Origin of the sequence: uncultured Pseudoxanthomonas sp., from assembly GCF_947498795.1 — a bacterium.
Lineage (GTDB): Bacteria > Pseudomonadota > Gammaproteobacteria > Xanthomonadales > Xanthomonadaceae > Pseudoxanthomonas_A.
In genome coordinates, this window is the sequence record NZ_CANMLQ010000003.1 from 250,343 (window position 1) to 308,013 (window position 57,671).

At 68.7% G+C, this 57,671-nt stretch carries 47 protein-coding genes and 1 pseudogene (2 of these 48 running past the window's edge); 31 read left to right on the plus strand and 17 right to left on the minus strand.

All coding sequences use genetic code 11. The features are described 5' to 3' along the window. The 6 genes from Q0907_RS10545 to Q0907_RS10570 form a co-directional block, all read left to right on the plus strand. Positions 1 to 434, plus strand: the 3' end of a protein-coding gene (locus Q0907_RS10545) for a hypothetical protein (RefSeq protein ID WP_299344331.1). Its footprint begins 1,189 nt before the window's first position; the window shows 434 of its 1,623 coding nt (coding positions 1,190-1,623); its start codon lies beyond the left edge, outside the window; it ends in the stop codon at positions 432 to 434. Positions 435 to 730: 296 nt separating this feature from the next. Next, entirely contained in the window at positions 731 to 2,350 is a 1,620-nt protein-coding gene (locus tag Q0907_RS10550) for a hypothetical protein (RefSeq protein ID WP_299344334.1), read from the plus strand. Between the two features lie 89 nt (positions 2,351 to 2,439). Continuing rightward, a complete protein-coding gene (ubiE, locus tag Q0907_RS10555) occupies positions 2,440 to 3,201 on the plus strand; it encodes a bifunctional demethylmenaquinone methyltransferase/2-methoxy-6-polyprenyl-1,4-benzoquinol methylase UbiE (RefSeq protein ID WP_296279245.1) in 762 nt (253 codons plus the stop codon). A 191-nt stretch (positions 3,202 to 3,392) separates the two neighbouring features. Then, complete coding sequence (locus tag Q0907_RS10560; RefSeq protein ID WP_299344337.1) at positions 3,393 to 5,306, plus strand: M1 family metallopeptidase; 1,914 nt, start codon at positions 3,393 to 3,395, stop codon at positions 5,304 to 5,306. Between the two features lie 15 nt (positions 5,307 to 5,321). Continuing rightward, positions 5,322 to 6,287 (plus strand): alpha/beta hydrolase, encoded by a 966-nt coding sequence (locus Q0907_RS10565; protein WP_299344340.1) that lies wholly within the window; start codon positions 5,322 to 5,324, stop codon positions 6,285 to 6,287. Then, positions 6,284 to 7,024: a hypothetical protein gene (locus Q0907_RS10570; protein WP_299344343.1), complete on the plus strand. Its 741-nt coding sequence runs from the start codon at positions 6,284 to 6,286 to the stop codon at positions 7,022 to 7,024. The genes Q0907_RS10565 and Q0907_RS10570 overlap by 4 nt, the downstream gene beginning before the upstream one ends. Positions 7,025 to 7,114: 90 nt before the next feature. Here the strand turns inward: Q0907_RS10570 and Q0907_RS10575 are convergent, their stop codons facing one another. Both Q0907_RS10575 and Q0907_RS10580 read right to left on the minus strand, forming a co-directional pair. After that, a complete protein-coding gene (locus Q0907_RS10575) occupies positions 7,115 to 8,554 on the minus strand; it encodes a diguanylate cyclase (RefSeq protein WP_299344346.1) in 1,440 nt (479 codons plus the stop codon). Positions 8,555 to 8,757: 203 nt separating this feature from the next. Further along, positions 8,758 to 9,690 (minus strand): carbohydrate kinase family protein, encoded by a 933-nt coding sequence (locus Q0907_RS10580; protein ID WP_299344349.1) that lies wholly within the window; start codon positions 9,688 to 9,690, stop codon positions 8,758 to 8,760. Between the two features lie 307 nt (positions 9,691 to 9,997). Between Q0907_RS10580 and Q0907_RS10585 the strand changes: the two genes are divergently transcribed. The 8 genes and pseudogenes from Q0907_RS10585 to Q0907_RS10620 all read left to right on the plus strand — a co-directional run bounded on the left by Q0907_RS10585 (position 9,998) and on the right by Q0907_RS10620 (position 19,838). Then, a complete protein-coding gene (locus tag Q0907_RS10585) occupies positions 9,998 to 11,044 on the plus strand; it encodes a rod shape-determining protein (protein ID WP_192270868.1) in 1,047 nt (348 codons plus the stop codon). A 115-nt stretch (positions 11,045 to 11,159) separates the two neighbouring features. Then, positions 11,160 to 12,317: a rod shape-determining protein MreC gene (mreC, locus tag Q0907_RS10590; RefSeq protein ID WP_299344352.1), complete on the plus strand. Its 1,158-nt coding sequence runs from the start codon at positions 11,160 to 11,162 to the stop codon at positions 12,315 to 12,317. Further along, complete coding sequence (mreD, locus tag Q0907_RS10595; RefSeq protein WP_299344354.1) at positions 12,314 to 12,799, plus strand: rod shape-determining protein MreD; 486 nt, start codon at positions 12,314 to 12,316, stop codon at positions 12,797 to 12,799. Before mreC ends, mreD begins: the two co-directional genes overlap by 4 nt. A gap of 3 nt (positions 12,800 to 12,802) precedes the next feature. Further along, positions 12,803 to 14,641, plus strand: a pseudogene (gene mrdA / locus Q0907_RS10600) (penicillin-binding protein 2); the annotation flags it as partial. 326 nt (positions 14,642 to 14,967) lie between these two features. Further along, the gene (gene rodA / locus Q0907_RS10605) at positions 14,968 to 16,104 is read left to right on the plus strand and encodes a rod shape-determining protein RodA (protein ID WP_299344360.1); all 1,137 of its coding nucleotides are present in this window, start codon (positions 14,968 to 14,970) and stop codon (positions 16,102 to 16,104) included. 122 nt (positions 16,105 to 16,226) lie between these two features. Then, the gene (gene mltB / locus Q0907_RS10610) at positions 16,227 to 17,366 is read left to right on the plus strand and encodes a lytic murein transglycosylase B (protein ID WP_296279255.1); all 1,140 of its coding nucleotides are present in this window, start codon (positions 16,227 to 16,229) and stop codon (positions 17,364 to 17,366) included. Next, the gene (locus Q0907_RS10615) at positions 17,363 to 18,526 is read left to right on the plus strand and encodes a septal ring lytic transglycosylase RlpA family protein (protein WP_299344363.1); all 1,164 of its coding nucleotides are present in this window, start codon (positions 17,363 to 17,365) and stop codon (positions 18,524 to 18,526) included. Before mltB ends, Q0907_RS10615 begins: the two co-directional genes overlap by 4 nt. A 115-nt stretch (positions 18,527 to 18,641) precedes the next feature. After that, the gene (locus Q0907_RS10620; RefSeq protein ID WP_299344366.1) at positions 18,642 to 19,838 is read left to right on the plus strand and encodes a D-alanyl-D-alanine carboxypeptidase family protein; all 1,197 of its coding nucleotides are present in this window, start codon (positions 18,642 to 18,644) and stop codon (positions 19,836 to 19,838) included. 57 nt (positions 19,839 to 19,895) lie between these two features. Here Q0907_RS10620 and Q0907_RS10625 read toward each other — a convergent pair whose 3' ends face one another. Continuing rightward, positions 19,896 to 20,762 (minus strand): EamA/RhaT family transporter, encoded by an 867-nt coding sequence (locus tag Q0907_RS10625; protein ID WP_299344528.1) that lies wholly within the window; start codon positions 20,760 to 20,762, stop codon positions 19,896 to 19,898. Positions 20,763 to 21,004: 242 nt separating this feature from the next. On the opposite strand from Q0907_RS10625, the gene Q0907_RS10630 reads away from it, so the two are divergent. The 4 genes from Q0907_RS10630 to glnE all read left to right on the plus strand — a co-directional run bounded on the left by Q0907_RS10630 (position 21,005) and on the right by glnE (position 25,961). Then, entirely contained in the window at positions 21,005 to 21,937 is a 933-nt protein-coding gene (locus tag Q0907_RS10630) for a CsgG/HfaB family protein (protein ID WP_299344531.1), read from the plus strand. A 101-nt stretch (positions 21,938 to 22,038) separates the two neighbouring features. Next, positions 22,039 to 22,317 (plus strand): DUF493 family protein, encoded by a 279-nt coding sequence (locus Q0907_RS10635; protein WP_299344368.1) that lies wholly within the window; start codon positions 22,039 to 22,041, stop codon positions 22,315 to 22,317. Continuing rightward, positions 22,305 to 22,973: a lipoyl(octanoyl) transferase LipB gene (gene lipB, locus Q0907_RS10640; protein WP_296279260.1), complete on the plus strand. Its 669-nt coding sequence runs from the start codon at positions 22,305 to 22,307 to the stop codon at positions 22,971 to 22,973. Before Q0907_RS10635 ends, lipB begins: the two co-directional genes overlap by 13 nt. A 174-nt stretch (positions 22,974 to 23,147) precedes the next feature. Then, positions 23,148 to 25,961 (plus strand): bifunctional [glutamate--ammonia ligase]-adenylyl-L-tyrosine phosphorylase/[glutamate--ammonia-ligase] adenylyltransferase, encoded by a 2,814-nt coding sequence (glnE, locus tag Q0907_RS10645; RefSeq protein ID WP_299344371.1) that lies wholly within the window; start codon positions 23,148 to 23,150, stop codon positions 25,959 to 25,961. Positions 25,962 to 25,997: 36 nt separating this feature from the next. Here the strand turns inward: glnE and Q0907_RS10650 are convergent, their stop codons facing one another. Beyond that, positions 25,998 to 26,978: a mitochondrial fission ELM1 family protein gene (locus Q0907_RS10650; protein ID WP_299344374.1), complete on the minus strand. Its 981-nt coding sequence runs from the start codon at positions 26,976 to 26,978 to the stop codon at positions 25,998 to 26,000. A 139-nt stretch (positions 26,979 to 27,117) separates the two neighbouring features. Between Q0907_RS10650 and Q0907_RS10655 the strand changes: the two genes are divergently transcribed. The 6 genes from Q0907_RS10655 to Q0907_RS10680 all read left to right on the plus strand — a co-directional run bounded on the left by Q0907_RS10655 (position 27,118) and on the right by Q0907_RS10680 (position 32,005). Then, positions 27,118 to 27,705, plus strand: coding sequence for a malonic semialdehyde reductase (locus tag Q0907_RS10655; protein ID WP_299344376.1), 588 nt, complete (start codon positions 27,118 to 27,120; stop codon positions 27,703 to 27,705). A gap of 25 nt (positions 27,706 to 27,730) precedes the next feature. Continuing rightward, the gene (locus Q0907_RS10660; protein WP_296279267.1) at positions 27,731 to 28,309 is read left to right on the plus strand and encodes a YceI family protein; all 579 of its coding nucleotides are present in this window, start codon (positions 27,731 to 27,733) and stop codon (positions 28,307 to 28,309) included. Positions 28,310 to 28,442: 133 nt separating this feature from the next. Beyond that, a complete protein-coding gene (locus tag Q0907_RS10665; protein WP_296279269.1) occupies positions 28,443 to 28,640 on the plus strand; it encodes a zinc-finger domain-containing protein in 198 nt (65 codons plus the stop codon). Positions 28,641 to 28,676: 36 nt separating this feature from the next. Then, positions 28,677 to 29,816, plus strand: a complete 1,140-nt coding sequence (locus Q0907_RS10670; protein ID WP_299344380.1) for a glycosyltransferase — start codon at positions 28,677 to 28,679, stop codon at positions 29,814 to 29,816. Next, on the plus strand, positions 29,788 to 31,110 hold the full coding sequence (locus Q0907_RS10675; RefSeq protein WP_299344382.1) for an O-antigen ligase family protein: 1,323 nt from the start codon (positions 29,788 to 29,790) through the stop codon (positions 31,108 to 31,110). Before Q0907_RS10670 ends, Q0907_RS10675 begins: the two co-directional genes overlap by 29 nt. Further along, complete coding sequence (locus Q0907_RS10680; RefSeq protein WP_299344385.1) at positions 31,100 to 32,005, plus strand: lysophospholipid acyltransferase family protein; 906 nt, start codon at positions 31,100 to 31,102, stop codon at positions 32,003 to 32,005. The genes Q0907_RS10675 and Q0907_RS10680 overlap by 11 nt, the downstream gene beginning before the upstream one ends. On the opposite strand, the gene lpxL is transcribed toward Q0907_RS10680, so the two are convergent. Further along, entirely contained in the window at positions 31,996 to 32,928 is a 933-nt protein-coding gene (gene lpxL, locus Q0907_RS10685; protein WP_299344388.1) for an LpxL/LpxP family Kdo(2)-lipid IV(A) lauroyl/palmitoleoyl acyltransferase, read from the minus strand. The two genes, Q0907_RS10680 and lpxL, sit on opposite strands and share 10 nt — an antisense overlap. Before the next feature lie 39 nt (positions 32,929 to 32,967). On the opposite strand from lpxL, the gene waaA reads away from it, so the two are divergent. Together waaA and Q0907_RS10695 are read left to right on the plus strand one after the other, a co-directional pair. Then, positions 32,968 to 34,269, plus strand: coding sequence for a lipid IV(A) 3-deoxy-D-manno-octulosonic acid transferase (waaA, locus tag Q0907_RS10690; protein ID WP_299344390.1), 1,302 nt, complete (start codon positions 32,968 to 32,970; stop codon positions 34,267 to 34,269). An 8-nt stretch (positions 34,270 to 34,277) separates the two neighbouring features. Continuing rightward, positions 34,278 to 35,486 carry a CaiB/BaiF CoA-transferase family protein gene (locus tag Q0907_RS10695; protein WP_299344392.1) on the plus strand — a complete coding sequence of 403 codons (1,209 nt, stop codon included), beginning with the start codon at positions 34,278 to 34,280 and terminating at the stop codon, positions 35,484 to 35,486. 169 nt (positions 35,487 to 35,655) lie between these two features. On the opposite strand, the gene Q0907_RS10700 is transcribed toward Q0907_RS10695, so the two are convergent. From Q0907_RS10700 to Q0907_RS10710, 3 genes are all read right to left on the minus strand, one after another. Further along, positions 35,656 to 37,002, minus strand: coding sequence for a TolC family outer membrane protein (locus Q0907_RS10700; RefSeq protein WP_296279281.1), 1,347 nt, complete (start codon positions 37,000 to 37,002; stop codon positions 35,656 to 35,658). 22 nt (positions 37,003 to 37,024) lie between these two features. Then, on the minus strand, positions 37,025 to 37,681 hold the full coding sequence (locus Q0907_RS10705; protein WP_299344395.1) for a protein-L-isoaspartate O-methyltransferase: 657 nt from the start codon (positions 37,679 to 37,681) through the stop codon (positions 37,025 to 37,027). Between the two features lie 147 nt (positions 37,682 to 37,828). Beyond that, complete coding sequence (locus tag Q0907_RS10710; protein WP_296279285.1) at positions 37,829 to 38,500, minus strand: TetR/AcrR family transcriptional regulator; 672 nt, start codon at positions 38,498 to 38,500, stop codon at positions 37,829 to 37,831. A 78-nt stretch (positions 38,501 to 38,578) separates the two neighbouring features. Here Q0907_RS10710 and Q0907_RS10715 point away from each other — a divergent pair, with 78 nt between their 5' ends. The 3 genes from Q0907_RS10715 to Q0907_RS10725 all read left to right on the plus strand — a co-directional run bounded on the left by Q0907_RS10715 (position 38,579) and on the right by Q0907_RS10725 (position 45,946). Then, a complete protein-coding gene (locus Q0907_RS10715) occupies positions 38,579 to 39,718 on the plus strand; it encodes an efflux RND transporter periplasmic adaptor subunit (protein WP_299344398.1) in 1,140 nt (379 codons plus the stop codon). Positions 39,719 to 39,722: 4 nt separating this feature from the next. After that, on the plus strand, positions 39,723 to 42,893 hold the full coding sequence (locus tag Q0907_RS10720) for an efflux RND transporter permease subunit (protein ID WP_299344400.1): 3,171 nt from the start codon (positions 39,723 to 39,725) through the stop codon (positions 42,891 to 42,893). Between the two features lie 86 nt (positions 42,894 to 42,979). After that, positions 42,980 to 45,946, plus strand: coding sequence for a ligand-binding sensor domain-containing diguanylate cyclase (locus Q0907_RS10725; RefSeq protein WP_299344403.1), 2,967 nt, complete (start codon positions 42,980 to 42,982; stop codon positions 45,944 to 45,946). On the opposite strand, the gene Q0907_RS10730 is transcribed toward Q0907_RS10725, so the two are convergent. The 9 genes from Q0907_RS10730 to ilvC all read right to left on the minus strand — a co-directional run bounded on the left by Q0907_RS10730 (position 45,947) and on the right by ilvC (position 55,239). Beyond that, the gene (locus tag Q0907_RS10730) at positions 45,947 to 46,279 is read right to left on the minus strand and encodes a hypothetical protein (protein WP_296279291.1); all 333 of its coding nucleotides are present in this window, start codon (positions 46,277 to 46,279) and stop codon (positions 45,947 to 45,949) included. 71 nt (positions 46,280 to 46,350) lie between these two features. Continuing rightward, complete coding sequence (leuB, locus tag Q0907_RS10735; protein WP_299344407.1) at positions 46,351 to 47,439, minus strand: 3-isopropylmalate dehydrogenase; 1,089 nt, start codon at positions 47,437 to 47,439, stop codon at positions 46,351 to 46,353. Continuing rightward, complete coding sequence (gene leuD / locus Q0907_RS10740) at positions 47,429 to 48,010, minus strand: 3-isopropylmalate dehydratase small subunit (RefSeq protein WP_296279294.1); 582 nt, start codon at positions 48,008 to 48,010, stop codon at positions 47,429 to 47,431. Before leuD ends, leuB begins: the two co-directional genes overlap by 11 nt. Next, complete coding sequence (leuC, locus tag Q0907_RS10745) at positions 48,010 to 49,431, minus strand: 3-isopropylmalate dehydratase large subunit (protein WP_296279295.1); 1,422 nt, start codon at positions 49,429 to 49,431, stop codon at positions 48,010 to 48,012. The genes leuD and leuC overlap by 1 nt, the downstream gene beginning before the upstream one ends. A 46-nt stretch (positions 49,432 to 49,477) precedes the next feature. Then, positions 49,478 to 51,028 carry a 2-isopropylmalate synthase gene (locus Q0907_RS10750; RefSeq protein WP_299344411.1) on the minus strand — a complete coding sequence of 517 codons (1,551 nt, stop codon included), beginning with the start codon at positions 51,026 to 51,028 and terminating at the stop codon, positions 49,478 to 49,480. Next, entirely contained in the window at positions 51,025 to 52,158 is a 1,134-nt protein-coding gene (locus Q0907_RS10755) for a threonine dehydratase (RefSeq protein ID WP_299344414.1), read from the minus strand. The genes Q0907_RS10750 and Q0907_RS10755 overlap by 4 nt, the downstream gene beginning before the upstream one ends. Before the next feature lie 72 nt (positions 52,159 to 52,230). Beyond that, positions 52,231 to 52,503 (minus strand): ACT domain-containing protein, encoded by a 273-nt coding sequence (locus tag Q0907_RS10760; protein WP_185895073.1) that lies wholly within the window; start codon positions 52,501 to 52,503, stop codon positions 52,231 to 52,233. Beyond that, the gene (gene ilvG, locus Q0907_RS10765; protein ID WP_299344416.1) at positions 52,487 to 54,235 is read right to left on the minus strand and encodes an acetolactate synthase 2 catalytic subunit; all 1,749 of its coding nucleotides are present in this window, start codon (positions 54,233 to 54,235) and stop codon (positions 52,487 to 52,489) included. Before ilvG ends, Q0907_RS10760 begins: the two co-directional genes overlap by 17 nt. Then, positions 54,232 to 55,239: a ketol-acid reductoisomerase gene (gene ilvC / locus Q0907_RS10770; RefSeq protein WP_299344418.1), complete on the minus strand. Its 1,008-nt coding sequence runs from the start codon at positions 55,237 to 55,239 to the stop codon at positions 54,232 to 54,234. The genes ilvG and ilvC overlap by 4 nt, the downstream gene beginning before the upstream one ends. A gap of 366 nt (positions 55,240 to 55,605) precedes the next feature. Here ilvC and ilvD point away from each other — a divergent pair, with 366 nt between their 5' ends. Both ilvD and Q0907_RS10780 read left to right on the plus strand, forming a co-directional pair. Continuing rightward, positions 55,606 to 57,447, plus strand: coding sequence for a dihydroxy-acid dehydratase (ilvD, locus tag Q0907_RS10775; RefSeq protein WP_299344533.1), 1,842 nt, complete (start codon positions 55,606 to 55,608; stop codon positions 57,445 to 57,447). 7 nt (positions 57,448 to 57,454) lie between these two features. Continuing rightward, a protein-coding gene (locus Q0907_RS10780) for a PhnD/SsuA/transferrin family substrate-binding protein (protein ID WP_299344420.1) crosses the window boundary here: on the plus strand, positions 57,455 to 57,671 show its 5' portion. The gene runs 623 nt beyond the window's last position; 217 of the gene's 840 nt are visible here — the first part of the coding sequence; its start codon is at positions 57,455 to 57,457; the stop codon falls past the right edge of the window.

The following is a 57,671-nucleotide window of genomic DNA, read 5'->3' on the forward strand; positions in this document are numbered from 1 at the left end:
TCTACACGCTGGAAGCTCGCAAGCGCGAGGGCACGTACGAGGGCAGGCTCGCCGGCGATGCGGTGATCATCCACAAGATCGAACGTTCCGGTACCGCCTACAGTGTCGATGCCGACGTGCCGCCGGCCAACCGCTCGAACAACGAAGGCTCGATGTTCAAGGTGGGCGAGCGCTGGGTCACGCCCGATGCTTCCTACGCGGTCATGATCAAGGCGCAGACCGCCACCGGCTTCGTGGTGACCGTCGGCCCCGCGCGGGTAACGGGGGGGCCATTGCCCGCGCTGGTCAAGCCCGCCACGGTGTCGGCGTCGTCGACACCCGCGTCCACCACCACGCCACCGGGGCGCGATGCCGCCGGGCGTGACGTGGCGCCCTCGCGATGCAGCGCGCGGCAGGGTGGAAGAACTGCCAACTGCAACGTGCGCGAGCGCTGACGCGTAGGGGTTTCCCCTACGCGATGCGGATATCCCCGACGCGGCGCGCGACGGCGTCGATCGACGAAAAGCGAAGGCGGTTCGCGCGCGAATGCTGACCTGCATCGCAGTTCGGAACATCCGCGCGAGAAACATGCGTTCGTGCGGTTCCGCGCCCTCAAGACCTCGTGATTCCCGCCGACACCCGACCATGGCGGCGTCATTTCGACCCGCTTCCATGAATGGGGTCGCGCGTGGTCACACACGGATCGGGCGACATCCGGCGAACGCGTTGCCGCGCACTGTTCGCCGTCGGAATGTCGATCATCGGATGCATCGTTCCGCATCTTCCGCTGCGTGCGGAGACGGTGGTGCAGGGAACGCTGCAGCTGCAGTGGGCGGATCCGCCGCGTGCATTGCCCGGTCGCGTCCAGGCGGTGCCGCACCTCGATGCGTGGCTCGACATGGGGCCCGGGCAGCGCCTGCGCCTGGACGTAGGACAGGCCAAGCGTGCGGCGGGCGACCTCTACGCGCTGGCCAACCGCCGCGTAGCGGTGTCGTACGCCACGCACGGCGACGTGGCTGCCGGCGCCAAGGTGATGGCGTCGGCCAGCGTCGCGCCGTCGATCAGCGCCATCGTGCCCACCGACACCCTGAAACCGCGTGCGCTCGCAGCCGGAGCCGACGGCCGCGTCATGGCGTCCGCGCCTATCCTGGGCGCGACGCGCTGGATCACGCTGATGTGCAAGTTCGCCGACATCGACGCCGAGCAGAAACCGCGCAGCTATTTCCAGGAACAGTACGGCACCGCGCCGGGCCAGCTGGGCCATTACTGGTCCGAAGTGTCGTACGGCCAGGTCAGCCTTGCCGGCAGTTCCGCGCATGGCTGGTACACGCTGCCGAAGCCGCGCTCCGCGTACCTGGCCGATGTCAATGGCAAGCAGAAGGCGCAGTTGTCCGAACTGTTCGCCGACTGTGCCGCGGCGGCCGATGCCGAGGTCGGGTTCGCGGGCATCCAGGGTGTCAACCTGATGTTCAACGGCGAGCTGGACGGCAATGCGTGGGGCGGCGGTGCCTGCACCACGCTGGACGGCGTCTACACGTGCACGCGCGTGACGTGGAGTCCGCCGTGGTCGTTCGCCAATCTCGCGCCGCTGGCGCACGAGATGGGGCACGGCTACGGACTGCCGCATTCCAACAATTCCGACGGCGACAGCGACACCTACGACAATCCCTGGGACGTGATGAGCGACGCGTGGCGCAATGCGACCAGCGACGCCACGTACGGTCTGCTGCCCAAGCACCCGAACATGTACCAGCGCGAGCGCCTCGGCTGGCTGCCCGCCGCGCGCAAGCGCGTCGTGGCTGCCGACAATCGCGACACGATGGAGTTCGTGCTGGATGCCGGCAGCGTGCTGAAGACGACCAACACGCAGCTGGTGGTGCTGGCCCTGCCTGCGCAGCCCGACCCCTACAGGACGGTCATCTACACGCTGGAGGCGCGCCGCCGTACCGGCACGTACGAGGCCAAGCTGGCGGGCGATGCCGTGATCATCCACAAGCTGGAAGACTACGGCATCGCCTACAGCGTCGATCGCGATACGCCGGCGGCCAACTATTCCAGCAACGAAGGATCGATGCTGAAGGTCGGTGGACGCTGGAATACGCCCGATGAACTGCACTGGGTGGAAGTGGTCTCCGCCACGGCCGACGGCTTCGTCGTGCGGATCGGGCCGAAGCCGCGCTCGATGAGTTCGCCGGCGCCGGTGCTGGTGCGTCCCGCGACGGTCGCAGCGTCCTCGCCGCCGGCGTCGCGTCCGGCACCGTCGGTCCCCACCCCGGCCGCGCGCGCGGCGACCCCGCCTCGCCGGCGCGCCTGCGACGCGCTGCCGTCGTTGTTGCGCGTGGCGCCCCTGTGCACCTGGATGGAACGCTGAGCCACGCGCGATCGCGCAACCGGGTGGGGCGCGCTGCACCGCCGCGTCGTGCGTGGGCGGCCGACGGCGGGTAGTGCGATAATCCGGCCATGAGCGAATCCCCCTACGAACGCGGTACCACCCATTTCGGCTTCCGCGACGTCGCCGCCAAGGACAAGCAGAAGCTGGTGGGCGAAGTCTTCACGTCGGTCGCCGGCAAGTACGACCTGATGAACGACCTGATGAGCCTCGGCATCCATCGGGTGTGGAAGCGCTACTTCGTCAGCACCTGCCAGGTGAAGCGCGGCGACCGCGTGCTCGACCTTGCGGGTGGCACGGGCGACATCGCGGCGTTGCTGAAGGATCGGGTGGGCGATACCGGCCAGATCATCCTGGGCGACATCAACGCCGGCATGTTGTCGGTGGGCCGCGACCGCATGACCGATCGCGGCGTGGTGCAGGGGCTGGAGTACGTGCAGTGCAACGCGGAAGCGCTGCCCTTCCCCGATGCGAGTTTCGACCTGGTCACCATCGCCTTCGGGCTGCGCAACGTGACCGACAAGGAAGCGGCGCTGCGCGACATGTACCGCGTGCTGAAGATCGGCGGGCAGGCGCGGGTGCTCGAGTTCTCCGAAGTCACTGTCGACTGGTTCAAGCCGGTCTACGATTTCCACTCGTTCAAGGTGCTGCCGAAGCTGGGGCAGTTGTTCGCGCAGGACGCCGGCAGTTACCAGTACCTCGCCGAGAGCATCCGCAAGCACCCGCCGCAGGCCGAGCTGCAGGGCATGATGGATGCGGCCGGCTTCGCGCGGACCGGTTACAAGAACCTGTCCGCAGGCATCGTGGCCATCCATACCGGCTACAAGGTCTGAAAAAGGCGCCGAGCGCTCTGCAGAAGAGCCGCATGGGCGCGATGCTTTTCCGTCACCCCGATCGAGGGCATTGCGGGCATGGCCCGCTCCTGCAAGGCGCCACGGAGCGGGCGCCCGACGGCCAACGGCAAGGCAGCCCCGGCCCGGCGCGGTAAACTAGGCACTTCCCCCGTATCGCTGGAAGTCCCCTGATGCGTTCTCTGGCTTTGCTGTTGTCCTGCGCCGCCGTGCTGGCGGCCGGTTGTTCCAAGGAACCCGAACCCGCCCCCGTGGCCGCCACGCCCAAGCCCGCCGCCGCTGCGCCCGTCGACCACGACGAGCACTCCTACGCCGAGCCGCAGAAAGTGGCCATCGACGACCTGGCGCTGGACATCGCGGTCGATTTCGACGCCAAGACCATCGGCGGGACCGCCACCTACACGCTGGACTGGAAGGACAAGGCGGCCACCCGGCTGGTGCTGGATACGCGCGACCTGACCGTCGCGAAGGTCGAGGGCGAGGCCAATGGCGCCTGGGCGCCGCTGCAGTACGCCCTGGCCCCGAAGGACGCGGTGCTGGGCAGCAAGCTGACCATCGAAACGCCGGCCCGCAACGCGAAGGTCCGCGTCACCTACACCAGTTCGCCGGAGGCCTCGGGCCTGCAGTGGCTGACGCCGGAGATGACCGAGGGCAAGCAGCTGCCCTTCATGTTCAGCCAGTCGCAGCAGATCCATGCACGCAGCTGGGTGCCGCTGCAGGACACCCCGCAGGTGCGCTACACCTACAGCGCGCACGTGACCTCGCGCCCGGACGTGATGGTGCTGATGAGCGCCGACAACGATCCGGCCGCGGCGCGTGATGGCGACTACACCTTCAAGATGCCGCAGAAGATCCCGTCGTACCTGATGGCGATCGCCGCCGGCGACCTGGTCTTCAAGCCGATCTCCGCGCGCAGCGGCGTGTGGGCCGAGCCGGCGATGGTCGACAAGGCCACGAAGGAGTTCGAAGACACCGAGAAGATGATCGCCGCCACCGAGCAGCTGTACGGCCCCTACCGCTGGGACCGCTACGACATGCTGGTGCTGCCGCCGTCGTTCCCGTACGGCGGCATGGAAAACCCGCGCCTGAGCTTCATCACCCCGACCGTGATCGTCGGCGACAAGACGCTGGTCTCGCTGATCGCGCACGAGCTGGCGCACAGCTGGTCGGGCAACCTGGTGACGTTCTCCAGCGCCAAGCATGGCTGGCTCAACGAAGGCTTCACTAGCTACGTCGAGAACCGCATCGTCGAAGCGCTGTACGGCAAGGAGACGTCCAGCATGGAGTACTCCATCGCCCGCAACAGCCTGAAGAAGGAAATCGGCACGATGCCGGAGGCGACGCAGTCGCTGGCGGTCAAGCCGGGCACGACGCTGGATGCGGATGATGCACTCAGCGCGGTCTCGTACGACAAGGGCGCCTGGTTCCTGCAGTTCCTCGAGGAGCGCTTCGGTCGCCAGGAGTTCGACGCCTTCCTGCGCGGCTACTTCGACCACTTCGCATTCCAGAGCATCACCACCGAGCAGTTCCTCGACTACGCGAAGAAGAACCTGTTCGACAAGCATCCCAACCTGGTCACCGATGCCGAAATCCAGGCGTGGGTGTACGGCACGGGCATTCCGGCCAACGCACCGCAGGTGCAGTCGCGCGGCTTCTCCAACACCGATACCGCGCGCATCGCCTGGCAGGGCAGCGGCCAACTGCCCAATCCCCAGCTGACCAGCGGATGGGTCACCCAGCAATGGGTGCATTTCCTCGAAGGCATGGGCGAGAAGCTGACCGTCGAACAGCTCAAGCAGTTGGACGACGCCTACCACTTCACTGGCACCGCCAACGGCGAGATCGCGATGCGCTGGTACCCGCTGACCATCCGCAGCGGCTACGTCGAGGCGCGTCCGGAGATCGCCCGGTTCATCGAGCGCGTGGGACGTCGCAAGCTGATCATGCCGATCTACGAGGAGCTGGTGAAGACGCCCGAAGGCTTGGCGCTGGCCAAGGAGAGCTTCGCGCGTGCCAGGCCGGGGTACCACCCGATCACGACCGGATCGGTCGAGGCCTTGCTGGCGAAGGCTTCCGCGGCGCCCTGACGCATGAGGCGTCGCGTGCCCCGCGCATGGACGGCCGCCCTGGGGGTGGCCGTTCTTGTTTGTGCGCTGGCGCTGTGGACGTGGCGCGATCCGATGGCACCGCTGCGCGTGGGCATGGCCGCGGAGGGATGGTGGATCGGGCTGTCCGAGCATCGCGTCGTGGTCGGCGACCACCGCTGGGCGTACGACGAACGGGAGGCGAAGGCACCTGCAGCGCCCACCGTGGTGATGGTGCATGGGTTCACCGGCAGCAAGGAGAACTGGTATCCGCTGGCGGAGCGGTTGGGCGGCCACTACCGCCTGGTCATTCCCGATCTGCCGGGGTGGGGCGAAAGCCAGCGACGGGACGGTGCCGATTACGGTTTCAAGGCGCAGGCCGCGCGACTGGCGGCATTTCTGCGGGAGATCCGCCGCGATGGCAGTCCGATCGTGCTGCTGGGGCATTCGATGGGCGGTGGCATCGTCGCGATCACCGCGGCCGATCATCCTGACCTCGTGGCGCGGCTCGGCCTGATCGACGCGGCGGGCGTGCGGTTCAAGGACAACACGTTCGGTATCGACGTGCTGGCGGGCGGGAATCCTTTCGCGGTCCACGATGCGGCATCGCTGCAGCGCTATCTGGACACGGTCTTCCACGACCGCACTACGCAACCCGCCATTCCCTGGCCCGCCTCGCAGGCGGTGATCGACTGGCGCATCGCACAGGCGCCGTTCGAACAGCGCGTGCTCGACCGCATAGGGCGCAGCGACGAGCGCTTCCTGCCCGGCGAGCGTGCGGCGCTGATCCGCCAGCCCGCCCTGTTGCTGTGGTGCCGGCAGGACCGCGTGATCGATCCCAGCGCGATGGTCCTTTACGCCGCAAAGATGCCGCAGGCGATCCAGGTTTCACTGGACGGTTGCGGCCATATGTCCATCATGGAAAAACCCGACGACGTGGCGGCCGCGGTCGCCCTGTTGATCCAGCGAGGCATCTCCCGATGAAGAAGAACACGACATCCCTCCTGTTGCTGGCCCTCACGTGTGCGCTGGCGACGTCCGGTTGCGGCGACCGCGAGGCCGAACGCGCCGCCGCGGCGGCGGCCGAGGCCGCCGCCGTCGAGCAGCAGGCGGACGAACTGGCGAAGAAGTACGACAGCGCCGTGGCCGCCAGCGACTGGGACATGGCGCGCATCCACGGCGTCGCACTCGTCGACCAGTATCCGCAGAGCGCCGCCGCCGCACGCATCGGGCCCTCGCTGGCCGAGGTGAAAGCCAAGGCCGAGGGCGCGCGCGAGCAGCGGCGGATGGAGATGCTGTGGGACTACTCGCAGGTCGCGGCCGACGGCGGCACCCAGCGCTCCGCTTCCATCCTGAGCAAGGAGCCCGTCGACGTGGACGGCAGCGGCGCCAAGCCGGTGCAACTGGTGTTCCGCGACCATCCCAAGTGGAAGCGCAGCAGCTACCTGGTGCTGCAGGCCAGCGACTTCGCCAAGGCGTGCTACGGCCGCTGCCAGGTCACGGTGATCGCGGATGCCGCCGCACCGAAGCGGATGTCGGCCAATCGGCCCGACACCGACGAAGCCATCGCGATGTTCATCGACGACAACAAGGCGCTGTGGCGCCTCGCGCGCAAGACCCGGGTCCTTGAGATCGAGTTTCCCGTGAAGGATGGCGGCACGCGCAAGGCCGTGTTCGAGACCGGCGGGCTGGATGGCAGCCAGGTGCCCGGGTGGGACTGAGGGATCGGGAGGGCGGCCATCGTCGGAGCCGCCGGACGCGATCGCGACGCGCCGAGCTTCGCGGCCGTCGCCAGGCAGGCGCGCTGCCCGCTAGGCGACCACCCGGTTCCTTCCCATCGCTTTCGCGCGATACAGCGCGACATCGGCCTGGCTGAGCAGTTGTTCCAGTCCCGCGATGCGTGCCGGCCCCGAGGCGACGCCGACGCTGACGGTGATGTCGAGAAGGCGGCCATCCTCGAGCGGAATGGGATCGCTCGCCAGCCGGCGCAGGCGTTCGGCGACGACGCACGCGGCCGTGGCGTCCACGCCCGGCAACAGCACGGCGAATTCCTCGCCGCCGAATCGTCCGAACAGACCGTCCTCGCGCAGGTGGTCGCGCATCCGGGCGGCGAACGTCCTCAGCACCGCGTCCCCCGCCGCGTGGCCGTGGCGATCGTTGACCGATTTGAAGTGGTCGATGTCCAGCATCATCGCGACGACCGTGCCGCCGCTCTGCTGCACCTGTTCCGCCAGTTCCAGGCCTCGTCGCAGGAAGGCGCTGCGGTTGAGCACGCCGGTCAACGCGTCGTGGTCGGCGGCATGGTTCAGCGTGGCCAGCAAGCGGTTGCGCGCCGCGTTCACGCTGGCCACGGTGAGCGGCGCCACCGCCAGCAGCGCCATGCCCATGCGCAGCGAGATGACCGGCTGCACGCTGGCATCCTGCAGCTGCAGGTCGATCCAGCCGGTGGCGATGGCGATCAGCGTCCACATGCACAGCAACGCCGTGACGAGCGCGGTGGTGAACAGCCGGTAGGCCAGGGCGCACCACAGCAGCGCGGGCACGGGAAAGGCGATCGCGCCGGGGCCGCCGACGGCTACGCCCAGCACCAGCGCCAGTGCCAGCGCGGCGAGCGGCAGGAGCAGCCGGGGGTGTGACCGCGCGCGGACCAGCGCGGCACGCAATTCGCGCCAGGCGCCCGCAGGCGAGGGCGCCAGCAGGATCACCGGCAACAGCGCCACGTAGCTGACCAGTTCGGCGGAAAACCAGAACCCGCTGGCCGTCAGGAACCCCATCCGCATCATCGCGTGCGAGCCCAGGCTGCCCGCCAGGCTCGCGCCCAGCGCCGCCACGGCCGAGACCGCCAGTACCCACAGCATCGACAGCGGATGCCGCAGCTGACGGTCGTCGTGGCGCACATGCCGGAGCAGCAGGTAGCCGGCCAGCACGCCGGCCAGATTGGCCGCGGTCAGTCGCAGCGTGGTGGGCAGGGAGGTGCCGGTCAGCAGGTCCGCCGCCACGTAGCCCAGCGCGGCGGCCGCCCAGCCGGCGGGTGACGCCAGCGCGGGCCGTCGCGCGAACAGCCCCAGCAGCAGGGCATTGGTCGGCCAGAAGGTGGCGAGCTGCTGTTCGGGGCGGGTCAGGATGCCCAGGCCACTGGCCAGGAAGACCACGCTCGCCACGAGCAGCGCCTGTGATGCGAGGCGGCGGAAAGTGAGCCATGCAGGTACATGGATGTCATGCGGATCCGGTTGCCGATGCTGCGCGACCATGCTGCCCCTGCCCGTTGCCGACTGCGCGGGGCATGGCCGTGCGACCCCGTCCCCGGCCTTACCTTACGTCACAAACGTGGGGGCGTGGGACCCCGGGGTCCAGGCCAGCGTTTCCCGCCTGGCGCGCTGACGGAAGGCCGGACGCGCGGCGCGTGCATGCCCCGCCACGGCGGGCGGTCCCGCCGTCCGCCCGGCGTTCCGGCTTACAGCGCGTAACCGAACTGCTGCTTGAACTGTTCGTTGAATTCGTCGAAGTCGAAGCGCTGGTTCTGCGTGCCCGGGTGCTCGACCTTCAGCGCGCCCATCAGGTTGCCCATGCGGCCGATGGTCAGCCAGTCGTATCCCTTCTCGATGCCGAAGATCAGGCCGGCGCGGAAGGCGTCGCCGCATCCGGTCGGGTCCGTCACCCGGCGCTCGTGCGCGGGCGGGATGTCGTAGGTCTTGTCGGGCGTGTGGATCTGCGAGCCGTGCGGACCGCGCGTGGTGATGTAGGCCTTCACGCGCTTGACGATTTCCGCCTCGTCCCAGCCGGTGCGTTCCTGCAGCAGGTTCGACTCGTAATCGTTGACCGTGACGTAATCGGCCAGCTCGATGAAGTGGCGCAGCTCCTCGCCGTTGAACAGCGGCATGGCCTGGCCGGGGTCGAAGATGAAGGGGATGCCGCCTTCGGCGAACTCGGCCGCATTCTGGATCATGCCCTCGCGCCCGTCCGGGCTGACGATGCCGAAGGTCACGCCGGCCACGTCCTTCACGTGGTTCTCGTAGCTGCGCATCATCGCGCCCGGGTGGAACGCGGTGATCTGGTTGTTGTCGTGGTCGGTGGTGATGAACGCCTGCGGGGTGAACAATTCGTCGATCACCTTCACCTGCGACAGGTTGATGCCCTGCTCGACGAAATGCTCGCGATAGGGGCCGAAGTCCTGGCCCACCGTGGCCATCGGGATGGGATCGCCGCCCAGCAGCTTCAGGTTGTAGGCGATGTTGCCGGCGCAGCCGCCGAACTCGCGGCGCATGCGCGGCACCAGGAACGACACGTTAAGGATGTGCACCTTGTCCGGCAGGATGTGGTTCTTGAACTGGTCCGGGAACACCATGATGGTGTCGTAAGCAAGGGAACCACAGATCAATGCGGACATCGGCAGACTCGGCTGGAGGCGGGCGCGGCCGCCCCGGGCCGCTGGAAAAGCGGGACGTGCGCCCCATTCCCGGCGCGCCGGTGCGAAGGTTACCGGCTGGGCCGTCCTGCGACCAGCCTTGATCGCGGCGGCCGCAACGCCGGCCGGCGGTGCCGGTGGCTCGGCGAAGCGCGTTTTTCCCCGTGGATTCACGAGATTTTTCCTTGCCCGCTCCATGCCGGATTGTTAGGCTAGCCGACTTCGTTTTTGCCCAAAAAATCGCCATTCCCGCGCGATTTTCCGGCCTCCAGCAGGAACCCGTCCCCCGATGTTCAAGAAGCTCCGCGGCATGTTCTCCAATGACCTGTCCATCGACCTGGGCACGGCCAACACCCTGATCTACGTGCGCGGGCAGGGCATCGTCCTCAACGAACCCTCGGTCGTGGCGGTACGCCAGGACCGTGCCATCGGCGGCTCGCGCTCGGTCGCGGCGGTCGGCGCCGAGGCCAAGCAGATGCTGGGACGCACCCCGGGCCACATCACCACCATCCGCCCGATGAAGGACGGCGTGATCGCCGACTTCACCTACACCGAGGCGATGCTGAAGTACTTCATCAAGAAGGTGCACAAGTCGCGCTTCCTGCGTCCGAGCCCGCGCGTGCTGGTCTGCGTGCCGGCCGGCTCCACCCAGGTCGAGCGCCGCGCGATCAAGGAGTCGGCCGAGGAGGCCGGTGCGCGCGACGTCTACCTGATCGAAGAGCCCATGGCGGCCGCGATCGGCGCCGGCATGCCGGTGACCGAAGCCCGCGGCTCGATGGTCATCGACATCGGAGGCGGCACCACCGAGGTGGCCGTGATCTCGCTGAACGGCATCGTCTACTCGCAGTCGGTCCGCATCGGTGGCGACCGCTTCGACGAGTTCATCACCAACTACGTGCGCCGCAACCACGGCATGCTGATCGGCGAGGCCACGGCCGAGCGCATCAAGCTGGAGATCGGCTGCGCCTACCCGCAGGCCGACGTGCAGGAGATGGAGATCTCCGGCCGCAACCTCGCCGAGGGCGTGCCGAAGATGATCAAGATCAACTCCAACGAAGTGCTGGAAGCGCTGCATGAGCCGCTGTCCGGCATCGTCAGCGCGGTCAAGCTGGCGCTGGAGCAGACCCCGCCCGAGCTGTGCGCCGACGTGGCCGAGCGCGGCATCGTGCTGACCGGCGGCGGTGCGCTGCTGCGCGACCTGGACCGGCTGATCAGCGAGGAGACCGGCCTGCACGTGCAGGTCGCCGACGATCCGCTGACCTGCGTGGCCCGCGGTGGCGGTCGTGCGCTGGAGCTGGTCGACATGCACGGCAATGAGTTCTTCGCGCCGGAATGATGAAGCAGTGACGAGCGGAGAGGAGTGAGAAGTGAGTGGAAGAGACTCGCCTGCCGCCGTTCGTTTCGCCCCGTTCACTCCTCACTTCTCACTCCCCTCGACCCGTCTCTAGCCCGTGCCTTCCTACGCCGGTCCTCCCGTCGCCACCCGCGGTGAAGTCGCCAGCACGCTGCGGCTGTTGGGCTATCTCGCGCTGACCATCGCGCTGGTGATCCTGGACCACCGGGGTGGGTGGCTGTCGCACGTGCGCGCGCAGGCCAACGTGGTGGCACAGCCGCTGTGGTGGCTGGCGGGCCTGCCGGGTCGCGTGACCACCCGTGTCCAGGACGATGCCGCCACCCGGACGGGCCTGATCGAAGAGAACCGTCGCCTGCGCAACGAAGCGCTGGTGGCCAGTGCCCGGCTCGCGCGGCTGCAGACCGCTGCCGCCGACAACGCCCAGCTGCGTGCGTTGCTGGGCGTGAAGACCTCGCGCGGCCTGGATGTGCAGCTCGCGCCGATCCTCGACATCGACCTCGCGCCCGGCCGCCAGCGGCTGGTGCTGGATGCCGGCAGTCGCGCCGGTGCCACGGTGGGGCAGTCGGTCATCGATGCCGGTGGGCTGATGGGGCAGATCATCGAAACGACGCCCGCCCATTCCACCGTCCTGCTGCTGACCGATCCCGACCATGCCGTGCCCGTGGTGATCGCACGCAACGGCGTACGCCTGATCGTCTATGGCCGCGGTCGCAGCGACCTGCTGGAACTGGCCGACGTGCCGCTCAACAGTGGCGTGAAGGTGGGCGACCTGCTGGTCACGTCGGGCCTGGGCGGCCGGTTCCCCGCGGGCTTTCCCGTCGGCACGGTCGCCGCGCTGAGGCCGGACGACAGCCATGCGTTCCTGGTCGGCGACGTCACGCCGGCGGCGCAGCTGGACAGGGGGCGCGATGTGTTGCTGCTGAAGTCCGGGCCGCCGCAGCCGCTGCCCACGCCGGATCCGGCGCGGTTCCTGCCGGACACGGCTTCGCCAGCGGCAGGCTCAGCCGGTCCGGCGGAAATGGGGCCGTCCGCGTCCGCGACCCAAAGCCCCTCTCCCACCGGGAGAGGGGGTGGGGTGAGTGGCAACGAAGGAAGTGCTGGTACAGGCACGCAGTCTGCGTCCACGCCCGCGACGACGTCCCCGCAAGCGCCGCGCCCCGCGAACGTCCCGACCCTCACCCCACCCCCTCTCCCTAGGGAAGAGGGGCCAAAAGCGCCGGCCTCGAACCCTCCGACAACGGAGCCGCAGCGATGAATCGCGCGCGTACCGGCTGGCTGATGCCGTTGAGCATCATCCTGGCACTGCTGCTGGGCCTGCTGCCGCTGCCCGACGTGATGCAGCCGTTGCGCCCCTACTGGCTGGCGCTGGTGGTGGCGTACTGGGTGATCGAAGCGCCGGACAGCGCGGGCCTGGGTTTCGCGGTCATCGTCGGCCTGGTCGCCGACCTGATGTTCGGCACGCTGCTGGGCGAACAGGCGCTGCGCCTGCTGATCATGGCCTTCATCCTGCAGCGCTTCCGCGCGCGGCTGCGCTTCTTCCCGATGTCGCAGCAGGCGCTCGCCATCGGCGGCCTGCTGCTCAACGATCGCATCGTGACCACCGTGGTGCACTTGGCGCTGGGCGAGCCGACGCTGCCGTGGCAGTACTGGTGGGCGCCGTTGCTGGGCATGGTGTTCTGGCCGCCGCTGTTCGTGCTGATGGACGCGCTGCGGCTCGGTCGCCGCAGGCGGGGCTGAGCCATGCTCGGGCCCCGCCGTCGCGGCAAGAATCCGCACGCCGAAGCCGACCAGTTCCGTCGCCGCGCGGTGACCGGATTCGTGGTGGTCGCGCTGTGCCTGCTGGGCCTGGGCGCGTGGTACTTCAAGCTGCAGGTCATCGACCACGCCGACTACGCCACGCGCTCGGAAGCGAACCGCATCCGCCCGCGGCCGGTCGTGCCCGGCCGCGGCACCATCTATGACCGCAACGGCCTGCTCCTGGCGGAGAACGTGCCCGCGTTCCGCCTCGACGTGACGCCCGACAAGGTCAAGGAGCCGGCCAAGCTGATCGCCGAACTGGCGAAGATCATCGATCTCGACCCCGAGGACATCGCGCGCTTCGAGGCCACGCGCAAGGCGACGCGCGGGTTCCGCCCGATCACGCTGAAGCTGCGCGTGAGCGAAGAGGAGATGGCGCGTTTCGCGGTCGACCGCTGGCGCTATCCCGGGGTTGAGCTGGTTCCCTATCTCACGCGGCGCTATCCCTACGGCGAACTGTTCGCGCACATCGTCGGCTACGTCGGACGCGTGGACGAGAAAGACCTGGCGTCGCTGGGCGAGATCAATGCCGCGCTGACCCACATCGGCAAGACCGGCCTGGAGCGCTATTACGACGAGCAGTTGCGCGGGAAGATCGGGTACGAAAAAGTCGAAACGAACGTGGAAGGCCGCGCGCTGCGCGTGGTCGGCCGCGTGCCGGCGCAGGCGGGCACCGACCTGCGCCTGAGCGTGGACGCGAAACTGCAGCAGGCGATCGTCGATTCCTTCGGCGAACTGGAGGGTTCGGCGATCGCCGTCGATCCGCGCACCGGTGAGATCCTGGCGATGGTCAGCCTGCCCAGTTACGATCCGAACCTGTTCGTCAACGGGATTTCCAGCACGGATTTCAAGCGGCTCAACGACAACCCGTCGCGGCCGCAGTTCAACCGCCTAGTGCTGGGTGGCGTGGCGCCGGGCTCGACGCTGAAGCCGTTGATCGCGCTCGCCGGCCTGGACAGCGGCAAGCGCAAGCCGGAGGACACGGTGGTGTCGACCGGCATGTTCTACCTGCCCGGCACGAGCCGCGGCTGGGGCGACGCCAGCCGCCGCGGCCATGGCGTGACCAACCTGCGCAAGTCGATCTCGCAATCGGTGAACACGTACTACTACCGGTTGGCGCTCGATCTCGGCATCGCGCAGTTCGACGACTACATGGAGCACTACGGGTTCGGGCAGCCGACCGGCGTCGACCTGAGGGGCGAGATCGGCGGCATCCTGCCATCGCCGGCGGCCAAGCTGAAATCGCGCAAGGAGCGCTGGTATCCGGGCGACACCGTCAATGTCGCGATCGGGCAGGGCGACTGGAAAGTCACGCCCCTGCAGTTGGTGCGCGCCACCGCCGGCATCGCCAGCGGGCAGTTGCGGCGCCCGCACCTGGTCCGGGAATCGCGCGTCGGTTTCGACCGTCCTTGGGAGCCGATGCCGCAACCGGCGCCCATCGCGATCAGCCCGAATCCCGCGAACGTGGAGGTGGTGCGACTGGGCATGCAGGACACCATGCAGCCCGGCGGCACCGGTTGGCGCGTCGCCCTGAACGCCCCCTACCTGATGGCGGGCAAGACTGGCACGGCGCAGGTGATCAGCCGCCGTGGCACCGCAGCGGTCGATCCGCGCAGCCTGCCCATGCACCTGCGCCACCGTTCCCTGTTCGTCGGCTTCGCGCCGGCCGACAACCCGACGATCGCCATCGCCATCGCGGTGGAAGGCGGCGGCTACGGCGGCAGCACCGCCGGGCCGATGGCGCGCAAGATCTTCGATGCTTATCTGCTGGGGAAGATGCCGGAGAAGGAGGGCGAGGAGGCCGTGCCCGTCGGCACGACGCCAGCGACACCGCCCGCTGCGCCGACACCGGCCGCACCGACGACGACACCGCCTGCGAATCCGGCGCCGGGCACAAGTCCGAGCCAGGGCACTAGCCCCTCCCCCCCCGGGAGAGGGGTTGGGATGAGTGGCAGCGAAGGTCGTGTGGGTGCGAACTCCAGTAACTCGACCGCGCTCGCGCCGCGCTCCTCTTCTATTCCTGGCATCGCGCCTGCCCCGACCCTCACCCCAACCCCTCTCCCGGGGGGAGAGGGGCTTGAAGCGGCGTCCGCGCGGAGAGCTTCGGCATGACCGATCTCCTGCGCTGGGGTTTCGACCTGCTGCGGCACGTGCTGCGCACGCTGGACTGGCCTTTGCTCGGCGCCCTGGTGGCGCTGATGGGGATCGGCCTGGCCGTGCTGTACAGCGCCGGTGGCGAAGCGCTGGGATCGCGGCTGGTGCTCGCGCAGGGCGTGCGCTTCGGCGTCGGCCTGGTGGCGATGTGGGCACTGTCCCGGGTGACGCCGGTGCGCCTGCGTGCCTGGACGCCGGGCGTGTTCGCCGTGGCGTTGCTGCCGCTGGTGCTGGTGCTGTTCATCGGCACCGGCAAGCACGGCGCGCACTGGATCGACCTGAAGTTCTTCTACCTGCAGCCGTCGGAACTGCTGAAGATCGCGTTGCCGATGATGCTGGCGTGGTACCTGCATCGCGAGCCGCTGCCGCCGGGCTGGCGCACCACGCTCGTGGCGGCGCTGCTGATCGGCCTGCCGACCGGGCTGATCCTGCTGCAGCCGGACTTCGGCACGGCGATGCTGGTCGCGGCCAGCGGGGTGTTCGGCCTCTACCTCGCCGGCCTGTCGTGGTGGTGGTTCATCACGGCCGGCGTGCTGGGCGGTATCGCCGTGGGACTGGTGATGTTCGCGCCGATCTCGTGGTTCTCGTTCCTGCGCGAGTACCAGCAGAACCGCATCCTGACGTTCCGCGATCCGGAAAACGATCCACTCGGCGCGGGCTGGAACATCCTGCAGTCGAAGATCGCCATCGGCGGCGGCGGCTGGAACGGCAAGGGCTGGGGCCAGGGGTCGCAGTCCCACCTGGATTACCTGCCGGAACATACGACCGACTTCATCTTCTCGGTGCTGTCGGAAGAATTCGGCTGGATCGGCGTGGCGGTGACGCTGTCGCTGTACCTGTTCGTCGTCGGACGCTGCCTGTGGATCGCGATGGACGCGCGCGATACGTATTCGCGCCTGCTCGCCGGCACGCTGGGCATGGCACTGTTCGTCTATGTCATCGTCAACGGCGGCATGGTCTCGGGCCTGCTGCCGGTGGTCGGCGTGCCGATGCCGCTGCTGAGTTACGGCGGCACCTCGGCGGTGTCGCTGCTCGCCGGCCTGGGGCTGGTGATGGCGGTGCGTGCGCATCGTCCCGTGCATGGGTATTGAGGAGTGCGTGGAGAGGAGTGAGGCGTGAGTAGAAGCAGGTGTTGCTTTCCTCGCTCCGCTCCACTCACTGCCGCCTCCCAACGTTCACGATTTCCCGCACCCTGCATGCTACCCTCGCCCCGATGATGCGAAACGCACTTTCCTGCCTTCTGGTGCTGGGCCTGGCGTCCTGCGCCACACCGCAACCGCCGCCACCGGCGGCTTCGACGACGCCTTCCGCTGCCGCTCCGGCGACGCCCGCCGAGACGTCGGTCGAGCGTGTGGCCGAGGTGCCGCCGGAAGCGCTGAAGCCGGTCGATTTCCTCACCGCGCGTGCGCAGTTCGTGCGCGATACCTCCGCGAAGTACGGCATCGCACCCGCCGAGATCGAGGCGACGCTGGCCAAGGCGCAGTTCCTCGACAGCGTGGTCGCGGCGATGTCGCGACCGGCGGAACGGGTCAAGCCTTGGAGCGAATACCGGGTCGGCTTCCTGACCCAGACCCGCATCGACGGGGGCCGCGCATTCATGGCGCAGCACCGCGACGAGCTGACCCGCGTCGAGCAGCAGTACGGTGTGCCGGCCGAGGTGATCGTGTCGATCATCGGCGTGGAGACCAACTATGGCGGCTTCACCGGTCGCCACAAGGTGCTGGATGCGCTGTACACGCTCGCGTTCCGCTATCCGCGCACCGGCAATCCGGAGCGTGCGGCTTACGAATACCGTCGCGAGCAGTTCTTCCGCGACGAACTGGCGCAGCTGTTCGCGCTGGGACGGGAAGAGAAGCTCGACATCGCCTCGCTGACCGGCAGCTATGCCGGCGCGATGGGGCTGGGCCAGTTCATGCCATCGAGCTACCGCGAGTTCGCAGTGGACGGCAACGGTGACGGTCGCCGTGATCTGTTCGCCACGTATCCGGACATCTTCGCCTCGATCGCCAATTACTTCCGCAAGAAGGGTGGCGAACGCGGCGGCTGGGTGCCGGGCGGCGCGGTCGTCGCGCGCGCCCAGCTGCAGGACGGTTTCGCCGAGTTCAACCCGGAGACCTGGACACCCGATTATTCGCTCGCGCAGCTGGCCGAGAAGGGCTACCGGCCGCTCGACCCGGTCGCGCCGGACGCGATGGCCACGCTGGTGCAACTGGATGGCGCGGACGGCAAGCAGTACTGGCTGGGCTTCCAGAACTACTACGCGATCACCCGGTACAACAATTCCAAGATGTACGCGATGGCGGTCTACCAGCTGTCGCAGGCGATCGCCGGCCGCGAGATTCCGCCGGCATGAAGTGGCTGGCCCTGCCGCTGATGGCGGTGGCCCTGGCCGCGTGCAGCACGGCGCCGAAGAAGTCACCGGCGCCCTCCGCGGGCGGCACCGTGCGGCCCGGGCCGGCGACGCCCTCGCCGGCCATCGTGGGCAAGGACTGCTCGCGCTACGCGCCGGCGCAGGAAGACCTGTCCACGCGTGGCGACTACACCGCCGGTGGCCTGTACAAGCCCGGCGTGTCGGACACCACGCCCGACCACGTGCCCGACCTGGATTGCATCCGCGAACCCGTGGTCACCGCCGAGGCGCGATCGCGGGTCGGCAACAAGTCGCCGTATTCGGTGCTCGGCAAACAGTACCGCGTCCTCGACCGCGTCGACGGCTACGTGGAGCAGGGCACCGCCTCGTACTACGGCAACAAGTTCCATGGCCGTCGAACCTCCAACCAGGAGGTGTACGACATGTACGCCTACAGCGCCGCGCACAAGTCGCTGCCCCTGCCCAGCTTCGCGCGCGTGACCAACCTGGACAACGGCAAGTCGGTGGTCGTGCGGGTGAACGATCGTGGTCCTTTCCACGAGGGCCGCGTGATCGACCTGAGTTATGCGGCCGCGGTGCGCCTGGGCATCACCCAGCGCGGGACGGGTCGCGTGGAAGTGCGCGCGCTGACGCCGGAAGGCGCCACGCTCGCGGCCACGCCCGCGGCGGATTCGCCTCCCTCGGCGATGGACCAGCTCGTCGGAACGTTGCCTGCAGAGGCGGTCCGCTACCACGTGCCAGCCAAGCCGGGCGATGTGCCCAGTGCCGCCGGCTTCGAGGCGTGGATGAAAGCCAACGGGGTACGTGTCGCGTCCGGCAAGCCGGGCACCCCTGTGGTCACCAGCCCTGCCGCGAGTGTGCCGCTTGCCGCCGTGCCGGCGAAGGCCCCTCCGCCGGCCGCGGCGACGCCATCCACCGTGCAGCTGCAGGTCGCCAGTTTCTCCAGTCGCGACAATGCCGACCGCGCACTCGCGCGCCTGACCGCCGCCGGCATCGCCGATGCGCGGCTCAGCGATGTGCCCGGCGCGGACCGTCCGCTGTGGCGTTTGCGCGTGGGGGCCGCCGATGCCGCGTCGGCCGAAGCATTGGCGGGCAGGATCGCGAGTCTGGGTTTCGGACGCCCGCAGATCGTTCGCGACTAACGTCGACGTCCGGCTGCCGGTTTTTTACGTCTTTCCAACCCACGCGGTAGCCGGCCTCCCTACAATGTTCGCCTTGCACCGTCAGGCCCAGGGCCTTGCCAGGAGTTTTCCGCCGATGAAGTTCCGTTTCGTTCTCGCCGCGCTCGCGACCACCGCCATGGGTCTGGCCATCGCCCAGACCCCCGCGCCGGCCACGCCGCCCGCCGCCGCCGCGGCTCCCGTCGCCATCCCGCCCGCGCCCACGCCGACGGCGACCGCCTGGGTGCTGATGGACTACATCACCGGGCAGGTACTGGCGGGCGAGAACTACAACGAGCGTGTCGAGCCGGCCAGCATCACCAAGGTGATGACGTCGTACGTGCTGGCCGCCGAGCAGAAGAACGGCAAGATCAAGCCGACCGACCAGGTGATGATGAGCGAGCGCGCCTGGCGCGAGGGCGGCGCCGGCACCGACGGCAGCTACAGCGGTTTCGCCGTCAACAAGACCGCGCCGCTGCTGGACATGGAAACCGGCATGGCCGTGCAGTCCGGCAACGACGCCGCCATCGCCCTGGCCGAGCACGCCGCCGGCAGCCAGGAAGCCTTCGCGTCGCTGATGAACAACTACGCCGCGCAGATCGGCATGAAGGGCTCGCACTTCGTCAACGCGCATGGCCTGTCGGCGCCGGAGCATTACTCCACCGCGTACGACCTGGCGTTGCTGGGCCGCGCCCTGATCCGCGAGTATCCGGAGCAGTACGCCTTCAACAAGATCAAGGAATTCACGGTCGGCACCATCACCCAGCCGAACCGCAACCTGCTGCTGTGGCGCGATCCGAGCGTGGACGGCATCAAGACCGGCCACCATTCCGCCGCGGGCTACTGCCTGATGAGCTCGGCCAAGCGCGGCGACCAGCGCCTGATCGCGGTGGTGATGGGATCCACCTCGGAGAAGCAGCGCGCCGACGACAGCCTGGCATTGTTGAACTGGGGCTTCCGCTTCTACGAAACCCACCGCCTCTACGAGCCCGGCAAGGCCATCGCCACCCAGCGCGTGTGGAAGGGCAAGACCAAGGATGTGCAACTGGGCGTGGCCCAGCCGATGCTGGTCAGCGTGCCGCGGGGCCGCTACGACGACCTGAAGCCGACGATGGACGTGCCGAAGACGCTGGTGGCGCCGATCACCGCAGGCCAGGCCATCGGGACGGTGAAGGTCACGCTGGACGGCAAGGTGGTCGCGCAGTCGCCGCTGGTGGCGATCACGCCGATCGAGGAAGCCGGCTTCTTCAAGCGCCTGTGGGACGCATTCTGGATGTGGTGGGAGTCGGAGTGATCCGGCGCACCGCACGATGAGGAAAGGCCGGCGCATGCCGGCCTTTTTCTTGCCCGCCTACAGGCCGGCCGCGATCACCGCGATGGCGAGGATCGCGAGCGGAATCGCCAGCAGGGTGGTGCGGCTCAGCCGCTCGCGGAACAGCCACGTGCCGGCCAGCGTGCCCAGGACCACCACGCCGATGTTCATCGTCGAGAACACCACCGCCGGATGGTCGGGCAGCGCGCGGTGGGCCTTCACGTAGAACAGGATGTTGCCGAAGTTCAGCGCCCCGAGCAGCAGGCCCGTGCCAAGCGCGGGCAGCGTGAGCGCCGGGCCGCCACGCAGGCGCCGGGCGCCCTGCACGCCCAGCATCACGATGAAGGCGGCGACGAAGGCGACCTGCAGCGAGGCCGCGAACGGCGTGCCGGCTGCGGCGATGTGCTTCAACAGCACGTCCACGCTGGCGTAGCCGACCAGCACCACCAGCGGCAATGCCCAGCCGGTCCAGCCACCCTCGGCCCCGGCCGACGCGGTGCGCGGGCGCAGCGCCAGCAACACGATGGCGACCAGGCCCACTGCGAGACCGGCGAGACGCAGCGCGTTGGCCTGTTCACCGAACCACAGGAAGGCGGCCAGCAACGACAGTACCAGCGACATGCGCTGTGCGATGTCGGTGCGCACGATGCCGGCCGCCTTCACCGAGGCCGACAGCGCCAGGAAGATGCCCGGCAGCAGCCCAGCCAGCAGCGCGAGCGCGGGCCACGGAGCATGCGCTGCGGCCAGTGCCGACAGCGGCGGATCCAGCAGGGTGAAGCACAGCAGGGAGGCGGCCAGGTAGTTCCAGGCGATGCCCTGGGCAGTGTCGATGCCGCGCCGCTGCATGAGCTTCAGCAGGACCGACACGAGCACGCTGCAGACGACGCTGGAGAGCAGATAGGGCACGGCGGACCTCGCGGGAAGGGCGGGCATTATCGCCGTATCGCCTCCCCGCCTTGCCCGATGGCCTTTGGATGTCACTCTTTTCGTGTGTAGCCAGCGAAACCGCATTCTTCGCCTATCATCGCGGTCGGGCGACCCGGCACGCGAACGCAGGCCACGCCCGCAATGGAAGGTCCGCGGGGTGCGGGCACCATCATTCTCAAGGAGAAGCACGCGTGAACAGGGGAACCTGCAAGAAGATGACGATGACGGCCTGCCTGCTGTTGGCGGCCGCTGCGACGACACCCGCCTGGGCGCAGCGCCAGAGCGCGCAGGACCAGCGCAAGCAGCAGACCGCGGAGATCCCGACCTGCAGCAAGCCGCTGGGTACCATCTCGGTGATCGAGCCCGAGGACGGCGTGAACTGGTGGAGCGGCCAGCAGCTGCCGGCACCGTCGAAGCTGATCAAGGTGTTCGTCAACAAGTCGCGCTGCTTCACGCTGGTGGACCGTGGCGTGGGCATGGGTGCGGCGATGGCCGAGCGCGACCTGGCCGCCAGTGGCGAGCTGCGCAACCGCTCCAACATCGGCAAGGGCCAGATCCGTGCCGCCGATTACGTGCTGGTGCCCGACCTGATCTCGCAGAACAGCAATGCCGGCGGCAATGCCATCAGCGGCCTACTGGGCGGACTGATGGGTGGCAACGTCGGTCGCGTGGTGGGCGGACTGGACTTCAAGAAGAAGACCGCCGACGTCGTCCTGACCGTCACCGACGTGCGTTCGTCCGAGCAGGTCGCCATGGCCGAAGGCAGCGCCAAGAAGACCGACATCGGCTGGGGCGCGGGCGGCAGCCTGTTCACCGGCAGCCACTGGGGCGGTGGCGGTGCCAGCGGCTACGCCAACACCGAGATCGGCCAGGTCATCACGCTGGCCTACCTGCAGGCCTACACCAACCTGGTCAGCGAGCTGGGCGGCCTGTCCGGCAATGCCTCGGCATCCAATGCCCAGCAGGCGGTGGAGATGACCAAGCCCGGCCGCCTGTTCGCCAACCCGAAGGGCACCGGCAAGGCCGTGCGCGACCTGGACCCCGGCATGATGCTGTACCCCACCGGCAACAAGGACGGGGTGATGTGGGAAGTCGAGGACGAACTCGGCAACAAGGGCTGGGTCTCGTCCAGCCTGGTGCAGCTGGCGCGCTGAACCGCCGCGCCGGGTGAAGACGAAGGGCCGCGCACGCGGCCCTTCGTCGTTCCGGGGTGGCGCGGCTTGGCTTTCGCTGCCCGCATCCCAATAATCCGGGCATGGAAATCAAATCCGACAACCCCGAACACGGCTTCCAGTTTCCCGGCACCTTCGAGCTCAGCGCCATGGGCTCGGCCGGCACCGGCCTGGAGACCGAGCTGCCCCGCCTGCTGGAATCGAAAGGCGTCGAGGTGCTGCACGAAGACATCAGCTGGAAGCATTCCACCAACGGCAAGTACGTGTCCGTGCGCATCCGCTTCCAGGCCAACGACCGCGCGCAGTACGACGCGGCGCACGAAGCCCTGCGCGACCACCCGGAAGTGAAGTGGACGCTGTGACCTCGCCCTGCGCTGTCCGCGAGCTCGGCCGCCAGGCCTACGAGCCGGTCTGGCGCGCCATGCAACGCTTCACCGATGCGCGTACCGACGCGACCGGCGACGAACTGTGGCTGGTGGAGCACGACCCGGTGTTCACCCTCGGCCAGGCCGGCAAGCCCGAGCACGTGCTTGCGGCGGGCGACATCCCGGTCGTCCATGTCGACCGTGGCGGACAGGTGACGTACCACGGCCCTGGCCAGATCGTTGCGTATCCGCTGTTCGACCTGAAGCGCCTGAAGGTCGGCGTGCGCGACTACGTCTGCAGGATCGAGCAGGCGATGATCGATACGCTGGCAGAGTGGAACGTGCATGCCGAACGCAAGGACGGCGCTCCCGGCGTCTACGTGGCCGGCGCCAAGATCGGCGCGCTCGGCATCCGCGTGCGGCGCGGCTGCACCTTCCATGGCCTAGCGTTCAACATCGCGATGGATCTCGAACCGTTCCACCGCATCAATCCGTGCGGCTATCAGGGCCTGCAGGTCGTTTCGCTGGCGGATCTCGGCGGTCCCTCCGGTATGGACCAGGTGAAGCCGGTGCTGCTTAAGCACATGGCGGAGCAGTTCGGCCTGTCGCTGCGGCACGAGGCCGTGCTGCCTGATCTTTCGCAGGCGGCCTGATCCCGCCTGTCGTAAGAGCGACGTCAGTCGCGACCGCACGACGCGGCAGCCCGGGTGCGCAGGGAGACGGTCGGAGCGAATTCTTGGTGGTTCGACATCACCGTGGTCTGACGAACTCCGGTCGCGACTGACGTCGCTCCTACAACAGCCGCGGCGCATGCCAGAATCGCCGCCATGAACGATGCGACCTCGTCCCTGGACACGGAACGCGATGCACTGATCGAACGCGGCCTGGCGCGACTGCGCGCCGTGTCCGCCGACATGGAGGGACTGCTCGCAGACACCGGCCACGTCGATCGTGTGTCGAGCGTGATCGCCACGAGCGACCTCGCGCTCGAAACCCTGCGCCGCCAGCCCGATCTGCTGACCGTACTGTTGCGCGACGATGGCGCCGCGCCGTGGCCGGTGCCCGCACTGACGACCGACAACACCGCGCAATGGCCCGAGCTGCTGCGTCGTTACCGCGCCGCCGAGTCGACTCGGCTGGTGTGGCGCGACGTGCATGGCCTGGACACGGTCGACGACACGCTGGCCGGCACCACGCGCCTGGCCGAGGTCTGCCTGCAGACCGCGCTCGACGCGCTGGAAGCCGAGTTCGCGCAACGCCATGGCGTCGTGCGTGCACCCGACGGTAGTGTGCAGCGCCTGGTGGTGTTCGGCTTGGGCAAGCTGGGCGGCGGTGAACTGAACTTCTCTTCCGATATCGACCTGGTCTATGCGTATCCGCAAGGGGGCGAATCCGACGGCGCGCGATCGCTCGCCGCCGAGGACTACTTCATGCGGCTGGGCCAGCGTCTGGCGAAACTCCTGGATGAGCCGACCGTCGACGGCTTCTGCCATCGCGTCGACCTTCGCCTGCGTCCTTTCGGCAATGCGGGTCGCCTTGCGTTGTCGTTCGCCGGCATGGACCAGTACTTCCAGCGCGAAGGCCGCGACTGGGAACGCTATGCATGGTTGAAGGCGCGCGCGGTCGCCGGCGACATCGAGGCGGGGGAGCGCTGGCTGGAGTCATTGCGGCCGTTCGTCTATCGCCGGTACCTGGACTACACCGCCCTCGATGGCCTGCGCGAAATGAAGGCCGCCATCGCTGCCGAGGTCGCGCGCCGCGAACTGGCCGACGACATCAAGCGCGGCCCGGGCGGCATCCGCGAAATCGAATTCCTGGTGCAGGCCTTGCAGCTCATCCGCGGGGGGCGTGAAGCGACCCTGCGCGAACGTCGCCTGCGCGTGGCGCTGCCGGCGCTGGTGGCGGCACGCCAGGTGTCGCCGGAGGAAGGCGAGGCGCTGATACAGGCCTACCGTTTCCTGCGCCGGCTGGAGAACCGCCTGCAGATGCTGCGCGATGCACAGACGCACGCACTGCCCGAGGATCCGCTGGAGCGTCACCGCATCGCACGGGGTCTCGACCATCCGGATTGGGAAGCGCTGCGTGCGGCCCTGGATGTGCAGCGCGCACGCGTGTCCGCCGAGTTCGCCGAACTGCTGGCGCCGCGCCAGCGCGATGCCGCGCCGGGTGCGCTGGCGCTGTACTGGCGCGCATTGCCCGACGGGGGCGATGCGCAGGTGCTGGCGTCGTCCGGATTCGCCGATGCCGGCAGCGCGGATGGCGCACTGCGCGAATTCGTGCAGTTCAGTGGCGTGCGCGCGTTGTCCGATGCCGCGCGTGCGCGCCTGGATCGCGTGGTGCCCGCCTTGCTCGATGCCTGCGCGCGTTCGTCGCAGCCGGATGCCGCGCTGCGCCGCGTGCTGTCGCTGCTGCAGGCCATCCTGCGGCGCGCAAGCTATCTGGCCCTGCTCGATGAGCAGCCCAGCGCGTTGGGACGGCTGGTCGACGTCCTGGCACGCAGCGCACTGTTGTCCGAACGGCTGGCCCAGTACCCGTTGTTGCTGGACGAACTGCTGGACACGCGCGTCTCCGGCCCGATGCCCGACCGCGACGAACTGCGCGCGGAGTGCGAGGCCGCGCTGCTCGAAGACGATCCGGAGACGTGCCTGCGCGTATTGAACGAGCGCCGCCTGGCCCTGAGCTTCCGCGTGGCGCTGGCCGCGCTGGACGGACGCCAGTCGGCGCGCGACAGCGTGCGCCAGCTGGCATGGCTGGCGGACGAAGTCGTTGGGGTCGTGGTGCAGGTCGCCACGCGCGACGTCGCCGCCTCGCACGGCGTGGTCGGGTCGGGCCGGTTCGCGGTGGTGGGTTACGGCAGCCTCGGCGGCGAAGAACTCGGCTTCGGCTCCGATCTCGACCTCGTGTTCCTGTTCGATGCGCCGCCGGAGGCGGACTCCGATGGGCTGCGGCCGATGGAAGCGGGTCGCTGGTATGCGCGGTTGGCGCAGAAGATCGTGGCATTGCTCGGCGCGGTCACGGCAGCGGGCCGACTCTACGACGTGGATGTGCGCCTGCGCCCGGACGGCGCGAAAGGCCTGCTGGTGTCGTCGCTGGCCAGTTTCACGGAGTACCAGCGCGAGCGCGCATGGACGTGGGAACACCAGGCGCTGGTCCGCGCGCGCGCAATCGCCGGCGATGCCACGCTGCGGCAGGCGTTCGAAGACGTGCGGACGGCCACGCTGGCGCGCGCGCGCGACGCCGGCGCACTGCGCGATGACGTGATCAGGATGCGTGCGCGCATGCGCAGCGAGCTGGACCGCAGCGATGCCGCCCGCTTCGACCTGAAGCAGGGGGCGGGAGGCCTGGTCGACCTCGAGTTCCTGGTGCAGTACCTGGTACTGCGTGACGCAGCGGCGCAACCGGCCCTGCTGTCGCCCCGCGATACGCCCGGCCTTGTCGCGACGCTGGCGGCGCAAGGGGCACTGTCGACGGACGAGGCCGACGCCCTCGATGCCGTGCATGCGACCTTCGTCGCCGAAGGTCTGGGCTGCACGCTCGACCGGCGTCCGCGGCTGGTGGTCGAGAACGCGGCACTGGCGACGGCCCGCGCGGTGGTGCAGCGGACCACGGCGGCGCACGGACTTGCCTTCGATCCGGCGTAGCCCTTCGTTCTTTGTGGGAGCCGGCCATGCCCGCTCCTACAAAGAACTGCTTGTATGACCGTTCCAGCGATGGAGATCCAGGCGGGCGCGCACGTCGGCGGCGATGCGGGCGGTTTCGCGCAAGGGTTCACCGTCGAAGGCAGGCGACGCGTCGGCGAGATCGCGGATGCGTCCGCGCGCGACCACCGTGTCCAGGAAGCGGCGGGGACGTCCGCCAACGCGATCCGGCTCGAAGACCTGCACGGGCACGCGCGTGCCGCAGGCTTCCGACACCATGTTGACCGATTCCGGCGTGCAGACGATGTGGTCGGCCCAGGCCAGCAGCCCTGCGTAGGGATTGGGACCGTCGCTCGCATCGCACCAGAGCACGGTGTGCGGGCGCGCGGCGTAGCGTTGGCGAACGCGCTGCACGATGTCGCGGGAGGTGCGTCGCGACGTCGTGATCATCAGGCTGCCTGCGCTCGTCGTGTCGTCGAGCGCCGTGGCGAGGCGTGCGAACGCAGCGTCGTCGAAGGCGTAGTGCGCGCTGCCGCCGCCGATCAGCAGTGCCGTGCGTGGCGAGGGCAGGGCAGCCAACGCCGCGAACGCACCGCGCGCAGCGGACAGCCAGGCGTCGTCGACCGGATTCAGGCTGCCGAGCAGGGTGAGCACGTTCGCGCCGGCCAGTCCGTCGTGCGCCGGGGCGATCACCAGATCCCAATGCGACGGATCGATGCGAGGGTCGAGGATCTGGACGACGCGGCTGCCGCGATCGCGCAGCAGCCGCGTCGCCAGCGCCGCCTGGCGTCCGCAGCCGATGGCCAGCGCAGGCGGTGCGTTCCACATGGCGCGGAAGGCAGGTCCGAACGCGCTCGGCGCGCCGGGTAGCGAACGCGGCGCCACCCAGCGCCAGGGCGCGCGCGCCGCCAGCGTGATCTCGTCCGCGTGCAGGCCCAGGGCGCGCGCCAGCGCCGCAGCCTGCCGCACATTGCCGGCATGGCCGTCGCTCAGCGTGCAGAGGCGGGGCGCATCGGCCATCACAGGACTTTTTCGTTCCACTGGTTAAAACAATCCGTTCCGGGGCGATTGGATGTGGCCATAGTCAGGACACTCTACACTCCCCCGCATTCGCTGGCCCGGCACCTCGGGCTTCCCTCCCTTCCGCTGCAGGTTGCCCATGTCCCACGCCCTCGACGCCGCTTCGCTCGACCAGTTGTTCCGCACTGCGCGCACCTACAACGCCTTCAGTGGCGAGGTCAGCGACGACACGCTGCGCCAGTTGTACGACCTGCTGAAGTTCGGCCCCACGCAGGCCAACACCACGCCGGCGCGCTTCGTGTTCGTGAAGTCGGCCGAGGCCAAGGCCAAGCTGGGTCCGGCGCTGGACGAGGGCAACTATGCCAAGACGATGGCGGCACCGGTGACGGTGATCATCGGGCGGGACGAGGACTTCCACGAGAAGCTGCCGTTCCTGTTCCCGCACACCGATGCCAAGGCCTGGTTCGAGGGGCCGCGCGAGAACCGGTTCAAGCCGGCGCTGCGCAATGCGAGCCTGCAGGCGGCCTACCTGATCCTCGCCGCGCGCGCGCTGGGCCTGGACGCCGGCCCCATGACCGGCTTCGACGCCGGCAAGGTCGACGAGGCCTTCTTCGCCGGCACCGCGATCAAGTCCGACATCCTGGTCAACCTCGGCCATGGCGATCCGTCCAGCATCTTCCCGCGTTCCCCGCGCCTGGGCTTCGACGAAGCCGCGCGCATCCTCTGATACCCCACCCACCGGAGATTTCCCCATGCGCAAGACCCTGCTCGTTGCCGCCCTGTTCGCCTTTGCCGGTGCCGCGTTCGCCGCGCCGGTGACCTACAAGCTCGATCCCGGCCATACCAATGTGCTGGCCAGCTGGAACCACTTCGGCTACTCGAACCCGAGCGCCAACTTCGGCCAGGCCGACGGCACCCTCGTGTACGACGCCGACAAGGTTTCGGCCTCCAGCGTGCAGGTCACCCTGCCGCTGACCGGCCTGAGCGCGCTGGCCGACCAGTTCTACGACCACCTGACCAGCGACAAGTGGTTCGACGCCGCCAAGTACCCCAGCGCCACCTTCAAGAGCACGAAGGTCGAGGCTGCCGGCGAAGGCAAGCTGAAGGTCACCGGCGACCTGACCATCAAGGGCGTCACCAAGCCGGTGGTGCTGGACGTGACCCTCAACAAGGCCGGCGAGCACCCGATGAAGAAGGTGCCGGCGATCGGCTTCGACGCCACCGCCACCGTGAAGCGCAGCGACTTCGGCCTGGGTGCCTATGCGCCGATGGTCAGCGACGAAGTCACGCTGAAGATCACCACCGAAGCGACGGCCGACGCCAAGAAGTAAGCCGGTTCCCTCGCCGACGTGATCCCGAACGCCGCCCCCAGGGGCGGCGTTCTTCGTTGCCGGCACCGCGCCTTGGGACGGTCCGGGGCGGCTGTTAGACTGGGCACCCCCTGTTCCGCGATTCGCCACCGCCATGAGCCAGACCGCCACCGCGCCCGCCAACGCCGAGAAGCGCTACACCGTGTCGCGGAGCGACCTGCCGCTGAGCTGCCCGCTGCCGTCCATGGCGCTGTGGAATTCGCATCCGCGCGTCTACCTGCCCATCGAGGACGCGCCCGGGGGCGACGTGCAGTGCCCGTACTGCGGGTCGCACTTCGTCCTGGCCGACTGACCGGACGATGCCGGCCTTCCGCATGGCCCGCCGACCATGCGCCGACTGACCGTCGTCCAGTTGCTGCCGGCGCTGGAATCCGGCGGTGTCGAACGCTCCACCCTTGAGATCGCCGATGCGCTGGTGCGCGCCGGCCATCGCGCCGTGGTCGTCTCGGCCGGCGGACGCCTTGAACCCGCCCTGCGCAGCAGTGGCGCCGAACACATCACCCTCGCCATCGGCCGCAAGTCGCTGCTGACGCTGCGCCATGTGGCCGCACTGCGGCAGCTGTTCGCGCAGGTCGGTGCCGACATCGTGCATGCGCGCTCGCGCCTGCCCGCATGGCTCGGCCTGTGGGCGCTGCGTGGCATGCCGTCGGCATCGCGGCCCCGCTTCGTCACCACCATGCACGGGCTCAACTCGCCGGGCCGCTACAGCGCCGTGATGACCCATGGCGAACGCGTGATCTGCGTGTCGGACACGGTGCGTCGCTACCTGCTGCAGCACTACCCGCGCACGGATCCGCGCAAGCTGGTGGTGATCCCGCGTGGCATCGACCCGGCGCAGTTCCCGCGCGCCGCCCATCCTGATGCCGGTGCGCGTGCATGGGCAGCCGATCAACATCCCGCACTGGCGGGCGACGGTCCACTGCTGCTGTTGCCAGGTCGTGGCACGCGCCTGAAAGGACACCAGGAGGCGCTGACACTGCTCGGCAAGCTGCGTGATCAGGGTATCGACGCGCGCCTGTGGATGCCCGGTACGCGCGAACACGGGCGCGAGCAGTACGTGATCGATCTGGAAACCGAGGCACGACGCGCTGGATTCGCCGATGCCCTCGCCATCACGCCGCCGACAGCGGAGATCGCGCGCGCCTACGCCGCCAGCGATCTGGTGCTGCAGCTGTCGGGTAAACCGGAAGCCTTCGGCCGTACCGTCATCGAAAGCCTGTCGGTGGGACGTCCCGTGGTTGGATGGGCTCACGGCGGCGTGGGAGAACTGCTGGAGGAACTTCAGCCCGGCGGCGCGGTGCCTGCATTCGATGCACGTCGCCTGCACGACACCGTGATGGCGTTCCTCGCGCATCCGCCGCCGGCATTGGCTACGATGGAGTCCTACACCCTGCGCGCGATGCAGGACGCCACGCTCGCCCTCTACCACGATCTCGCCGATGACCGCCGACTCGCCATCGATCCCTGATACGTCCGCCCATCGTGCACCGCACGGCTGGCGCTGGGCGCCTGCCTGGGTGCTGACGTTCGTCGCCCTGTGGCCGGCGCCGGGGTATGCGGAAGGCGTGATGGTGCTGGGTGCCCTGGCGGCGATCGTCCGCCTGTTGCTCGGCCGTTTCCGGGGCAGCGCGCGGCTGCTCAGCGGGGCGGCGTGGGCGCTGACCAGCGCCCTGTTCGCTGCGTACTGGTTGCCCCAGGCGATCTCCGCGATCGATGCGGTCGATGCGCCCCGCGCATTGCGCGAGGCGGCGGTGGACCTGCGCTATCTGCCGTTCCTGTGGCTGGTGGCGGCCTCCGTCGCGAACGCGCGCGCGCGGCACACCACGTTCACCGGCCTGGCCGTCATCGTGGCCGTCTGGACGATCGACGCGCTGGCGCAGGCGCTGTTCGGCACCAGCCCGTTGTTCTGGGGCCTGGACCAGCTCAAGCACCTGATCAGCGGACGCCCGATGTGCACGGCGGAGCAGATGGCCGGCATCGACCGCCTCAGCGGCTTCCTCGGTCCCTGCAACCGCAAGCTTGGCGTGGTGATGGCGAGCCTGTCGCCGTTTCTGCTGTTCGCCGCTGCACGACGCCTGCAGGTCGCGGGCTGGCTGCTGGCCTCGGCGGCGATCGGTGTCGTGGTGCTGCTGGCGGGCGCGCGCGCTGCCTGGATCACCTATGCACTGGTGCTGGTGTTCTCGGGCTGGAAGCTGCTGGGCTGGAAGCGGCTGCTGGCCGTGTTCGCCTTCGGCGCCGTGCTGCTGGCGGTGCTGACCGTAGCGTCGCCGCAGGTGCGCGAGCGCATCCTGCTCACCACCCATGCCCTTACCGCCAGCGAGGCGGGCGTGGACACGGCATTGTCCGGACGTGGCCAGATCTGGTCGGCGGCGGGCTGCATGATCGCGCGCCATCCGGTGAACGGAGTCGGCGCGCGGGGCTTCCGCGAAGCGTTTCCCGCCTGCGATGCCAGCGCCGATGGACGACCGGCGTGGGGACAGGGCCCCGCGTACCACGCCCACCAGATCGTACTCGAGGTGCTCAGCGAGACCGGCATCATCGGTCTGCTGCTGTGGCTGGCGGGCGCGGCGCTGGCGTGGCGCGCGTGGCGCTATGCCAGGCCGCAGGCCAAGGACCGGGCGCGGCCCGCCATGCTGGCGCTGGCGGTCACGGTATTTCCTTTCAACACCCACCTGGCGTTCTATTCGACGTTCTGGGGTGGCCTGACCCTGATGCTGGCGGCGCTATACGCAGGCAGCCTGCTTGCGCGCGATGACGAATGAGCGTTCGCCCGGCCGGCGCTGCTGGTTCATAGCGCCCGCCAACCTGCTGGCCCATGGCGTCGCACGCCTGCCGCAGGCGGTGCTGCTGGCGATGGGGCGTCTGGCCACCTTCCTGCTGTGGCCCCTGCTGGCCAAGCGCCGGCGGCATGCGGCCACCAACATTGCACTGTGTTTTCCCGAGCGCGACGCGCAGGCGCAGGCACGTCTGCTGCGCGACACCGTGCATGCCACGGTGACGGGGGCCCTCGAACTCATACGCGGCTGGTACGCCCCCGCCCATGCGCTGCGCGGGCTTGCCGACGTGCAAGGGCTGGAACACGTGCGCGCCGCGCAGGCGCAGGGACGCGGCATCCTGCTGTTCGGCGGACACATCCCGCATTCGGAACTGTGCGCGCGACTGCTCGGCGAGGCACTGGGCGAACGCGTGACCATCGTCGCGCGGCGCAACAACGATCCCTGCATCGAGCGCCTGCTGGACGGCGCACGGCGTCGCGTGTTCGCCGACGTGATCGCCAAGAAGGACGTGCGCGGCCTGCTGCGCGCATTGTCGCGCGGCGGCATCGTGGCGTATTCGGCCGACCAGGATTTCAACTACCAGAACGCGTTCGTGCCGTTCTTCGGCGTGCCGGCCGCCACGCTGACCGCCACGCCGGATCTCGCGCGCCGCGGCAATGCGGTGGTATTGCCGTTCTGGTTCCATCGCGACGATGACGGTCGCTACCAGCTGCGCGTCGAGCCCACCTGGCGCGGATGGCCGAGTGGCGACCCGGCGCAGGACGCCGCCCGCTACATGGCCGAGCTGGAGGCGGTCGTGCGCCAGCATCCCGAGCAGTATCTGTGGGTGCACCGGCGGTTCAAGACACGGCCACCCGGCGAGCCGAACCTCTATCGGTAGAGTTCGCCGCGCCCGTCGGGCTGGCGCTTGAAGCGGCGATGGATCCACAGGTACTGCGTCGGCGCCTTTCGCACCATGGCTTCGATGGCGGCGATCACGCGTGCCGTGTCGGCGGTGGCGTCCGTCGACGGGAAATCCTCGAACGCGGGCGACAGGGTGAGCGTGTAGCCATCGTCGTCGCGCCGGACATGGGAGAACGCCATCACCGCCGCACCGGACAGGCGGGCGAGTTGGTGCGTCGACGTCAGGCTGTAGGCGGGATGCCCGAAGAACGGAACGAACACGCTGTCGCCGCGGCGGGTGTCCTGGTCCGGCGCGAACCACAGCAGGCCGCCCTGCTTCAGGTGCTTCAGCGCCGGGCGCAGTTCGTCGCGGGTGAACATGGCGGTGGCATAGCGCAGCCGGCCGCGCTTGACCGCCCACTCCATCGCCCCCTGGTTGTGGGGACGGTACATGCCGGCCAGTGGCGCGTAATCGCACATCAGGCGCGCCGATATCTCCAGCGTGGTGAAGTGGCCGGACACCACGATGACGCCGCGGCCACCCGCGCGCGCAGCGGCCAGATGCTCCAGTCCTTCGACCCGCAGGCCTTTCCGCATCGGCGCGACGCTGCCCCACCAGGCGCGAGCGAACTCGAACAGTCCGATGCCCAGTTCGCCGAAACCGGCGCGCGCCAGCGCTTCCTGGGCCTGCGCATCGAATTCCGGAAAGCACAGGGCGATATTGCGCCGCGCCACATGCCGGCGTTCCCGCAGCACGCGGTACAGCAGGGCGCCCACGGCGCGTCCGAGCGGGCGCTGCACGGCCCACGGCAGCCGGGCAACCAGCCATGCCAGCCCGATGCCCAGCCACGAAGGCCACTGCCGCGGCCCGAGGGGTGGACGTTCGCCGGGGTCGGAGGATCGCTTCTCGGAGTCGGCCATGACGCATTGTAGCGGTGGCCGCGGGTATCCTTGTCGCCCATGTCGAACCGCACCGCCGAACGCCTGTTGCGCGCCCTCTATTCGGTGGTGCTGTACATCCTGACGCCCGTCACGGTGTACCACCTGATCTGGCGCGGCTTCCGCTACCCGGAATACTTCCAGCGCTGGAACGAACGCTACGGCAGCTACGACATGCCGGGCGGCGTCGTCGATGTCTGGCTGCATGCGGTGTCGGTAGGTGAGGTGAACGCGGCGGCGCCGGTCGTCGATGCGCTGCTGAAGCGGCATCGCGGGCTGCGCCTGCTCATCACCACCATCACGCCGACCGGCTCGCAGCGCGTGCAGGCGCTATGGGGCGAGCGCGTGCTGCACGTCTACTCGCCGTACGACCTGCCGGGTGCGGTGGCGCGCTTCCTCGGCCACTTCCGTCCGCGACTCGCACTGATCATGGAAACCGAACTGTGGCCCAGCCTGCTGTTCGGCTGCCACGACCGTCGCGTGCCGGTCTACATCCTCAATGCACGCCTGTCGGCGCGCTCGCTGCGCGGCTACAGCGTGCTGCGGCCGCTGATCGCGCGCACCCTGCGCACGGTACGCAGGGTGGCCGCGCAATCCGGCGACGACGCGGGTCGCTTCGTGCAACTCGGCGCGCTGCCGGAGCAGGTGCGCGATGTGGGCAACCTCAAGTTCGACATTCCCGTTCCGGACAACGTGCGCGACGTGGTCGCGGATTTCCGCCAGCACCTCGCCGGCGGGCGACGCGTTTGGATCGCCGCCAGTACGCACGAAGACGAGGAGGCGCCCGTGCTCGCCCTGCACGCGCGCCTGCGCCAGCGGTGGCCGGACCTGCTGCTGTTGTGGGCGCCACGGCATCCGGAGCGATTCCCGCGCGTCGCCGAGGCGGCACGCGAGGCTGGCTGGCATGTCGGTACGCGGCGTGGCGAGCGCTGGCCCTCCGTGGGCAACGAGGTCTTCGTGCTCGACACGCTGGGCGAGCTGATGGCGTTCTATGCCTGCGCGGACGTGGCCTTCGTGGGCGGCAGCCTGCAGGCGATCGGCGGACACAACCTGCTGGAACCGGCCGCCGTCGGCACGCCCGTGGTGACGGGGCCGCACCTGCACAACTTCAGCGAGATCTCCCGCCGCCTGGTGGAAGCCGATGCGCTGGTGATCGCTCCCGATGCCGCCGGCGTGGGCGATGCGATCGAAGCCCTGCTTGCCGACGACGGCCGCCGTCGCGAGGTCGCCGATCGCGGCCGCGCGCTGGTCGAACACGGCCGGGGTGCACTCGCGCGCACGCTGGCGATGATCGCGCCGCACCTGCCGGCCCCGGTGGCATGAACCCGGCCGTGCCCCGCGCCCTGGCCGGCGTCCGCGTCCTGGACCTGACCCGCGTCCTTGCCGGTCCGTGGTGCACGCAGGTCCTCGCCGACCTCGGTGCCGATGTCGTCAAGGTGGAACGTCCCGGCAGCGGCGACGATACGCGTGGCTGGGGGCCTCCCTTCCTGCGCGATGCCGATGGCAATGAAACCGGCGAGTCCGCCTACTACCTGTGCGCGAACCGCAACAAGCGCTCGCTGGCGGTCGACATCGCCACCGAGGAGGGGCAGGCGGTCATCCGCCGCCTGGCGTCGGAAAGCGACGTGCTGGTGGAAAATTTCAAGGTCGGCGACATGGCGCGCTATCGCCTGGACGCATCCACCTTGCGCGCCGCCAATCCGCGCCTGGTCTACTGCTCGATCACTGGCTTCGGGCAGGATGGACCCTATGCGCGCCGCGCCGGCTACGACTTCGCCATCCAGGGCCTGGGTGGCCTGATGGGCGTTACCGGCGCCGCGAACGGCGAGCCGCAGAAGGTGGGCGTGGCGGTCGCCGACCTGTTCACCGGCATGTATGCCACCGTCGCCATCCTCGCCGCGCTGCGCCACCGCGATGCCACGGGCGAAGGCCAGGTGATCGACATGGCGCTGCTGGATGCGCAGGTCGCGATGCTGGCCAATCTCGGCAGCCACTATCTGGTGGGTGGCGAGGTGCCGCCCCGGCAGGGCAACGCCCACGCGAACATCGTGCCGTACCAGGTCTTCGCCGTCGCCGATGGGCACATCATCGTGGCGGTCGGCAACGACCGGCAGTTCGTGCGTCTGTGCGAAATGCTGGATCTCGCGGCGCTGGCCGGCGATCCGCGCTACGCGACCAACGCCGCGCGCGTGCGCCATCGCGATGCGTTGGTCCCCCTGCTGCAGGACGCGTTTCATGCCCGCGAGCGGCACGGCTGGCTTGCCTTGCTGGAAGCGGCAGGCATCCCCTGCGGACCGGTCAACGACATCGCCTACGTGTTCGCCGATCCGCAGGTGAAGGCGCGCGGCATGGTCACGCGCATCGAACATCCGCATGCCGGCGCGGTGCCACTCGTTGCGAGTCCTCTCAAGCTGTCGGCGACGCCGGTCGATCTGCGGCATGCGCCGCCGCTGCTCGGACAGCATACCGACGAGGTGTTGCGCGAGGCTGGCTACGACGAGGCGGAGATCGCCTCGCTGCGTGCGCTCGGTGCGATCTGAACCGGAAGTAGGTGAGCTGGCCGTGGGAGCGACGTGAGTCGCGAGCGCTTGGGCGGCCAGGCACCGCCTGCATCGCGACTGACGTCGCTGCCACGACAGCGTGGCACTCCGGAAACGACGACGGCGGGCCGAAGCCCGCCGTCGTCATCGCGCACGGGACGCGAGGTGCTTACTGCGACACCGGCTGCGACGACAGGCGCGCTTCGGCGTCGGCGGTCAGCAGACGGTTGACATCCTGCACGTCGGCGCCGTCGAGGGTACCGGCGGCCTGTTCCAGCAGCAAGCGGTTCTGCAGGAAGTTGTAGCGTGCCTGCGCGTATTCCACCTGCGCCTGGAACAGCGTGCGCTGGTTCTGCAGCACGTCCAGCACGGTACGGGTACCGACCTCCAGGCCGACCTGCGAGGCGTCCAGTGCGCTCTGCGCGGAGAACACGGCCAGGCGGCGGGCCTCCACTTCGGTCACGCCGGCGACCAGCGCCTGGTAGGCGTTGCTGGTGTTGCGGATCAAAGCGCGGCGGGTCTGCTCCATGCCGTCGGCCGCGCGGTCGCGCTGGGCCAGGGCCTGGCGCACGCCGGACTGGGTGGCGCCGCCGGAGAAGATCGGCACGGTCAGCGTCACGCCCCAGTTGTAGCCCTCGCCATCGCGCGACAGCGTGCCCGGCACGCTGTCCCAGTCGGTGCCATTGGAATAGCCGCCGCGGAAGTTCAGCGTGGGATAGTGGCCCGCGCGCGCGCTGGATACGCCATGCCGTGCCGATTCCAGCACGTACTCGGCCGACTTCAGGTCCGGGTTCTGCTCGAGCGCGCGATCCACCCACGCCTGCGCGTTCTGCTCGGGCGGCAGTTCCGGACGGAAGTCGTCCGGCAGGCCCTTCAGGCCGCTGATCGGCTGGCCGGTGATCTCGGCCAGCGCGCGGTAGCTGTCGTCCAGCGCGTTGCGCGCGAGGATGGTGTTGGCGCGCGCGCTGTCGTACTGCGCACGGGCTTCGTGCACGTCGGTGATCGGCGCCAGGCCGACATCGAGGCGCTTCTGCGCGTAATCGAACTGCTTCTTCGACGCGGCCTCGTTGGTCTCGGCGGCGGCCAGCGACTCGATGCCGATCAGCACGTTGAAGTAGGCGGCCGACGTGCGCGTGATCAGCAGGTTGTTCGCCGACGCCAGATCGTAGTCGGCGGCCTGGCTGATGGCGCGCTGGCCGCGCAGGTTGGCGATGCGGCTCCAGTCGAAGATCGTCTGGCTGACCGAGGCGCCATAGCTGCGGCTCTTGCCGTCGCCGGTGGGATCGCCCGGACGGCTGCTGTGGGTCAGCTCATAGCCGGCGCTGCCGGTGATCTGCGGCAGCAGGACAGCGCGCGCCTGCACGGCGCCTTCCTTGTCGATCAGGCGGGTGGACTCCGCGATGGAGAGCTGGGGGTCGCCGGTGCGCGCCAGTTCATAGGTCTGCATCAGGTCGGTGGCGTTCGCCGCGACCGGCAAGGCCAGTGCGAGCGCGAGTACGAGGGGGCGACGGCTCATGCGGGTTCCTTTGTGTATTTCTTCAGAAGACGAACTGGGGCGCCGGCGCGGCGCCGACCAGATAGGGGAGGTCGGTTTCGAACAACGAGTCGATGCGGGGGCCGTTGACATCGTTGACGTGCAGCACGGCTTCCATCACCGGCGACACGCCCTGCACGACGAACAGGCGTCCGCCCGGACGCAGCCACTGCAGGAAGCGCGCGGGCACGGTGGCGACGGCGCCGGTCACACAGACAACATCGAAACGACGGTCGGTGTCCCAGGCCAGCGCATCGGCGGTCTCGATGCGCACGTTGCTGCCGAGTCCGGCGGTCTCGAGGCGCGCGCGCGCGGCGTCGGCGAGGTCGGGGTGGATCTCCAGGCTGACGACGTCCCGCGCCAGGTGCGCCAGGCACGCGGTCAGGTAGCCGCTGCCGGTCCCGATCTCCAGCACGTCCTCATCGGCCTGCGGCTTCAGCGCCTGCAGGGTGCGTCCCTCGATGACGGGCTTGGCCATCGCCTGGCCATGCCCGAGCGGCAGTTCCAGGTCCGCGTAGGCCAGCGCGCGGTGCGCGTCGGCCACGAAGCTCTCGCGCGGCAGCGCGGCCAGCGTCTCCAGCACGCGCGCATCCAGCACGTCCCAGGGACGTACCTGCTGCTCGACCATGTTTTCGCGGGCCTGGGTGTAATCGATCGTCATGGGGGTGGTCATCCGACGCGGAGGGCTGGGCCGGGCATTTTACCGGGCTGGCATCGTCCGCGCTGGGCAAGGATCGCGGCAGGTCCGGCCGGGGGCGCAGTGCCGGAAGTCACCGCAACCTCCGTCGCGCGGGGTGGCGCTTCAGCTTCAGCGGCGGCCATAGGCCCTCAGGAACATGTCCACGGTGGCGTCGATGTGGCGACGGGTATCGAGCGGTCCCGGTTGGCTGCAAAGGCCGCAGGTCATGCGCGCATGCACCTCGCCCTTGATCAAGGTGAAGAACTGCACCGAGGCCGTGCCCACATCCGGGATGTCCAGTTCGCCCTTGGCCACCAGCGCCTGCAGCAGCGTGGCGAACGCCTCGTGCGTGCGCTGCGGGCCGGCTTCCCAGAACGTCTTCTTGAGTTTGTCGTCGATGTTGCCGGGGACCATCATCATGCGATGCGTGCTGATGGCCTCCTCGCTGGTGATCAGCGCGAAGAAGGCTTGCGCGATGGCCTTCAGCTGGTCGCGCAGGCTGCCGGTCAGTTCGATCTCGAACAGGGCATCCGGCAGCATCTCCTCGCACTTGGCCTGGACCGCGGCAGCGAACAACGCGTCCTTGTCGCCGAAGTGGCTGTACACGGTGAGCTTGGAGACGCCCGCTTCGGCGGCGATCTGGTCCATGCTCACGCCGTTGAATCCCTCGCGCGCGAACAACTGCTTGGCCGCCTCCAGGATGGCGGCGCGCTTGCCGAGGTCCTTCGGCCGGCCGGGGCCGCTCGCGGCGGGCTTGACGGGGGGCTTGGCGCGGCGGGATGCGGGGCGTGGACTGACCATGACGTAATACTAGACTACCCGGTTCGATATTTATACTATACCGCCAAGTCCACTAATTGAAATCGCAACGGAGCGGTCATGCGCCAGACGCGCTGGAACGGAGTGTTCGGAATCCTCCTGCTGGGCTTGGCTGCCTGCAGCGCGGAACAGCCCGCGGAAACACCGCGGCCGGCGTTGGTGGTGCAGCCCGGCGGCGGTGCCGATGCCGCATTGTCGGCGTATGCCGGCGAGGTGCGCGCCCGCGAGGAGAGTCCGCTGTCGTTCCGCGTCGGCGGCAACCTGGTCCGCCGCAACGTGGACGCCGGTGCACGCGTGCAGAAGGGCGAAGTGCTGGCGGTACTGGATGCGGGCGATTTCGCCTTGCAGGCGCAGGCGGCACAGGCGCAACTGGCCGCTGCCGAAGCCGACCTGGTCCGCGCCCGTGGCGATCGCGACCGCTACGCCAAGCTGGTCGGCGACAAGTTGATCAGCCAGTCCGCCTACGATGCGCAGGTGGCCGCCTGGAAAGCCGCCGAGGGCCAGGCGCGTGCGGCGCGCGCGCAAATGGACGTGATGCGCAACCAGGAAGGCTATTCGCAACTGCGCGCGCCGCGCGATGGCGTGATCGCCAGCCGCCAGGCGGAAGCGGGCCAGGTCGTGGCCGCGGGCCAGACGGTCTTCACGCTCGCAGCCGATGGCGGGCGCGAAGTCGCCATCGGACTGCCCGAGAACCGCATCCGTGCCTTCAGCGTCGGGCAGCCGGTGATGATCGAACTCTGGAATGCGCCTGGCCAGCGCCTGCCCGGTACCATCCGCGAAATCGCGCCGGCCGCCGACGCGCAGACACGGACGTATGCGGCGCGCGTCAGCCTGGTCGGCGATGCGCAGCAGCAGGTCGAACTGGGCCAGAGCGCCCGAGTCTATGTGCAGGAGAACGGCACGAAGGCGGCACTGAAACTGCCGCTGTCGGCCATCCAGCGCGGCGACGACGGCGCGACCACGGTGTGGGTGGTCGATCCCGCCAGCGGCAAGGTGCAGGCACGCCCGGTGCAGCTCGGACCCTACGGAGACGTTTCCGTGCCCGTGCTGGGGGGCGTGAAGGCGAGCGACTGGGTCGTCGCCGCGGGTGGCCACCTGCTGCGCCAGGGCCAGGTCGTCACGCCGGTGGACCGCAGCAACCGGCCGCTGAAGCCCGTCGGCGCCGGTGGCGCGGCGGCGATCGCCACGCGTTCGGAGTAACGGCATGCGCCGCTTCAATCTCTCCGAGTGGGCGCTGACCAACCGCAGCCTGGTGCTGTTCACCATGATCCTGCTCGGCATCATCGGTGCGTGGTCGTACAAGCACCTGGGGCAATCCGAGGATCCGCCGTTCACGTTCAAGGCGATGGTGGTGCGCACCGTATGGCCGGGCGCGACGGCCGAAGAGGTTTCGCAGCAGGTCACCGAGCGCATCGAGAAGGCGCTGATGACCACCGGCAACTACGAATACATCCGTTCGTATTCGCGGCCGGGCGAATCGCAGGTGATCTTCGCTGCGCGCGACAGCCTGAAGTCGCGCGACATGCCGCAACTCTGGTACCAGGTCCGCAAGAAGGTCGGCGACATCCGCGCCACGCTGCCCAGCGGCGTCATCGGCCCCTTCTTCAACGACGAGTTCGGCGACACCTTCGGCAACATCTATGCGTTGACCGGCGAAGGCTTCGACTACGCGGTGATGAAGGATTACGCCGACCGCATCCAGCTGGAGCTGCAGCGGGTGGACGATGTCGGCAAGGTCGAACTGGTGGGCCTGCAGGACGAGAAGATCTGGATCGAGCTGTCGAACACCAAGCTGGCCACGCTGGGCATACCGCTCAACGCGGTGCAGCAGGCGCTGGAAGAACAGAACGCGGTGACGCCGGCGGGGTTCTTCGAGACGCCGACCGATCGGGTGCAACTGCGCATCAGCGGCGAGTTCACGTCGGTCGACGAGATCCGCGAATTCCCGATCCGCGCCGGCGGCCGTACCGTCAAGCTGGGCGACATCGCCGAGATCAAGCGCGGCTTCGCCGACCCGGCCGCGCCGCGCATGCGTTTCATGGGGCAGCCGGGCATCGGCATCGCGGTGGCGATGAAGGACGGCGGCGACATCCTGACGCTGGGCGAAACGCTCGAGGCCGAGTTCCATCGCCTGCAGAAGACCCTGCCGCTGGGCATGGAACTGCGCAAGGTGTCCGACCAGCCGGCGGCCGTGGAAGCCTCCGTGGGCGAGTTCGTCCGCGTGCTGGCGGAAGCGGTGATCATCGTGCTGCTGGTCAGCTTCTTCTCGCTGGGCATGCGCACGGGGCTGGTGGTGGCGGTGTCGATCCCGCTGGTGCTGGCGATGACGTTCGCGGTGATGCACTACTTCGGCATCGGCCTGCACAAGATCTCGCTCGGTGCGCTCGTGCTCGCGCTGGGCCTGCTGGTCGACGACGCGATCATCGCGGTCGAGATGATGGCCATCAAGATGGAGCAGGGCTTCGACCGGCTGAAGGCGGCCAGCTTCGCCTACGAATCGACCGCCTTCCCCATGCTCACCGGCACGCTGGTCACGGCGGCCGGCTTCCTGCCCATCGCGACGGCCGCATCCAGCACCGGCGAGTACACGCGTTCGCTGTTCCAGGTGGTGACGATCGCCCTGGTCGTTTCATGGATCGCGGCGGTGCTCTTCATTCCTTACCTGGGCGACAAGATGCTGCCCGACCTGGGCAACCCGCAGCCGCCGAAAGCAGGCTCGCCTGCGGCACGCTGGCATGCGTTCCGCGCGCGGCTGGCGGATCGCTGGCCACAGTACGCCGCCATGCTCGCACCCAAGGCGCACGATGCGCATGACCACAATCCGTACCACACGCCGTTCTACCAGCGCTTCCGCGGCTGGCTGGCGTTCTGCCTGCGCCATCGGTGGCTGGTGATCGGTGTGACCGCGGCCGCGTTCGTCGCGTCCATCGCGCTGTTCCGCTTCGTGCCGCAGCAGTTCTTCCCCGACTCGGTGCGTCCCGAACTGATGGTGGACCTGGAACTGGCCGAAGGCAGCTCGCTGAAGTCCACCGATGCCCAGGCGCGCAAGCTCGAGAAGCTGCTCGCCACGCGGGAAGGCGTGATCAACTACGTGGCCTACATCGGCACCGGTTCGCCCCGCTTCTACCTGCCGCTGGACCAGCAGCTGCCGCAGGCGCATTTCTCGCAGTTCGTGGTGCTGACGCAGGACACCCGGGCGCGCGAGTCGACCCGTCGCTGGCTGGTCGACGATGTCGCGCCGCAATTCCCCGAACTGCAGTTCCGCGTGACCCGCCTCGAGAACGGCCCCCCGGTCGGGTATCCGATCCAGTTCCGCGTGTCCGGCGAGCATGTCGATCGCGTGCAGGCTATCGCGCGGCAGATGGCGGAGAAGGTGCGCGCCAATCCGCACGTCTCCAACGTCAACCTGGACTGGAGCGAGCCGAGCAAGATCGTGCGGCTGCAGATCGATCAGGATCGCGCGCGCGCCCTGGGCGTCAGTACGGCGCAGGTGTCGCACTTCCTGTCCGGCTCGCTGTCGGGCCTGAGCGTCAGTACCTATCGCGAAGGCAACGAGCTGGTCGAGATCCTGTTGCGGGGTCCCGAGGAAGAGCGTACGCGGCTCGACCTGCTGGGCAGCCTGGCGGTACCGACGAGCAGCGGCGGCAGCGTGCCGTTGTCGCAGATCGCCAATCTCGAATACGCGTTCGAGGACGGCATCATCTGGCACCGCGACCGCCTGCCCACGGTGACCGTGCGCGCCGACCTCAACAGCGACGATGTGACGGCACCGACGGTGGTGGCGCAGATTTCGCCGACGCTGGATGGCATCCGCTTCGCGCTTCCGCAGGGTTACCTGCTGGAAACCGGCGGCACCGTCGAGGATTCGGCACGCGGGCAGAAGTCCATCGCGGCCGGCATGCCGCTGTTCCTGCTCGCCGTGACCACGTTGCTGATGCTGCAGCTGCGCAGCTTCTCGCGCATGGCGCTCGTGCTGCTGACGGCGCCGCTGGGCCTGATCGGCGTGACGCTGGCGCTGCTGGTGTTCCGCGTGCCGTTCGGTTTCGTGGCGATGCTGGGCACGATTGCGCTGGCCGGCATGATCATGCGCAACTCGGTGATCCTGGTGGACCAGATCGACCAGGACATCCAGGCAGGCCACGACCGCTGGCACGCGATCATCGACGCCACCGTGCGCCGGTTCAGGCCGATCGTGCTGACCGCGCTGGCGGCGGTGCTGGCGATGATCCCGCTGTCGCGCAGCGCCTTCTTCGGGCCGATGGCGGTGGCCATCATGGGCGGCCTGACCGTGGCCACCGTGCTGACGCTGTTCTTCCTGCCGGCGCTGTACGCGGCCTGGTTCAAGGTGCGGCCGGAAGAGGGCGCCGCGCGCTGAGCGACCCGGCGCGGCGGGGGTTCAAGAACCCCCCCGCCGCAGCCGATACTGTGGAGGTCGAAGCCCCTCCGGACCCTGTGCCCGCCGTGCGCCGCCTGCTGATCCAAGGCCTGTGTCTGCTGGTCCTGCTCGTCGGCGCCCCCGCGTGGGCGCTGGACCCTGCGCGCAAGGTCGACGAGTACACGATCGCGCGCTGGACCATGGAGGACGGGCTGCCGCATAACCTGATACACGCCATCCACCAGGATGCCGACGGGTACGTGTGGACCGGGACATGGGAGGGCGCGGCGCGCTTCGACGGCCGCCGCTTTACCGCTTACGACGCAGGCACGGTCGAGGGGCTGGAAATCGAGGGCGTGCGCGCGATCACGCCGCACCCGCAGGGCGGCATGGTGCTGAGCCTGGGCCGCGTGGGGCCGGGTGTACTGCGCTTCCACCAGGGGCGCTGGCAGCGACTGCCGGGCCGCGCAGGCACGCTGGCGGATGTTTCCGTGCTGCGCTACGGACCGGACGGTGCCCTGTGGATCGGGACCGACCATGCCCTGTTCCGCATGGAGGCGGACGGCCGCCTGCTGGAAATAGAGAGCGATCACGCGCGTCTCGCCAACGAGCGGGTGCTGACGATCCTGCCGTTGCAGGACGGGCGGGCGCTGGTGGGCAACCGCCACGGCCTGTTCCGGATCGACCAGGGAAAAGCCAGCGAATGGGGCAGCGGTGTCGGCCTGCCGGAAACATCGGTGCTGGCGGTGCAACCGTCGCGCTGGGGCGGGCTGCTGGTCGGCGGCAGCGCAGGCGTCTGGCGGCTGGAGCACGGGCGGGCCCGGCAGATCACCGGCGAACGCGTCGAAGCCATGCTGGAGGACCGCAACGGCAACCTGTGGGTCTCCACCCTCGACGGCCTGCGTCGCTACGCGCAGGGGCGCTATGAAACCCTGGGCGAGCGCGAGGGCCTGATGGGTCGGCTGGCGCCCGCCCTGTTCGAGGACCGCGATGGCCTGTTGTGGGTGGGCACCACCAACGGGCTGTACCGCATCTCCGACGGGCCGGTGTTCGGACTGGGCCGCAGCAGCGGGCTGCGCGACATCTACGTGCGCGCGATCATCGAGCGGCCCGGGCAGGGCGCGTGGATCGGCCATCCGATGGGCGTGGACGCCTGGCAGGCGGGGCGGAGCCGCGCCGTGCCGCTCGCCTTCGATGGCAAGTCCGATCCGTCCGTGCTGTCACTGGCCAATGCGCGCGACGGCGGACTGTGGATCGGGACCTACGACCAGGGCGTGATCCATCTGCCCGCCGCCGGCGAAGGCGCGCAGGGTTCGCCCTGGCGCCTGGACGAAGCGGATGGCCTGCCGTCCAACCATGTGCGCGCACTGCTCGAACGTGCGGACGGCTCCTTGTGGATCGGCAGCAACGAAGGCGTGACCGTCTATCGCGAGGGCCGCATCGTGCGCCATTACGACGCCGACGACGGACTGCCCGACGGCAACGTCTACGTGCTCTACGAAACCGCGCAGGGCGTGCTGTGGATCGGCACCAGCAACGGCATGGCGATGATGCAGCGCGATGGCACGCTGCGCCGCTGGACGCCGATGTCCGATTTCCCGGCCGTCGCCGCATTCGACTTCCTCGCCGACCCCGACGGCAGCCTGTGGGTCGCCTCCGACCGCGGCCTGCTGCACTGGCGCGACGGCACGTTCATGCAGTTCGACCATCGCCAGGGACTGCCGAACAATCGCCTGTTCCGGCTGCTGGAGGACGACAACGGGGATTTCTGGGTATCGAGCAATCGTGGCGTCTTCCGCATCTCGCGCCCGGCGCTGACGGCCGTCGAGAACCGCCATCTGACGCGCCTGCCGGTGGAAGCGTTCACCCATGCGGACGGACTGCCGAGCAGCCAGGCCAACGGTGCCTCCGCGCCGGCGGGCTGGCCGATGCGCGACGGCAAGCTGTGGTTCGCGACGGCGAACGGCGTTGGCGTGATCGATCCGGACGACGCCCGTCGCCAACGCAGCCAGGGCGTCACGCTGGTCATCGAGTCGGTGGAAGCCGACGGCCGCGTGCTGCCCTTGCAGGCGCGCTACGCCCTGGCGGCGGACACGCGCCGCGTGGTGATCCGCTTCACCGGGCTGAACCAGCGCGCTCCCGAGCGACTCCGCTATCGCTACCGCATGGTCGGCTTCGACCGTGGCTGGATCGAGACCGACAACGGCGTCGCGCACGATGCGGTGTACACCAACCTGCCCGCGGGCAAACTTCGCTTCGAAGTACAGGTGATGAACGCGCCCGCGGACTGGAGCAGGCCGGAAGGCCTGGTGATGCGCACGGCGGACCTGGACAAGGCGGCGCCGTGGTGGCTGCAGGCATGGGCGATGGTCGCCTATGTCGTGCTGGCCGGTGTGCTGGGTTGGGGCGTCCTGCTGTTGGCGATGCGGGGCCAGCGGCATCGCCAGCATCGCCTGCAGGTACAGATCGATGCGCGCACCTCGGAGCTGAGCGACAAGAACGCGCAGCTCGAACAGGCCGGCGAGGCGAATGCGCGGTTGCTGGAGCAGTTGGCCTACCAGGCCCGCCACGATCCCCTGACCCGGCTTGCCAATCGCCGTGCCGGCGACGCGTTCCTCGCCGAGGCACTCGACACCAGCCGCCGCGAAGGGCGGCCGCTGTCCGTGGCCTTGCTGGACATCGACCACTTCAAGACCGTCAACGACCGTTACGGCCACGCATTCGGCGATGACGTCCTGTCTCAGGTCGCGGCGCTGGCAGGGCAGGCGATCGGCGATCACGACGATGTACTGATCGCACGGTGGGGCGGGGAAGAGTTCCTGGTCTGCCAGCAGTTGCCGTGGTCGACTGCGCGTGCGCGCCTGGACGCCCTGCGCGAAGGCATCGCCCAGGCCGGCATCGACACGCCCGACGGCGGCACGTTGCGATGCACGGTGAGCATCGGCGTCGCGGAACTGGAGGCCGGGCAGGACCTGCGCGACCTGCTACGGGTCGCCGACGAGCGCCTCTACCGCGCGAAACAGCAGGGGCGCAATCGCCTGGTGTCGGGCTGATCAGCGACCGACGAACCGCAGCCCGCCCGCTTCGCCTTCGCCGACGGTTTCAGGATCGGTCACCAGCGCATTCTCGAAGCCGCCGCCGCTGCCGCTGTAGAGCAGGTAGACCGGCTTCTCGTTGCGCAGCAGGTCGATCGCGTTCTGGAAATCGTCCAGGTGATAGTGCAGCTGCGGCTGCGTCCCGTTCAGCCCGTCCTGGGGCAACGCGGCACCGTTGGCATGGAACACCAACTGGCCGATGTATGCGCCGCCGGCCATCAGGCCGATGCGGCGGCGGAAGGTGTTGGCGGAATAGATGACGTGGTACTTCTCGATCTGCGTCGTGGGCATCGTGCCTGTCCTGTGCGTGCATCCCCTGCCTGTCCTTCAACGCAGGGGATGCCGCCCTCAGGCCACGCGCCTCAGTCGCGCAGTTCGGCCACGTAGCACTGCGCCTGCATCTGTTCGAGCACGGCCTGCGCCGCCACCTGCGTGGACACGCCGCGGCCGCCGGTAGCCAGGTCGTTGGTGAACACCTGCGCATTGAGCGCGCCATCCACGGACCGTTCGATGCAGTCCGCCTCCTCATGCAGGCCCAGCGAGTGGCGCAGCAGCAGCGCGCAGCTCAGGATGGTGGCGTAGGGATTGGCGATGCCCTTGCCCGCGATGTCCGGCGCGGAGCCATGGATCGGTTCGTACAGGCCGACCTTGCCGTCGCCCAGCGACGCCGAGGGCAGCAGGCCGAGCGAACCGGCCAGCATCGAGGCCTCGTCGGTCAGGATGTCGCCGAACATGTTCTCGGTGACGATGACGTCGTACTCGCGTGGCTTGGCGAGCAGGTGCATGGCCATCGAGTCCACCAGCTGGTGTTCCAGCTTCACGTCGGGGAATTCCTCGTTGCCGATGCGCGTGGCGACGTCGCGCCACAGGCGCGAGGTCTCCAGCACATTGGCCTTGTCGACCGAGACCAGGTAACCACGCCGTTGCCGGGCCAGCTTGAATGCGCTGCGCACCACGCGCTCGATCTCGGTGACCGAATAGCTGCACAGGTCGCTGGCGCCGCGCGCATCGCGGGTCTTCTCGCCGAAGTAGATGCCGCCGGTCAACTCGCGCACCACCACGATGTCCACGCCGGTGAGCAGGTGCGGCTTGATCGGGGAGGCGTTCAGTGCGGCCGGGTGCGGGCGGACCGGGCGCAGGTTGGCGAACAGGCCCAGCCCCTTGCGCAGTGCCAGCAGTCCCTGCTCCGGGCGGACCTTGGCGTTCGGGTCCGACCACTTCGGGCCGCCCACGGCGCCGAGCAGCACCGCGTTCGCCTGCTGGCAGCCCTGCAGCGTCGCCTGCGGCAATGGTTCGCCGTGCCTGTCGATGGCGATGCCACCGATGTCGTACTCGTGGAAGTCGAAGGTATGGCCGTGGCGGCGCGCGAGCGCGCGCAGCACGGTGACGGCGGCGGCGGTGACTTCCGGACCGATGCCGTCACCGGGCAGGAGGGCGATGTCAGCGTGCATGGCGGGTGGCCTCGTAGCGTTCGATGTCGGTGTGGCGGGCCAGCAGGTAGCCCAGTTCGTCGACGCCCTGCAGCAGGCAGGTCTGCGCGAAGGCATCGAGCGGGAAGGAAAAGACGTCACCCTGCGGCGTGCGGAGTTCCTTCGCGGCGACATCGACGACGAGTTCGTCGTCGGGGCGCTGCATCAGGGCCTGCACCACTTCTTCCGGCAACACGACCGGCACCAGGCCGTTCTTCAGGCTGTTGTTGCGGAAGATGTCGGCGATCTCGCTGCTGACGATCGCGCGCAGGCCCAGGTCGGTCAGTGCCCAGGGCGCGTGCTCGCGCGAGGAACCGCAGCCGAAGTTGCGGCCGGCCAGCAGGATCTCGCGCCCCGCGTTCGCGGACTGGTTGAAGGGAAACGACGGGTTCGGCGAGCCATCGGCCTGCCAGCGCCAGTCGTTGAAGGCGTTCTTGCCCAGGCCGGCACGGTCGGTCGTCGACAGGAAGCGCGCGGGGATGATCTGGTCGGTGTCGATGTTGGTCTGCGCCAGCACCACGCTCTGCGAGCGGATTTCGCGGAAGCCGGCCATCACGCCACCGCCTTCTGGTGGTCGAACAGATCGCGTGGGTCGCTGACCCGTCCGTTCACCGCCGCCCACGCTGCGGTCAGCGGCGATGCCAGCAACGTGCGCGCGCCCGGACCCTGGCGGCCTTCGAAGTTGCGGTTGCTGGTGCTGACGGCCAACTGGCCCGGCGCCACCAGGTCGCCATTCATCGCGATGCACATCGAGCAGCCGGGCTCGCGCCATTCGGCCCCTGCGTCGCGGACCACCTGGTCGATGCCCTCGGCTTCGGCTTCGCGCTTGACGATCTCCGAGCCCGGCACGACCAGCATGCGCACGCCGGCGGCCACCTTGCGACCACGCAGCACCTGCGCCACGTCGCGCATGTCGCGCAGGCGTCCGTTGGTGCAGGAACCGACGAACACCACGTCCACCGGCGTGCCTTCCAGCGCATGGCCGGCACTGAGCTGCATGTAGTCCAGGCCCTTCTTCGCGGCGGCGTCGGCAGGTTCGGGAATCGGCACATCGATCCCGATCGCGGTGCCAGGATGCGTACCCCAGGTCAGGGTCGGCCGGATGTCGGCGGCATCGATGCGGACCTCGGCATCGAACGTGGCGCCGTCTTCGCTGCGCAGCGTCTTCCAGTACGCGACAGCGTCGTCGAACGCCTCGCCCTTGGGTCCGCGAGGGGTGCGCGCGACCCAGTCGAACGTGGTCTGGTCCGGCGCCACCATGCCGGCACGCGCTCCGGCCTCGATCGACATGTTGCACAGGGTCATGCGCTGCTCCATGTCCAGCGCCTCGATGGCGCTGCCGCGGAACTCGATGACATGGCCGGTGCCGCCGTTGACGCCGATCACGCCGATCACGTGCAGGACGATGTCCTTGGCGCCGACGCCGGGCGCGAGGGCACCGTCGACGGTGATGGCCATCGTTTTCGGCTTGCGCTGCAGCAGGCACTGGGTGGCCAGCACGTGGCCGACTTCACTGGTGCCGATGCCGAACGCCAGCGCGCCGAACGCACCATGCGTGCTGGTGTGGCTGTCGCCGCAGACGATGGTCATCCCGGGCAGGGTGAAGCCCTGCTCCGGCGCGATGACATGGACGATGCCGCGGTTCGGCGACGCCATGTCGAACAGTTCGATTCCGTGCTCGGCGCAGTTGCGCGCCAGCGTTTCCACCTGCGTTTCGGCCGCCTTGGTGTAGTACGGCAGCTTGCCATCGGCACCGGCGGGCAGGGTGGGCGTGGAGTGGTCCATCGTCGCCTTCGTGCGATCCGGGCGGCGCGGCGACAGGCCACGTGCCTTGAGCTCGGTGAAGGCTTGTGGCGACGTGACCTCGTGGATCAGGTGCAGGTCGATATAGAGCACGGCGGGAGCGGCGTCGGTCTCGGGGACGACGACGTGGGCTTCCCACAGTTTGTCGAACAAGGTGCGTGGCGCGGTCATGCGGGTTCCGGTGGTGCGTTGGACGGGGTGAAAACAGGGTGGCGCCTCAGGCGGCCGCTGCTTCTTGCTTCTCGACGCGGCGCTGGCGCAGCAGCCGGTTGGCGACATCCAGCCAGGCCAACGCGCTGGCCTCGATGATGTCCTTGCTGGTGCCGGTGCCTTCGTATTCCTCGCCGTCGCAGCGCACCGACAGGCTGGCTTCGCCGCGCGCATCGGCACCGATGCCCACGCTGTGCACCTGGTAGCTCTCCAACTGCAGCTGCACGCCGGTGGCGGCGGCCAGTGCGCTGAACAGCGCATCGACCGGGCCATTGCCCTGTGCGGTTTCCGAAATGCGGTTGCCGTCCGGATCCGACAGTTCGACCAGCGCGTTGGCGCGGCTCCCGACGTCGCTGATCGTCATCGACGACAGCCGGTAACCATCGCTGACCGGTGCGTCCTGCATCAGCGCCTGCAGGTCGGCGTCGCCGATCACGCGCTGCTTCTCGCACAGGGTCTTGAACTGCTCGAACACCAGCTTCAGCTCGTCCTCTTCCAGCCAGTAGCCCAGCGCACGCAGGCGCTGTTCGACCGCCGCGCGCCCGCTGTGGCGGCCCAGCACCATCTGCGACGACGGCCAGCCCACGTCCTGAGGCTGCATGATCTCGTAGGTGCCGCGGTGGCGCAGCATGCCGTGCTGGTGGATGCCGGATTCGTGCGCGAACGCGTTGGCGCCGACGATGGCCTTGTTGCGCTGGACGGGCATGCCGACCAGGCGCGACAGCAGCTGCGAGGTCGGCACGATGCGGCGGGTGTCGATGCGCGTATCCAGGGTGTAGAACGCGCTGCGGACCTTCAGCGCCATCACCAGTTCCTCGATCGCGCAGTTGCCCGCACGCTCGCCGATGCCGTTGATCGATCCTTCCACCTGGCGCGCACCGCCTTCGATGGCGGCCAGCGAGTTCGCGACCGCCAGGCCCAGGTCGTTGTGGCAGTGGGCGCTGAACACCACCTTGTCGGCGCCGGGTACCTTGGCGATCGCGCGCTCGAACATGCCGCGGATCTCCTCCGGCGTGGTGAAGCCGACCGTGTCCGGCAGGTTGATGGTGGTCGCGCCGGCGGAAATCGCGGCGGCGATCGCTTCGTGCAGGAAGTCCTCCTCGGTGCGGGTCGCGTCTTCGGCGGAGAACTCGATGTCGTCGACATGGCCCCGCGCCATGCGCACATGCTTGTCGATGGATTCCAGTACCTGCTCGCGGCTCATCCGCAGCTTGTGCTCGCGGTGCAGCGGGCTGGTGGACAGGAACAGGTGCAGGCGCGGCTTCGCGCCCGACGCCAGCGTGCGCAGCGAGGTCTCGATGTCGCCCGGCAGGCAACGGGAGAGCACCGCCAGCGTAGTCTCGCGCAGCTCGCGTGCGATCAACGCATGCGCTTCGCGGTCGGACTGCGAGCTGGCGGGAAAGCCGGTCTCGATGATGTCCACGCCCAGGTCGGCCAGGCCGCGGGCCATCACCACTTTCTGCTGCGGCGTCATGCTGCAACCCGGGGATTGCTCGCCGTCGCGCAGCGTGGTGTCGAAAATTCGGATCTGTGCGGGGGTGGGAATGGTCGTGTTCACCAGATGGATTCCTCGTGTACTTCTGTTTCCGTGGCGGCGACCGCGATGCGGCGCGTGCCTGTCTTGATGGGGAGTCTGGCCGCGGCGCGGGCAGGCGCGCGGGAACTGGGAAGCGAGGGCTCGCCCTCGGCGTTGCGCCGGCGCGGCTTGCGCGGAGGACGCGGTCGCACGTCGGACAGCAGCTGCGCCAGCACGGTCGCGTCGATATTGCCACCCGAAACCACCGCGCACTTGCGCTTGCCGGCGACGCGACGACCGGCGGCCAGGGCCAGCGCGCCGGCGCCCTCGGCGATCAGGTGCTCTTCCAGCGCCAAGCGCACCAGCGTCTCGCGCAGTTCGGCTTCGCGCACGGTCACCACGTCGTCCAGCAACTGCGTGCACAGGCGACGGGTGATGAAGCCGGGCACCTTCACCCGCACGCCATCGGCCAGCGAGGCGACCGGATCCTTCGGTGCGGTGTCGCCCTTCATCGCGCGGATCATCGAATCCACGCCCTCGACCTGCGCGCCGACCACGCGCACGCCCTGCGACTTCAGCGCCAGCGCGACGCCCGACGCCAGTCCGCCACCGCCGATCGGCACGATGACGACATCCGGGGTGTAGGGTGCGATCTCGATGCCGACCGTGCCCTGGCCGGCGATCACGTCGGGGTCGTCGAAGGCGGACAGGAAGCGGTAGCCATTCTGCTCGGCCAGTTCCTTCGCAAAGGCGAAGGCTTCGTCATAGCTGTCGCCATGCTGGCGCACGGTGGCACCCCAGTGGGCGACGCCGGCGATCTTGGTCTGCGGCGCGCCGTGCGGCATCACCGTGATCGCCTGCACGCCCAGCCGGTACGCCGCCCAGGCCAGCCCTTGCGCGTGGTTGCCTGCCGAGGCGGCGATCACCGGCCGTCGGTCGCCACGCTCGCGGGCGGCCAGCAAGGCGTTCAACGCACCACGGACCTTGTAGGAGCCGGTGCGCTGCAGGTTCTCCAGCTTCAGCATCACGCCGAAACGTTCCGCATGATGCAGTGGGGTGGGGGGCAGGTAACGGCGCAGCCGCGCCTGCGCCGCCAGCACATCGGCCACGGTGACGACGACGTCGCCTACGTCCGGTTCGTTGCTGGCGGGCGCGCGGCCGGCATCAGGCATCGCGGCACGCGAACGGCTGATGTCGAAGAAGACGCCTCCGGACCACGGAGCCTGCGTTGGCGGGCGTGGCGCTCAAGCAGCGCGCTCCTGGCGGCGATGGTCGCGGCTCAGTTCCTGCACGGCACTGAAGGACAGTTCCTCCACGTCGTAGATCTTCAACAGCTGCTGGCGCAGGGTCTCCGGTGCGCGGGTGCTGTCGATCACCAGCGCCAGCGCCCAGTAGCCCTCGCCGTCGTGGGTGGCGTGCACCGCATGGGGCGGAAAACCACGGCGCTCGATCATGCCCAGCACGCGCACCAGGGCGCCCTCGGCAGGTTTGAGCTTCAGTTCAAGCCGGTAACGCATTCTTCTTCTCCGGGCCGTCGGCCGCGATGGCAGTCTCGGCGGCGACCTTGGCGGGATTGGCGTCCAGCATCGAGCTGTTGGCGTGGTTCGGCGGCACCAGCGGCCACACGTTGGCCTTGATGTCGATGGTGACGTGCAGCAGCGCCGGACCCGGCGCGGACAGCAGGTCGGCCAGCGCGCCTTCGACCTCGTCGCGCAGGCTGATGTGGTGCGCGGGAATGCCGAACACGCGGGCCAGCGCGGCGAAGTCCGGGTTGTCGGACAGGTCGATCTCGCTGTAGCGCTCGGCGAAGAACAGTTCCTGCCATTGCCGCACCATGCCCAGCGCGCTGTTGTCGATCAGCACGATCTTCACCGGCAGCTTGCAGCGGGCGATGGTCGCCAGCTCCTGCACGTTCATCATGAAGCCGCCATCGCCATTGACCAGGATGACGGTGCGGTCCGGACAGGCGAACTGCGCGCCCATCGCCGCCGGCAGGCCGAAGCCCATCGTGCCCAGTGCGCCGCTGGTCAGGTGGTTGCGCGGGTGGGTGAACTTGCAGTGCTGCGCCACCCACATCTGGTGCTGGCCGACGTCGCACGCGATGATCGCGTCCGCCGGCGCCACTTCGCTCAACCGCTTCAGCAGGCCGGGCGCATAGATGTCGGTGCCGGGCGCGTCATAGCGGAAGCCGAACCGTTCGCGATTGCCCAGGCAGTGCCTGCGCCATTCATCGCAGGTGCTGCGCGCGGCGGTCAGCGCCTTCAGGCTGGTGGCGACATCGCCGGGCACCGCGATGTCGGCGGTGCGCAGCTTGCCGATCTCGTAGGCGTCGGCATCCACGTGCAGCACGCGGGCGAACGGGGCGAACTCGGCCAGCTTGCCGGTGGCCCGGTCGTCGAAGCGCGCACCCACCACGATCAGCAGGTCGCACTCCTGGGTGGCCATGTTGGCCGCGCGCGTCCCGTGCATGCCCAGCATGCCCAGGTAGTGCGGATGGTTCGCGGGCAGGGCGCCCAGGCCGCGCAGGGTCAGCACGGTGGGAATCTTCGTGGCGTCGACGAACTGGCGGAACGCCTCCACCGCATCCGCGATGCCGATACCGCCACCGCCGTAGATCAGCGGTTTCTCGGCACCGGCGATGGCGGCCAGCGCATCGGCCAGCTTCGCGTCGTCCGGCGCGGGCAGCGGATCGACGCTGGCCGGGACGTGGTCGGGCAGGTGCGAGGCGTCGGACATCTGCACGTCCTTGGGCAGATCGATCAACACCGGGCCAGGGCGGCCTTCGCGCGCGATGCGGAAGGCTTCGCGCACCATCTCCGGCAGGTCGTCCACGCGCCGGGCGACGAAGCTGTGCTTCACGATCGGCAGGGTCAGACCGAACACGTCCAGTTCCTGAAACGCATCGGTGCCCATCAGCGTGGTGGCGACCTGGCCGGTCAGGCAGACCATCGGCACCGAGTCCAGCATCGCATCGGCGATGCCGGTCACCAGGTTGGACGCGCCGGGACCGGAGGTGGCCACGCACACGCCGACCTTGCCGCTGGCGCGGGCGTATCCGTTCGCCGCCAGCGCCGCGCCCTGCTCATGGCGCACCAGGATGTGCTTGAGGTTGGAATCCACCAGCGCGTCGTAGAACGGCATGATGGTGCCGCCGGGATAGCCGAACAGCGTGTCCACGCCCTCGGCTTCCAGGGCGTGGGCCAGCCAGCGGGCGCCATTGCGTGGGGCAGTGGCCGCGGCGGCGTTCATGCGGCGGCCTGCTCGTCTGTATCGGGTTGGCTGGCATTGGCCTGCAGCCACACCATCTTCGCGCGCAGCTCCTTGCCGACCTTCTCGATCGGATGATCCTTGTCGGCCTGCTGGAACTTCTTGTAGTTCGGCAGCCCGGCGTCGTACTCGGCCTGCCAGTTGCGGGTGAAGGTGCCGTTCTGGATGTCGGTCAGCACGTCCTTCATGCGCGCCTTCACCGAAGCGTCGATGACGCGCGGGCCACTGACGAAATCGCCGTACTGCGCGGTTTCGGAGATGAATTCCAGCATGCGGGTGATGCCGCCTTCGTAGAACAGGTCGACGATCAGCTTCAGCTCGTGCAGCACTTCGTAGTAGGCGATTTCCGGCTGGTAGCCGGCTTCCACCAGCGTCTCGAAGCCGGCCTGCACCAGCGACGAGGCGCCGCCGCACAGCACGGCCTGTTCGCCGAACAGGTCGGTCTCGGTCTCTTCCTTGAAGGTGGTCTTGATGATGTTGGCGCGTGCGCCGCCCAGGCCGCCGGCGTAGGCCAGGGCGAACTGCTCGGCCTTCCCGCTCTTGTCCTGGTACACGGCGTAGATGCACGGCACGCCGCGACCGATCTCGTATTCGCGGCGCACCAGCGCGCCAGGACCCTTCGGCGCGACCAGCACCACGTCCAGGTCGGCGCGCGGTTCGATCATGCCGAAGTGCACGTTGAGGCCGTGCGCGAACAGCAGCACCGCGCCCTGCTTCATGTTCGGCGCCAGCACGTCGGCGTAGAGCTTCTTCTGCACCATGTCCGGCGTCAGCACCGCGACCAGGTCGGCATCCTTCACCGCATCGGCCACCGCCTTCACCGCGAAGCCGTCGGCCTGCGCCTTGGCCTCCGTCGGGCCGCCCGGACGCAGGCCGACGGTGACGTCGAAGCCGGAATCGCGCAGGTTCAGCGCATGCGCGCGGCCCTGGCTGCCGTAGCCGACGACAGTGATCTTGGGTTGCGGGAGAGCATTGGCGGTGGTCATGGAGCGTGGTTCCTGGAGAGTTGAGGTAAGGACAGGCGCTTAAACAAAAAACCCCGCACTTCTCAGTGCGGGGTTTTGCGAATCTGGCGTTGCTTGCTGCTTACACGCCGGTTCGTCCCGCAGTTGTGGGCGAGGTAATAAGGACGAGTACGAGGAGCGAGCCCGCAACGGGTGCGGTGATGTCGGTCATCGTGTGCGTGTGGCGTTGCAACATGCGGCAAGAGAAACATGCCGCTCCAAACCGTGTCAAGCGCTTTTCCGTCGTTTGCGACGATCGGATGATTTCAATCGAGATGGTTGCAACTGAAACCGTGGAAAGCCAGCAGAATCAAGGCTTCCCACGTCATCGCCGCACCGCTGGTTTTCATGCCCGAGTACCGTTCCAAGACCTCCACCCACGGCCGCAACATGGCCGGCGCCCGCGCGCTGTGGCGCGCCACCGGCATGCGGGACGAGGACTTCCACAAACCCATCGTGGCCATCGCCAACTCGTTCACGCAGTTCGTGCCCGGACACGTGCACCTCAAGGATCTTGGTCAGCTGGTCGCCCGCGAGATCGAGCGTGTCGGCGGCGTGGCGAAGGAGTTCGACACCATCGCCGTCGACGACGGCATCGCGATGGGCCACGACGGCATGCTGTACTCGCTGCCGTCGCGCGAAGTGATCGCCGACTCGGTCGAGTACATGGTCAACGCGCACTGCGCCGATGCGCTGGTATGCATCTCCAACTGCGACAAGATCACCCCGGGCATGTTGATGGCCGCGCTTCGGTTGAACATCCCCACAGTGTTCGTGTCCGGTGGCCCGATGGAAGCCGGCAAGACACGCCTGGCCGACCACAAGCTCGACCTCGTCGATGCGATGGTGATGGCGGCCGACCCGAACGTGTCCGACGAGGAGGTCGCTGCCGTCGAGCGCAGCGCCTGTCCGACCTGCGGGTCGTGCAGCGGCATGTTCACCGCCAACTCGATGAACTGCCTGACCGAGGCGCTCGGCCTGTCGCTGCCGGGCAACGGCACCGTGGTGGCCACGCATGCGGACCGCGAGCAGCTGTTCAAGCGTGCCGGCGTCACCGCCGTGGAGTTGTGCCATCGCTGGTACGGTGGCGAGGACGCGACCGCGTTGCCGCGCGGCATCGCCACGTTCGAGGCGTTCGAGAATGCGATGACGCTGGACATCGCGATGGGCGGTTCCACCAACACCATCCTGCACCTGCTTGCCGCGGCGCAGGAGGGCGAAGTCCCGTTCGACATGCGCGACATCGATCGCCTGTCGCGGCGCGTGCCGCAGCTGTGCAAGGTGGCGCCGAACACGCAGAAATACCACATCGAGGACGTGCACCGAGCCGGCGGCATCATGGCGATCCTCGGCGAACTGGCGCGCGGTGGATTGCTGCATGTCGACGTTCCTACCGTGCACGCGAAGACGCTGGGCGAGGCGATCGCGAAGTGGGACGTCACGACCAACGACGATGACGCCGTCACGACCTTCTACAAGGCGGGTCCGGCCGGCATTCCCACCCAGGTCGCCTTCAGCCAGGCCACGCGCTGGCCTTCACTGGACATCGACCGTGCCGAAGGCTGCATCCGCAGTGTCGAGCATGCGTTCTCGCAGGAGGGCGGCCTGGCCGTGCTCTACGGCAACATCGCCCGCGATGGCTGCGTGGTGAAGACCGCGGGCGTGGACGAGTCCATCCATGTCTTCGAAGGCACGGCGCGCGTGTTCGAAAGCCAGGATGCGGCGGTGGCCGGCATCCTCGGCGACGAGGTGAAGGCGGGCGACGTGGTCGTCATCCGCTACGAAGGCCCCAAGGGCGGGCCCGGCATGCAGGAAATGCTGTACCCGACCAGCTACCTGAAATCGAAGGGACTCGGGAAACAGTGCGCGCTGCTGACCGACGGGCGCTTCTCGGGCGGTACCTCCGGCCTGTCGATCGGTCATGCATCGCCGGAAGCCGCCGCGGGCGGCTCAATCGGCCTGGTGCGCGATGGCGACCGCATCCGCATCGATATCCCTCAGCGCTCGATCGCCTTGCTGGTCTCGGACGAGGAACTCGCCGCACGCCGCGCGGCCCAGGATGCGAGGGGCTGGAAGCCCGCGCAGCCGCGTGCGCGCAAGGTCAGCACCGCGTTGAAAGCGTACGCCCTGCTCGCGACCAGCGCCGACAAGGGCGCGGTACGCGACAAGCAACTGCTGGATGGGGTCTGATAGCGGGATGCCCCACGTCTTCCTGTTCGTCGTCCTGTCGCTGCTGTCCGTCCTGCCCGCGTGGGCGCAGGAGACGCCGCCACGGCCCTGGGTGATTGCGACCTACGCGTATCCGCAACGCGACCGGGCGGCGGCCATCCAGCCGTTGGCCGACTACTTGGGGTTACGCGCGCGGCATCCGGTGCAGGTGCGCCTGTTCGATTCGCCGACTGCGCTCGTCGATG

Coding starts and splice junctions, on each gene's coding strand:
- Q0907_RS10550 (WP_299344334.1), top strand. CDS start 731: ATGTCGATCATCGGATGCATCGTTCCGCATCTTCCGCTGCGTGCGGAG.
- ubiE (WP_296279245.1), top strand. CDS start 2,440: ATGAGCGAATCCCCCTACGAACGCGGTACCACCCATTTCGGCTTCCGC.
- Q0907_RS10560 (WP_299344337.1), top strand. CDS start 3,393: ATGCGTTCTCTGGCTTTGCTGTTGTCCTGCGCCGCCGTGCTGGCGGCC.
- Q0907_RS10570 (WP_299344343.1), top strand. CDS start 6,284: ATGAAGAAGAACACGACATCCCTCCTGTTGCTGGCCCTCACGTGTGCG.
- Q0907_RS10575 (WP_299344346.1), bottom strand. CDS start 8,554: ATGGTCGCGCAGCATCGGCAACCGGATCCGCATGACATCCATGTACCT.
- Q0907_RS10580 (WP_299344349.1), bottom strand. CDS start 9,690: ATGTCCGCATTGATCTGTGGTTCCCTTGCTTACGACACCATCATGGTG.
- Q0907_RS10585 (WP_192270868.1), top strand. CDS start 9,998: ATGTTCAAGAAGCTCCGCGGCATGTTCTCCAATGACCTGTCCATCGAC.
- mreD (WP_299344354.1), top strand. CDS start 12,314: ATGAATCGCGCGCGTACCGGCTGGCTGATGCCGTTGAGCATCATCCTG.
- rodA (WP_299344360.1), top strand. CDS start 14,968: ATGACCGATCTCCTGCGCTGGGGTTTCGACCTGCTGCGGCACGTGCTG.
- mltB (WP_296279255.1), top strand. CDS start 16,227: ATGATGCGAAACGCACTTTCCTGCCTTCTGGTGCTGGGCCTGGCGTCC.
- Q0907_RS10615 (WP_299344363.1), top strand. CDS start 17,363: ATGAAGTGGCTGGCCCTGCCGCTGATGGCGGTGGCCCTGGCCGCGTGC.
- Q0907_RS10620 (WP_299344366.1), top strand. CDS start 18,642: ATGAAGTTCCGTTTCGTTCTCGCCGCGCTCGCGACCACCGCCATGGGT.
- Q0907_RS10630 (WP_299344531.1), top strand. CDS start 21,005: ATGACGGCCTGCCTGCTGTTGGCGGCCGCTGCGACGACACCCGCCTGG.
- Q0907_RS10635 (WP_299344368.1), top strand. CDS start 22,039: ATGGAAATCAAATCCGACAACCCCGAACACGGCTTCCAGTTTCCCGGC.
- glnE (WP_299344371.1), top strand. CDS start 23,148: ATGAACGATGCGACCTCGTCCCTGGACACGGAACGCGATGCACTGATC.
- Q0907_RS10650 (WP_299344374.1), bottom strand. CDS start 26,978: ATGGCCGATGCGCCCCGCCTCTGCACGCTGAGCGACGGCCATGCCGGC.
- Q0907_RS10655 (WP_299344376.1), top strand. CDS start 27,118: ATGTCCCACGCCCTCGACGCCGCTTCGCTCGACCAGTTGTTCCGCACT.
- Q0907_RS10660 (WP_296279267.1), top strand. CDS start 27,731: ATGCGCAAGACCCTGCTCGTTGCCGCCCTGTTCGCCTTTGCCGGTGCC.
- Q0907_RS10665 (WP_296279269.1), top strand. CDS start 28,443: ATGAGCCAGACCGCCACCGCGCCCGCCAACGCCGAGAAGCGCTACACC.
- Q0907_RS10670 (WP_299344380.1), top strand. CDS start 28,677: ATGCGCCGACTGACCGTCGTCCAGTTGCTGCCGGCGCTGGAATCCGGC.
- Q0907_RS10675 (WP_299344382.1), top strand. CDS start 29,788: ATGACCGCCGACTCGCCATCGATCCCTGATACGTCCGCCCATCGTGCA.
- Q0907_RS10680 (WP_299344385.1), top strand. CDS start 31,100: ATGACGAATGAGCGTTCGCCCGGCCGGCGCTGCTGGTTCATAGCGCCC.
- lpxL (WP_299344388.1), bottom strand. CDS start 32,928: ATGGCCGACTCCGAGAAGCGATCCTCCGACCCCGGCGAACGTCCACCC.
- waaA (WP_299344390.1), top strand. CDS start 32,968: ATGTCGAACCGCACCGCCGAACGCCTGTTGCGCGCCCTCTATTCGGTG.
- Q0907_RS10700 (WP_296279281.1), bottom strand. CDS start 37,002: ATGAGCCGTCGCCCCCTCGTACTCGCGCTCGCACTGGCCTTGCCGGTC.
- Q0907_RS10705 (WP_299344395.1), bottom strand. CDS start 37,681: ATGACGATCGATTACACCCAGGCCCGCGAAAACATGGTCGAGCAGCAG.
- Q0907_RS10710 (WP_296279285.1), bottom strand. CDS start 38,500: ATGGTCAGTCCACGCCCCGCATCCCGCCGCGCCAAGCCCCCCGTCAAG.
- Q0907_RS10715 (WP_299344398.1), top strand. CDS start 38,579: ATGCGCCAGACGCGCTGGAACGGAGTGTTCGGAATCCTCCTGCTGGGC.
- Q0907_RS10720 (WP_299344400.1), top strand. CDS start 39,723: ATGCGCCGCTTCAATCTCTCCGAGTGGGCGCTGACCAACCGCAGCCTG.
- Q0907_RS10730 (WP_296279291.1), bottom strand. CDS start 46,279: ATGCCCACGACGCAGATCGAGAAGTACCACGTCATCTATTCCGCCAAC.
- leuB (WP_299344407.1), bottom strand. CDS start 47,439: ATGCACGCTGACATCGCCCTCCTGCCCGGTGACGGCATCGGTCCGGAA.
- leuD (WP_296279294.1), bottom strand. CDS start 48,010: ATGGCCGGCTTCCGCGAAATCCGCTCGCAGAGCGTGGTGCTGGCGCAG.
- leuC (WP_296279295.1), bottom strand. CDS start 49,431: ATGACCGCGCCACGCACCTTGTTCGACAAACTGTGGGAAGCCCACGTC.
- Q0907_RS10755 (WP_299344414.1), bottom strand. CDS start 52,158: ATGCCTGATGCCGGCCGCGCGCCCGCCAGCAACGAACCGGACGTAGGC.
- Q0907_RS10760 (WP_185895073.1), bottom strand. CDS start 52,503: ATGCGTTACCGGCTTGAACTGAAGCTCAAACCTGCCGAGGGCGCCCTG.
- ilvG (WP_299344416.1), bottom strand. CDS start 54,235: ATGAACGCCGCCGCGGCCACTGCCCCACGCAATGGCGCCCGCTGGCTG.
- ilvC (WP_299344418.1), bottom strand. CDS start 55,239: ATGACCACCGCCAATGCTCTCCCGCAACCCAAGATCACTGTCGTCGGC.
- ilvD (WP_299344533.1), top strand. CDS start 55,606: ATGCCCGAGTACCGTTCCAAGACCTCCACCCACGGCCGCAACATGGCC.